Source organism: Anaerocolumna aminovalerica (assembly GCF_900115365.1).
Lineage (GTDB): Bacteria > Bacillota > Clostridia > Lachnospirales > Lachnospiraceae > Anaerocolumna > Anaerocolumna aminovalerica.
The window spans coordinates 1-57671 of sequence record NZ_FOWD01000023.1 but is presented as its reverse complement, the minus strand read 5'-3'; the positions used below and the strand labels follow the sequence as shown (position 1 = coordinate 57671).

The 57671-nt window shown below is 36.1% G+C and carries 47 protein-coding genes, 1 riboswitch and 1 other annotated feature; of the genes, 35 read left to right on the top strand and 12 right to left on the bottom strand.

Annotated elements, in window-relative coordinates:
* Positions 1–144: 144 nt before the first annotated feature.
* Positions 145–242, top strand: a riboswitch (SAM riboswitch).
* Between the two features lie 185 nt (positions 243–427).
* The 14 genes from metK (at position 428) to BM183_RS13095 (ending at position 17583) form a co-directional block, all read left to right on the top strand.
* Positions 428–1615, top strand: a complete 1188-nt coding sequence (gene metK, locus BM183_RS13160) for a methionine adenosyltransferase (protein ID WP_091687340.1) — start codon at positions 428–430, stop codon at positions 1613–1615.
* Positions 1616–2032: 417 nt separating this feature from the next.
* Positions 2033–3529 carry a sensor histidine kinase gene (locus BM183_RS13155; protein ID WP_091687339.1) on the top strand — a complete coding sequence of 499 codons (1497 nt, stop codon included), beginning with the start codon at positions 2033–2035 and terminating at the stop codon, positions 3527–3529.
* Positions 3522–4211 carry a response regulator transcription factor gene (locus tag BM183_RS13150; RefSeq protein WP_091687338.1) on the top strand — a complete coding sequence of 230 codons (690 nt, stop codon included), beginning with the start codon at positions 3522–3524 and terminating at the stop codon, positions 4209–4211. Before BM183_RS13155 ends, BM183_RS13150 begins: the two co-directional genes overlap by 8 nt.
* A 59-nt stretch (positions 4212–4270) precedes the next feature.
* Positions 4271–4522, top strand: a complete 252-nt coding sequence (locus BM183_RS13145) for a TM1266 family iron-only hydrogenase system putative regulator (RefSeq protein WP_091687337.1) — start codon at positions 4271–4273, stop codon at positions 4520–4522.
* Between the two features lie 106 nt (positions 4523–4628).
* The gene (locus BM183_RS13140) at positions 4629–5447 is read left to right on the top strand and encodes a cytidylate kinase family protein (RefSeq protein ID WP_091687336.1); all 819 of its coding nucleotides are present in this window, start codon (positions 4629–4631) and stop codon (positions 5445–5447) included.
* A 175-nt stretch (positions 5448–5622) separates the two neighbouring features.
* Positions 5623–6687, top strand: a complete 1065-nt coding sequence (gene ytvI / locus BM183_RS13135) for a sporulation integral membrane protein YtvI (protein ID WP_091687335.1) — start codon at positions 5623–5625, stop codon at positions 6685–6687.
* A gap of 230 nt (positions 6688–6917) precedes the next feature.
* Positions 6918–7132, top strand: a binding site (T-box leader).
* A gap of 124 nt (positions 7133–7256) precedes the next feature.
* Positions 7257–8690 carry a proline--tRNA ligase gene (proS, locus tag BM183_RS13130; RefSeq protein ID WP_091687357.1) on the top strand — a complete coding sequence of 478 codons (1434 nt, stop codon included), beginning with the start codon at positions 7257–7259 and terminating at the stop codon, positions 8688–8690.
* A gap of 349 nt (positions 8691–9039) precedes the next feature.
* Positions 9040–10461 (top strand): CCA tRNA nucleotidyltransferase, encoded by a 1422-nt coding sequence (locus BM183_RS13125; RefSeq protein ID WP_091687334.1) that lies wholly within the window; start codon positions 9040–9042, stop codon positions 10459–10461.
* 376 nt (positions 10462–10837) lie between these two features.
* Complete coding sequence (locus BM183_RS13120; protein ID WP_091687333.1) at positions 10838–11965, top strand: protein kinase family protein; 1128 nt, start codon at positions 10838–10840, stop codon at positions 11963–11965.
* Positions 11966–12247: 282 nt separating this feature from the next.
* Positions 12248–13645: a PEGA domain-containing protein gene (locus tag BM183_RS13115; protein WP_091687332.1), complete on the top strand. Its 1398-nt coding sequence runs from the start codon at positions 12248–12250 to the stop codon at positions 13643–13645.
* A gap of 134 nt (positions 13646–13779) precedes the next feature.
* Positions 13780–14196, top strand: coding sequence for a protease complex subunit PrcB family protein (locus BM183_RS13110; protein ID WP_170848003.1), 417 nt, complete (start codon positions 13780–13782; stop codon positions 14194–14196).
* Between the two features lie 463 nt (positions 14197–14659).
* Entirely contained in the window at positions 14660–14905 is a 246-nt protein-coding gene (locus tag BM183_RS13105; RefSeq protein WP_242960992.1) for a Veg family protein, read from the top strand.
* Positions 14906–15055: 150 nt separating this feature from the next.
* A complete protein-coding gene (locus BM183_RS13100) occupies positions 15056–16624 on the top strand; it encodes a DUF3794 and LysM peptidoglycan-binding domain-containing protein (protein ID WP_091687330.1) in 1569 nt (522 codons plus the stop codon).
* A gap of 401 nt (positions 16625–17025) precedes the next feature.
* Positions 17026–17583 carry a DUF3795 domain-containing protein gene (locus tag BM183_RS13095; RefSeq protein ID WP_091687329.1) on the top strand — a complete coding sequence of 186 codons (558 nt, stop codon included), beginning with the start codon at positions 17026–17028 and terminating at the stop codon, positions 17581–17583.
* 167 nt (positions 17584–17750) lie between these two features.
* Here BM183_RS13095 and BM183_RS13090 read toward each other — a convergent pair whose 3' ends face one another.
* The 3 genes from BM183_RS13090 to spoIIR all read right to left on the bottom strand — a co-directional run bounded on the left by BM183_RS13090 (position 17751) and on the right by spoIIR (position 20232).
* Positions 17751–18326: a hypothetical protein gene (locus BM183_RS13090; RefSeq protein ID WP_091687328.1), complete on the bottom strand. Its 576-nt coding sequence runs from the start codon at positions 18324–18326 to the stop codon at positions 17751–17753.
* A 49-nt stretch (positions 18327–18375) separates the two neighbouring features.
* Entirely contained in the window at positions 18376–19260 is an 885-nt protein-coding gene (gene ispE / locus BM183_RS13085) for a 4-(cytidine 5'-diphospho)-2-C-methyl-D-erythritol kinase (protein ID WP_091687327.1), read from the bottom strand.
* 177 nt (positions 19261–19437) lie between these two features.
* The gene (gene spoIIR / locus BM183_RS13080; protein WP_091687326.1) at positions 19438–20232 is read right to left on the bottom strand and encodes a stage II sporulation protein R; all 795 of its coding nucleotides are present in this window, start codon (positions 20230–20232) and stop codon (positions 19438–19440) included.
* 425 nt (positions 20233–20657) lie between these two features.
* Here spoIIR and BM183_RS13075 point away from each other — a divergent pair, with 425 nt between their 5' ends.
* The 7 genes from BM183_RS13075 (at position 20658) to BM183_RS13045 (ending at position 28932) form a co-directional block, all read left to right on the top strand.
* Positions 20658–22532, top strand: coding sequence for a beta-glucoside-specific PTS transporter subunit IIABC (locus BM183_RS13075; RefSeq protein ID WP_091687325.1), 1875 nt, complete (start codon positions 20658–20660; stop codon positions 22530–22532).
* Between the two features lie 24 nt (positions 22533–22556).
* A complete protein-coding gene (locus BM183_RS13070) occupies positions 22557–23972 on the top strand; it encodes a glycoside hydrolase family 1 protein (RefSeq protein WP_091687324.1) in 1416 nt (471 codons plus the stop codon).
* Positions 23973–24183: 211 nt separating this feature from the next.
* A complete protein-coding gene (locus tag BM183_RS13065; protein WP_091687323.1) occupies positions 24184–25065 on the top strand; it encodes a PRD domain-containing protein in 882 nt (293 codons plus the stop codon).
* A complete protein-coding gene (locus BM183_RS13060; protein WP_242960991.1) occupies positions 25022–26242 on the top strand; it encodes an MFS transporter in 1221 nt (406 codons plus the stop codon). The genes BM183_RS13065 and BM183_RS13060 overlap by 44 nt, the downstream gene beginning before the upstream one ends.
* Before the next feature lie 371 nt (positions 26243–26613).
* Positions 26614–27699: a D-alanine--D-alanine ligase family protein gene (locus BM183_RS13055; RefSeq protein WP_091687322.1), complete on the top strand. Its 1086-nt coding sequence runs from the start codon at positions 26614–26616 to the stop codon at positions 27697–27699.
* Positions 27689–28486, top strand: a complete 798-nt coding sequence (murI, locus tag BM183_RS13050; RefSeq protein WP_091687321.1) for a glutamate racemase — start codon at positions 27689–27691, stop codon at positions 28484–28486. Before BM183_RS13055 ends, murI begins: the two co-directional genes overlap by 11 nt.
* A 14-nt stretch (positions 28487–28500) precedes the next feature.
* Entirely contained in the window at positions 28501–28932 is a 432-nt protein-coding gene (locus BM183_RS13045; protein WP_091687320.1) for a YwiB family protein, read from the top strand.
* 93 nt (positions 28933–29025) lie between these two features.
* Here the strand turns inward: BM183_RS13045 and BM183_RS13040 are convergent, their stop codons facing one another.
* Entirely contained in the window at positions 29026–29478 is a 453-nt protein-coding gene (locus tag BM183_RS13040) for a hypothetical protein (RefSeq protein ID WP_091687319.1), read from the bottom strand.
* A gap of 192 nt (positions 29479–29670) precedes the next feature.
* Complete coding sequence (locus BM183_RS13035; RefSeq protein ID WP_091687318.1) at positions 29671–30399, bottom strand: lysophospholipid acyltransferase family protein; 729 nt, start codon at positions 30397–30399, stop codon at positions 29671–29673.
* 411 nt (positions 30400–30810) lie between these two features.
* Here BM183_RS13035 and BM183_RS13030 point away from each other — a divergent pair, with 411 nt between their 5' ends.
* The 6 genes from BM183_RS13030 to BM183_RS13005 all read left to right on the top strand — a co-directional run bounded on the left by BM183_RS13030 (position 30811) and on the right by BM183_RS13005 (position 42056).
* Positions 30811–32271, top strand: coding sequence for a nicotinate phosphoribosyltransferase (locus tag BM183_RS13030; protein WP_091687317.1), 1461 nt, complete (start codon positions 30811–30813; stop codon positions 32269–32271).
* Positions 32272–32389: 118 nt separating this feature from the next.
* Positions 32390–33709 carry a M15 family metallopeptidase gene (locus tag BM183_RS13025; RefSeq protein WP_207650150.1) on the top strand — a complete coding sequence of 440 codons (1320 nt, stop codon included), beginning with the start codon at positions 32390–32392 and terminating at the stop codon, positions 33707–33709.
* Between the two features lie 487 nt (positions 33710–34196).
* The gene (gene ileS / locus BM183_RS13020) at positions 34197–37409 is read left to right on the top strand and encodes an isoleucine--tRNA ligase (RefSeq protein WP_091687316.1); all 3213 of its coding nucleotides are present in this window, start codon (positions 34197–34199) and stop codon (positions 37407–37409) included.
* A gap of 555 nt (positions 37410–37964) precedes the next feature.
* The gene (locus BM183_RS13015; protein ID WP_091687315.1) at positions 37965–38807 is read left to right on the top strand and encodes an AraC family transcriptional regulator; all 843 of its coding nucleotides are present in this window, start codon (positions 37965–37967) and stop codon (positions 38805–38807) included.
* A gap of 89 nt (positions 38808–38896) precedes the next feature.
* Positions 38897–40420, top strand: coding sequence for a xylulokinase (gene xylB / locus BM183_RS13010; protein WP_091687314.1), 1524 nt, complete (start codon positions 38897–38899; stop codon positions 40418–40420).
* A 154-nt stretch (positions 40421–40574) separates the two neighbouring features.
* Positions 40575–42056 (top strand): L-fucose/L-arabinose isomerase family protein, encoded by a 1482-nt coding sequence (locus BM183_RS13005; protein ID WP_091687313.1) that lies wholly within the window; start codon positions 40575–40577, stop codon positions 42054–42056.
* Positions 42057–42270: 214 nt separating this feature from the next.
* On the opposite strand, the gene BM183_RS13000 is transcribed toward BM183_RS13005, so the two are convergent.
* Positions 42271–42735 carry a GNAT family N-acetyltransferase gene (locus tag BM183_RS13000; protein WP_091687312.1) on the bottom strand — a complete coding sequence of 155 codons (465 nt, stop codon included), beginning with the start codon at positions 42733–42735 and terminating at the stop codon, positions 42271–42273.
* A 341-nt stretch (positions 42736–43076) separates the two neighbouring features.
* Between BM183_RS13000 and BM183_RS12995 the strand changes: the two genes are divergently transcribed.
* Positions 43077–45527, top strand: a complete 2451-nt coding sequence (locus BM183_RS12995; protein ID WP_091687311.1) for a glycogen/starch/alpha-glucan phosphorylase — start codon at positions 43077–43079, stop codon at positions 45525–45527.
* 95 nt (positions 45528–45622) lie between these two features.
* The gene (locus BM183_RS12990; protein ID WP_091687310.1) at positions 45623–46513 is read left to right on the top strand and encodes a peptidoglycan DD-metalloendopeptidase family protein; all 891 of its coding nucleotides are present in this window, start codon (positions 45623–45625) and stop codon (positions 46511–46513) included.
* Positions 46514–46900: 387 nt separating this feature from the next.
* On the opposite strand, the gene BM183_RS12985 is transcribed toward BM183_RS12990, so the two are convergent.
* From BM183_RS12985 to BM183_RS12965, 5 genes are all read right to left on the bottom strand, one after another.
* On the bottom strand, positions 46901–48643 hold the full coding sequence (locus tag BM183_RS12985) for an NADH-dependent [FeFe] hydrogenase, group A6 (protein WP_091687309.1): 1743 nt from the start codon (positions 48641–48643) through the stop codon (positions 46901–46903).
* A gap of 154 nt (positions 48644–48797) precedes the next feature.
* A complete protein-coding gene (locus BM183_RS12980) occupies positions 48798–50585 on the bottom strand; it encodes an NADH-quinone oxidoreductase subunit NuoF (protein WP_091687308.1) in 1788 nt (595 codons plus the stop codon).
* A gap of 3 nt (positions 50586–50588) precedes the next feature.
* A complete protein-coding gene (locus tag BM183_RS12975; RefSeq protein WP_091687307.1) occupies positions 50589–50963 on the bottom strand; it encodes a (2Fe-2S) ferredoxin domain-containing protein in 375 nt (124 codons plus the stop codon).
* A 136-nt stretch (positions 50964–51099) separates the two neighbouring features.
* On the bottom strand, positions 51100–51657 hold the full coding sequence (locus BM183_RS12970; RefSeq protein ID WP_091687306.1) for an ATP-binding protein: 558 nt from the start codon (positions 51655–51657) through the stop codon (positions 51100–51102).
* A 17-nt stretch (positions 51658–51674) separates the two neighbouring features.
* Positions 51675–52169 (bottom strand): NADH-quinone oxidoreductase subunit NuoE family protein, encoded by a 495-nt coding sequence (locus BM183_RS12965; protein ID WP_091687305.1) that lies wholly within the window; start codon positions 52167–52169, stop codon positions 51675–51677.
* 251 nt (positions 52170–52420) lie between these two features.
* On the opposite strand from BM183_RS12965, the gene BM183_RS12960 reads away from it, so the two are divergent.
* From BM183_RS12960 to BM183_RS21085, 6 genes are all read left to right on the top strand, one after another.
* Positions 52421–52774 carry a hypothetical protein gene (locus tag BM183_RS12960; protein ID WP_091687353.1) on the top strand — a complete coding sequence of 118 codons (354 nt, stop codon included), beginning with the start codon at positions 52421–52423 and terminating at the stop codon, positions 52772–52774.
* A complete protein-coding gene (locus BM183_RS12955) occupies positions 52771–53193 on the top strand; it encodes an ATP-binding protein (RefSeq protein WP_091687304.1) in 423 nt (140 codons plus the stop codon). Before BM183_RS12960 ends, BM183_RS12955 begins: the two co-directional genes overlap by 4 nt.
* A gap of 83 nt (positions 53194–53276) precedes the next feature.
* Positions 53277–54731 carry a [Fe-Fe] hydrogenase large subunit C-terminal domain-containing protein gene (locus BM183_RS12950; RefSeq protein WP_091687303.1) on the top strand — a complete coding sequence of 485 codons (1455 nt, stop codon included), beginning with the start codon at positions 53277–53279 and terminating at the stop codon, positions 54729–54731.
* A gap of 51 nt (positions 54732–54782) precedes the next feature.
* The gene (locus BM183_RS12945) at positions 54783–55118 is read left to right on the top strand and encodes a hypothetical protein (RefSeq protein ID WP_091687302.1); all 336 of its coding nucleotides are present in this window, start codon (positions 54783–54785) and stop codon (positions 55116–55118) included.
* A complete protein-coding gene (locus tag BM183_RS12940; RefSeq protein WP_091687301.1) occupies positions 55111–55827 on the top strand; it encodes a PHP domain-containing protein in 717 nt (238 codons plus the stop codon). Before BM183_RS12945 ends, BM183_RS12940 begins: the two co-directional genes overlap by 8 nt.
* Positions 55828–55956: 129 nt before the next feature.
* The gene (locus BM183_RS21085) at positions 55957–56064 is read left to right on the top strand and encodes a DUF6019 family protein (protein ID WP_242960990.1); all 108 of its coding nucleotides are present in this window, start codon (positions 55957–55959) and stop codon (positions 56062–56064) included.
* A 109-nt stretch (positions 56065–56173) separates the two neighbouring features.
* Here the strand turns inward: BM183_RS21085 and BM183_RS12935 are convergent, their stop codons facing one another.
* On the bottom strand, positions 56174–56863 hold the full coding sequence (locus BM183_RS12935) for a hypothetical protein (RefSeq protein ID WP_091687300.1): 690 nt from the start codon (positions 56861–56863) through the stop codon (positions 56174–56176).
* Positions 56864–57671: the final 808 nt, after the last annotated feature.

Here is a 57671-nt window from a genome sequence, read left to right as displayed (position 1 = left end):
ATATTATAGAAAGAATGCTAAGATATGTCAATCGAGCTAAAAATTTATTTCTCATTCATCTATAATACCTTACCAAATTTTATACTTGACAAATATGAAAAGATAGGATATGCTCAATTATACAATAAATATATAATTATATTTCTCTTATTCAGAGTGACGGAGAGTAAAGGCTCTATGAAGTCACGGCAACCCCCTTTAGCGGAAGGTGCCAACCTGAGCGAGTAATCGAACAATAAGAGGATTTGATTAACTTGATGTCAAGTCCGTCTTACGGACTTTTTTTATTGCTGTAAAGCACTGACAATATAAGAAGCAAAGAGTTACTGATAATACGATAGGTTGAAAAAATATTTTTCACCGCATTTTGTATGAACAAAGTGTTATCGTCATAAAAGGGCGCTTAAGCGCCAGAATCGAGGTTATTATGAATAAATTATTATTTACTTCAGAATCCGTAACAGAAGGGCATCCTGACAAAATTTGTGATCAAATATCTGACGCAGTGTTAGATGCTTTATTAGAACAAGATCCAATGAGCAGGGTAGCTTGTGAAACCGCTATTACTACAGGCTTGGTTTTAGTTATGGGGGAAATTACTACGAATGGCTATGTAGACATTCAAAAGACTGTCAGAGATACTATTAGAGAAATCGGTTATGACCGTTCCCAATACGGCTTTGATGCTAATACATGTGGCGTTATCGTTGCATTGGACGAGCAGTCACCGGATATTGCCATGGGTGTCAATAAGGCACTGGAAGCAAAAGAGAATTTAATGACGGAAGATGAAATAGAAGCCATTGGTGCGGGGGATCAGGGTATGATGTTTGGATATGCATCCAATGAAACGGAGGAGTATATGCCTTATCCTATTCATCTGGCTCATAAGTTAACAAAACAACTGACCAAGGTAAGAAAGAATGGTACTCTGCCATATCTTCGTCCGGATGGAAAATCCCAGGTAACAGTAGAATATAATGAGGAAGGAAAACCAATTCATTTAAATGCAGTTGTTTTATCTTCTCAGCATGATCCAGAGGTAACTAAAGAACAACTTCACAGTGATATTAAAAAGTATGTATTTGATGAAGTGTTACCGAAAGATTTGATTGACGAAAATACCAAATTCTTTATTAATCCTACCGGAAGATTCGTAATTGGAGGACCAAACGGAGACAGCGGTTTGACCGGCCGTAAAATTATTGTAGATACTTACGGCGGATATGCCCGTCACGGCGGCGGTGCCTTTTCTGGTAAGGATTGTACAAAGGTAGACCGTTCTGCTTCCTATGCAGCCCGTTATGTTGCTAAGAATATAGTAGCAGCAGGTTTGGCGGATAAATGTGAAATTCAATTGTCTTATGCAATTGGTGTAGCCAGCCCTACTTCCATCATGATTGATACCTTTAATACCGGTAAAAAAGACAATGAAGAATTAATTAAAATTATCAGAGAAAATTTTGATCTTCGCCCGGCAGGAATTATCAAGATGTTGGATTTAAGAAGACCTATTTATAAACAAACGGCAGCTTATGGACACTTTGGACGGAATGAATTAGATTTGCCATGGGAAAAGTTAGATAAAGTCGAGACTTTGAAAAAATATTTATAAAATGAAATTATTAAGTTTTGCCATGGCAAGATAAAATTTATTATGCAGGCTAGTAACAATGGAGTAAACGAGAAAACAGGATACTGTTAATTAAATAAAATTAGTGATATAAATGTCATTCTGAGGAATCATTCAGCGATGCTGATTGTGGTTAAGAATCTTTAAAACAAGGTTTTAGGATTCCTAACCTGCCCGGAATGGCATTTTTTCATAAAATCTTTATATTAGTCACATTTAGTTTATATGTAATTACTCGGTGGATATGATATAATACAAACGGAGTGAAAGATTTGCAAGCTTGCTTGTAAAATAACGATTGAAGTGCCAAGATCATAAACACGCTTTAAATTCATGATATAATAAAGTTATCCGATTATTATGGCAGGAAAGAGTTACAGGAATAGAAAGAGGTTTCATATGAAATTAAGAGGAAGATTATTAACGGCATTTTTAATCATTGCAGCATTGCCTATGATTTTATTGCTGATAACCGGCGGTACTCTTGTCCGGTACCAAACCAATTCTATAGAAGAAAATTATGATATAAAGTCTGACACAATTCAGGTTGTTACAAATCCTTTAAGAATTTTAAACCGTATTACAAGAAGTGTGTATAATGAAATTATTATAACCGAGATGAACGAACCTGAGAAATTTGAAGACAAAGAATATATAGAATACCTGAATGAACAGCTGACGGCTAAATATTCTTTTATTGCTGTTCGAAAAGGCAATGATATTATATACAACGGAAATGAGGATAAGTTTGAAAAGATAAGTAGACAACTTCCAGAATTCAGTAATAACAACATAGATATAGATGGGGGATTTTATATAGACGGCGAATATCCCTTTTTATTAAAACAACAGGATTTTCATTTTACAGACGGAACGAAGGGAAGCATATTTATTATAACGGATGTAACCACATTGATTCCTCTTATAAAGTCCTTTATTTATCAAATTATATGTTCTGCAATTTTGATTATGTTAATTACTTCCTCCGTACTTATTATATGGATATACCGAAGTATCTTACGGCCTATAAACATTCTTCATGCCGCCACCAATGCAATGAAAGAAGGAAATTTGGATTATTCTATTGAAGGAGATCCGGAGGATGAAATCGGAAGGCTGTGTGAGGATTTTGAAGAAATGAGAATTCGTTTAAAAGAGTTGATTGATGTCCGTTTAAAATATGAGGAAGATACCAAAGAGTTAATCAGTAATATATCCCATGATTTAAAAACGCCTATAACAGCTATAAAAGGATATGCAGAAGGTATTATGGACGGAGTAGCGGATACGGATGAAAAGCGGGAAAAATACTTGAGAACCATTTATACCAAGGCAAATGACATGTCTATTCTGGTTGATGAGTTATCCTTTTATTCTAAAATTGACTGCAATACCATGCCATATAATTTTACATTTATAAATCTTCATGATTACTTTACTGATTGTATTGAAGAAATAAGTCTGGATTTAGAAGTAAAAAATATAGAAATTACTTATAATAATGAAACAAATAAAGATTTAGTAGTACATGCTGATGCGGAACAATTAAAACGTGTTATCAGTAATATTATAGGTAATTCTGTAAAATATATTGTGAATAGAAAAGGCCTTATACAGATTCGGATTAAAGACGCAGGAGAATTTGTTGAGGTTGCCGTAGAAGATAACGGACAAGGCATACCAGGAAAAGATCTGCCTCATGTATTCGACCGGTTTTACCGTGGGGATGCATCCAGAAATTCATCCAGAGGCGGCACCGGTCTGGGTCTTGCCATAGTGAAGACAATTATTCAGGACCATATGGGCAATGTAAGAGTAGAAAGTGAAGAAGGAAAAGGAACAACCATATATTTCACCTTAAAAAAGTACGAGGAGGAGAAACGTAAAGATGAGTAAAATATTAATTATTGAAGACGAAACATCCATAGCAGAATTGGAAAAGGATTATCTGGAATTAAGCGGATTTGAGGTAGAGATAGAAAGTACCGGCGATAAAGGGGAAGAAAGAGCTTTAAATGAGGAGTTTGATTTAATTATTCTGGATTTAATGCTGCCTAACGTAGACGGTTTTGAAATCTGCAAGAAAATAAGAACTTTAAAAAATATTCCAATCATTATGGTTTCCGCAAAAAAAGATGATATTGATAAAATAAGAGGCCTTGGCTTAGGTGCAGATGACTATATGACTAAACCTTTTAGTCCAAGTGAATTGGTGGCAAGAGTAAAAGCACATCTTGCACGTTATGAGCGATTAATTGGTTCCGGGGTGAAAGAAAATGAAGTGATTGAAATCCGTGGAATTAAAATTGACAAAACAGCAAGAAGAGTTTATGTAAATGGTGTTGAAAAAAATTTTACAACAAAGGAATTCGATCTGCTTACCTTTTTGGCTGAGAATCCAAATCATGTATACACCAAAGAAGAATTGTTCCAGGAGATTTGGGATATGGAATCTCTTGGTGACATTGCTACTGTTACCGTGCATATTAAAAAGATTCGGGAAAAAATTGAATTTAATACTTCAAAACCTCAATATATTGAAACTATTTGGGGGGTTGGTTATCGATTTAAAGTATGATTCGTATATTATACTTTTTATAACCATGTTTAATGAATTAAGAAAACAGGAGTGTAGAAATGGAAACCAGAATAGCTTTAATTGGTATTATTGTAGATAATATGGACGTAGTGGAAGAGCTAAATAAAATTCTTCATGAATATGGGAAATATATAGTGGGAAGAATGGGGATACCTTATAGAGAGAAGAATGTAAGTATCATCAGCATTGTAATAGATGCAGAAAATAATGTAATAAGTTCCCTATCCGGAAAGTTGGGTATGTTAAAGGGTATCAGCGTCAAGACGGTATATTCTAAAAGCGGAAAGTAGATACTTTACGTAAGGAACAGGCGATGATATAATAAAACCTAATAAAGAATTGCAAGCTTCTTGCAATATTAATAAACGAAATAGAGAGATAGGAACAGGTGTTAATATGCATATAACAATTACAGGTAATTTAGGAAGCGGTAAATCAACGGTTTGTAAAATTTTAAGAGATCAGCATGGTTTTGAAATATATTCAACGGGGACTGTACAAAGAGAACTTGCAAGGGAAATGAACATAACAACTCTTGAAATGAACCGGTTAATGTGCAGCGATCCTAAATATGATAATATGATAGACGACGCAACTGCCAGAATATCAAGAGAAAACAGACATAAGAATATTATATTTGATTCACGTTTGGCATGGCATTTTGTAGAACAGTCTTTTAAAGTCTTTTTATCAGTAAGTCTTGATGTGGCAGCTGAGAGAGTTATGAATGACAACAGAGGTAAGGAAGAAAAATATACTTCTTTGGAAGAAGCAAAGAAATTGTTGGCAGCCAGAGCAGAAACCGAAGATAAACGATATAAGGAACTTTATGGTTTAGATTATTTTAATTTCTCCAATTATAATTTAGTTATTGACAGTACTTGTACTACACCGGATAATATAGCCGTTGTTATATTGGAGGAAGCTAAGAAGTTTGATGAGGCTATGAAAAAAAGAGAAGTCTTTGAACCGGGAAATCAGGGAATCAATACTATCTTATTAAGTCCTCAAATCTTATATCCCGGAGAGATTACCAAGGAAGATATAGAACATACAGCGGGTTTGGTGAAGCTTAGACAAGAAAATCCGGAAAAAAGAAAGCAAGAAATTCTTGTTAAAAAAATAAAAAATGAATTAAACATTATAGAAGGCAAAGAGAACGTAATTGCTGCCATTATTGCAAAAGAGCCTTTTGTACCTGTTATTTTAAAATAGTATAGGTTGTAATTTGCTTTTTTGTTAAATAGTTGCATGGGATAAGCTGTCTCACCATTCTTATGAAATCTATGAAGCAATCACCTAACATACAATTTCATAATCTACAAACAATATATACAGAAAGATATTTGTCTTTCTGTATTTTTTCTTTTGTATAAGAAGGGAGGTTTCTATGATTCGCTTAAATAATAAAACCAAACTAATTATTGCAATGGTTTTAACTATTATCGGTGTATACTTTGGATTTCAATATATATTACCTCTCTTTGCTCCTTTTGTAATTGCATATTTTATTGCATGGATTTTATTGCCCGTGGTAAAATTTTTAACTGAAAAATTAAAATTTCCAAGAGTAGTAAGTGCAATCTTATCTTTGGGAGTGCTTGGAAGTCTGGTAGTATGGGCTTTGTGTTATTTGGGTAATATATTTATAAAACAGTTAATAATATTATTGCAAAACATGCCTATCTATTTATCTATATTATCTGGAAAAATTGATTCCTTATGCAATTCATTTGATAATTTTTTTGGTACGAAATTAGGAACGGTTAGAGGAATGTTTGACGATCACTTTGAGACCATGATTGTTGTAGTTCGAAATGATATTATGCCTTCCATTACCACAAAAAGTTTAAACATTGTAATTAGTATTATAGGGATGATAGGTATTATTTTAATTACACTGGTTTCTGCTCTACTATTAATGAAAGATGAAGCCGCTTATAAAAAAAGTTTTAGAAGCAGTGTGCTTTATCAGGACATACATCTTATTACCGGTAAGTTATCGGAAACAGGAGTGGCTTATTTAAGAACACAGGTTATTTTAATGGCTATTATATCTGTTATATGTACGGCAGGCTTGTTGATTATAAAGAATAAATACGCTATGCTGATCGGAATTGGAATTGGATTATTTGATGCATTTCCAATGTTGGGAAGTGGTGCTATATTAATACCTTGGAGCATTATCTCCTTATTTAATCAGGATGTATTTTCAGCGGCAATTTTAATGACTATTTATTTTATTATTATGTTCGTACGTCAATTTGTGGAACCAAAATTGTTAGGAAACCGTATTGGTATAAAGCCTGTTTTTACCTTAATGTCCATGTACGTTGGATTTAAATTATTCGGTTTGTTTGGATTTATTCTGGGACCCTTGGGACTTGTAATTATAATTACTATTGTAAAGGAAACTGAGATAAGGCTGGCTTATCGTGAGGAAACAAATTATTAATGGGTTTTAATCCTTGAGAGGGAGTATAATTAAAACATAGATTTATAAGTACGCTTATTTTACTGGATTATTTTTAATGAATTTACTTTTTTATTTAAGCAGGATTGTTTCTAACAGATTTTGCTTGACAAAAAAGTTTGTGTAGCATAAAATCTTCATTATAATCTGAATAGAAATTCTGTATAATTGTAATAATTAATTTGTATTACAAAGGAATTCCGTGAATACAGCTAATAGCGATGAAAAGGAATAGTATATAGTAGTTGTCAACTCAGAGAGAGAATCAATTGGTGTGAGATTCTTTTGACAGCATTATAGAACCTACCTTGGAGCTCTGTATGAAAATATAGCGTAAAACCGGCGTTAACGGATAGAAAAGAGAACTGTCAGTGAAATGATCTGCAGTTAATTAGGGTGGTACCGCCGAGGTCTTTCGGTCCCTTGTGGATGAAAGGCTTTTTTTGTTGCCTTTCATACATGCATTATGCAAAACCAGAAATGTCAAAAAAGTAATTGAAAATAATACTATTCTTTATGACAGGACTGGAACTAAGAAAGGAGAGAGCGTTATGGCTAAGGAAAAGAAATTAGTAGAAGCAATTACTTCTATGGAAGAAGATTTTGCCCAATGGTATACCGATGTGGTTAAAAAGGCAGAATTGGTTGAATACTCCAGTATAAGAGGATGTATGATTATCCGTCCTAACGGTTATGCAATCTGGGAGAATATTCAAAAGGAATTGGACAGAAGATTTAAAGAAACTGGTGTAGAGAATGTATATATGCCAATGTTTATACCGGAAAGTTTATTGCAAAAAGAAAAAGATCATGTGGAAGGTTTCGCACCGGAAGTAGCATGGGTAACACATGGAGGTTTAGAACCATTACAGGAACGCTTATGTGTAAGACCTACTTCTGAAACTTTATTCTGTGATTTTTATTCAAATATAGTGCAGTCTTATCGTGATCTGCCAAAGCTTTATAATCAATGGTGTTCTGTAGTTCGTTGGGAGAAAACAACAAGACCCTTCCTTCGCTCCATGGAATTCTTATGGCAAGAGGGACACACTGCACACGCTACCGCAGAAGAGGCAGAAGATAGAACCATTCAAATGTTGAATGTATATGCAGATTTTTGTGAACAGGTATTAGCAATTCCTATGATTAAAGGTAAAAAAACGGATAAAGAAAAATTTGCAGGAGCCCATTCTACTTATACAATTGAAGCCTTAATGCATGACGGAAAAGCTTTACAATCCGGAACCAGCCACAACTTTGGTGATGGATTTGCACATGCCTTTGATATCCAATATACGGATAAGGAAAATAAACTTCAATACGTACATCAAACCTCCTGGGGTATGTCAACACGTATTATTGGAGCAGTTATCATGGTTCATGGTGATGACAGCGGATTGGTATTACCACCAAGAATTGCACCTACTCAGGTTATGATAATTCCTATTGCACAGCACAAGGAAGGTGTTCTGGAAAAGGCTGCTGAGCTTAAAGAGAAGTTAGGAAACTTTAGAGTAAAGGTAGACGATACCGATAAGAGTCCTGGCTGGAAATTCAGTGAGCAGGAAATCAGAGGAATTCCTCTTCGTATAGAAATTGGTCCAAAGGATATTGAAGCCAATCAGGCTGTTATTGTACGCCGTGATACAAGGGAGAAGATCATAGCTTCCTTAGATACTATTGAGGTAACAGTGGGTGAGGTTCTTGAAACTATGCAGAAAGAAATGCTAGAGAGAGCAAGAGCACATCGTGATGCCCATACATCTTCTGCAGCTGACTATGAAGAATTCAAATCTTCCATTGAGAACAAACCTGGTTTTGTAAAAGCCATGTGGTGCGGAGACAGAACCTGTGAAGACAAAATTAAAGAAGAAACCGGAGCCACTTCCCGATGTATACCATTTGAACAGGAAGAAGTTGCAGACACTTGTGTATGCTGCGGTAAAAAAGCTAAGTCAATGGTTTACTGGGGCAAGGCTTATTAATATCACAAATACCTGGTACGTTGTATATTTCTCAGGATGCATATAAAGGGAAACCTATATGAAATATCATATGTCTTAGGAATAAGGGAATTTTATACTTATCTTAATAATAAAACTTAAAAAGTCCTCTCAAAAAGCTTGAATTTGGTTTTTTGAGAGGATTTTTAGTGGGGTTTAAAAAGAGATTATATATAGATAAGAAGCTATAGGAATATTAATATTAGTATTATAAACATTTACAATAATATAAACATTTGCAGAAATATAAAAAATATTGTTATAGATTTCATCTTAGGCTATAATATAAATAATGAAAGGTAGGATTCCTATGCAGTAATGGAGGTTTTTCATGAAGATACAGTTGCCACAGAAGGTGGATTACATTATAAATCAATTAATGAAACATGGTTTCGAAGCTTACGCTGTCGGCGGCTGCGTTCGGGATTCGATATTGGGAAAAGAACCCGAGGATTGGGATATTACCACCTCGGCAAAACCGGAAGAAGTAAAGAAAATATTTTACAGAACAATTGATACCGGTATCTTACATGGTACGGTTACGGTTATGTTAGAGAAAGAAGGATATGAAGTAACTACCTATCGGATCGATGGAGAATATGAGGACAACAGGCATCCAAAAGCAGTAGAGTTTACGGCAAACCTGGCGGAAGATTTAAGAAGAAGAGATTTTACCATTAATGCTATGGCTTATAATGGAAAGGGCGGCATGGTAGATATTTTCGGTGGATTAAAGGATATAGAAGATGGAATTATACGGTGTGTAGGAAGTGCAAGAGACCGGTTTGATGAAGATGCCCTAAGAATTTTAAGGGCAATCCGATTCTCTGCCCAATTGGGATTTGAGATAGAAAAAGAGACTTTAGAAGCTATTAAAGAGAAAAAGGAACATTTAAAAAATATAAGTGCAGAAAGAATCCGGGTAGAACTGAATAAATTACTGCTATCCGATCATCCGGAGAAACTATTTATTGCGTATGAAACCGGCATTACGAAAGTAATACTGCCGGAATTTGATATTATGATGGCTACAGGGCAGTATAATCACCATCATATTTACTCAGTAGGAGTCCATACAGTAAAAGGAATTGAAGCAGTAGGGAAAACAAAAGATAAATCTTCTGCTATGGAGCAGTGGAAGGAATTAAGACTCCCAAGGCAGTTTCATGAATTTCAAAGTAAGGACAAACTGATTCTAAAATGGACCCTCCTTCTTCATGATGTTGAAAAACCAAGTTGTAAGTTTAGGGGAAAAGACGGAGAAGATCATTTTTATGGCCATCAGGAAAAGGGAGCTCAAACAGCAAAAAATGTATTAAGAAGGCTAAAATTTGATAATGAAACCTTGGATAAAGTTGTTCGATTGGTACAATGGCATGATTATGATTTCTCTCTTACCCCGGCAGGAATGAGAAAGGCAATAAATAAAATCGGGGAAGATATTATGGAATTGCTTTTTGAAGTAAAGAGAGCGGATGTTCTGGCTCAAAACCCGGATACATGGGAAGACAAGCTTACCAGTATAACGAAAGCGGAGACACTGTTTTATGAAATTCATGAGAAAAAGGAATGCATTAATTTAAAGATGCTTGCAATTAACGGGCAAGACCTGATTAGCCTGGGGCTCCAACCTGGTAAGAAGATTGGAGATATTTTAAATAAACTGTTGGATTGTGTTTTAGAAAAACCGGAATACAATGAGAGAAAGACGCTGATTGATATTGCCCAAAAGTATTTAAAGGATGAATGCTAATTTATAATTAAAACTTTACTAAAAATCCATAAATTCAATGTTTAAACAAGGAATAGAGAGGTTCTATAACTTAGATAAAATATAATATTAATCTTGTATAAATGAGGTAAAAGATCTTCGCAAAAACACATATATAAAAACTTTTGCGAAGACTTTTTATACATTTCTTTAACCATCTTAGTATAAGAATATTTATAAAACATGTACCTTTTAACCCAAACAGTAAACCTCTGGATAATTCATAATGAGTTAGAATTACTTTGATTTTTTATTAAAATCAAAGCATTTCCTGTCATGAAATATAATCTTTTATCATAGGATTAGAGAGAGACACCCCTTTGGGGCGGTGCAATAGTTTGGGTCAGGAGGCTTTCCTATGGAGGATAAAAACCAAGAGGTATTTCGGCAATATAATATAAAAATCTATAGTACGTATAGAATCAGGGGGGCATTAATCCTAGAGACGGATAAGGGACTCAAGCTATTGAAGAGCTTTGAGAGCTCTAAAAACCGCGTAGAATTTGAAAATATTTTGCTTGAGCAATTAAGGGAACAAGACTACCCTTATGTTGATTTATATGTACGAAATGCCGCCGGTGAGATTATCACTGAGGATTCTATGAATAATCGATATGTATTAAAAAACTGGTTTCCAGGTGAAGAGTGTAACTTAAGAGATGAAGCTGATGTAGCGGATGCCGCAACGAACCTTGGGGTAATCCATTCTTTGTTACGTGAGGTTAACTTAAGTGAGGAACAGGTCTTATACAATTCAAGTGGAAATCTTATTGAATTGTTTGAAAAAAGAAACAGAGAACTAAAGAGGGTAAGAAGTTATATTCGTGATAAAAGAAAAAAAAACGAGTTTGAGATGTGTTATATGAATTGTTATGATGATTTTTACCAGGAGGCCTTGGAAGCAACTGAGCTGCTGGAGAACTCTAATTACAAGAATATGTTTCAGGAAGCCACTTTAAACAGGCATATATGTCATGGAAGCTACACGTATCATAATGTAATTATGCTTAAGGCAAATCGGATGTCTTGTGAACAGAACAATCCATTTATTTGGGATAAAGCCAATGAGCTAAATAGTATCCCATATAAAGAACACAAAGAGGGGTTATCCGCAGCAGGACTTCGAAGCCCGACCATAAATACCAATATGGCAACAACCAATTTTGACAAAGCCAATGTTGGAATTCAAATTACTGATTTATACCAGTTTATGCGAAAAGTAATGGAGAAGAATGATTGGGATTTGGATTTTGGAAGCATGATATTAGAAGCATATAATAATATACTTCCTTTAAGCAGAGATGAACAGAAACTGTTATATATTTTACTGTTATATCCAGAAAAGTTCTGGAAGATTACGAATTTCTATTATAATAGTAAAAAGTCCTGGGTACCTCAAAGAAATATTCAAAAATTAATTGGAATTGTGGAACAAAAGGATAGAAAGAGACAATTTCTTGACTGTTTGGAGCGGACATTTTGTTGATTATAAATAGTATATAGATAAACTTCTGGAAAATGCTGTTGCCCCTTGGGTTGTAACAGCATTTTCCTTTATTGTAAATTATCCTGAGTCAAAATATTCCCTAAGATTGTAACTTCAGCAAATAGTTATTTATGCTTAATGGAATTGGCTCCATGGTAAAAATTGCTTATGGGTACATTATTATCATTGAATTAATAATTGGGATAGTCTATAATAATAAAAAAGTATAAAATAGTACCAGGATAACGCTAACATAGGATAAGAGAGGTAAACCAGGGGTATATGGATAATAATTACTTTAACGAAAAAACGAAAGGGATAGAAAAGGGATTTCCAATTATTTTAGGAATTGGGTGCTTTATTATTATAGTGGCTGCATTTATGGCGATTCCTAAAGGACAAGGCAGGGGAAGTGCGAAAACCTTGCTTTCAGCTGGTAAAGAGTCTGATGGAGAAGAACAAACAGCCAGTCTGGATTTTGATAAACAAATAATAGGTGTATTAAAAGAAGTGAACCGGGAAAACAACAGTATCACTTTATTTGATGTGAAAAAGAAAGAAGATATTGTTGTGAATTATAACAGCGGAACCATTATATATGATAAGTATGAACAGGCATTAGTATTAGAGCAACTGAAATTAGGAGAGCTGGTAGATGCTTATTACAATATGGATAACCTTGGGCTGGTTAAGCTTCAAATATCTAACCAGACCTGGGAATATAAGAATGCAAGTAATTGGGGAATAGATACCATTAATAAAATATTTTCCATCGGAGACAATAAATATAAATATGACAGGAATATTAGTATACTCAGCAAAGATACTTTCTTGAAGCCGGAAGATCTGCACGAAAAAGACTTGCTGACTATAAAAGGCTTTGACAGAGAGATTTTTTCTATTCAGATAACGAAAGGCCACGGAACCATAACCTTTGAAGACTATGAAGATTTTATAGGAGGAATTGCGTATATAGGTAATGACGCCATTCTACCAATCACTGAGGATATGGTTGTTACTGTCCGAGAAGGTGAATATGAGGTTACCTTGGAAAATGGTAGTTTAGCAGGTACCAAAACTGCTCGTCTAAAAAGGGATGAAAATGTTTTGCTAAATATGGGTGAATATAGAAAGCCTGCGGTAAAGTCCAGTTTGGTATCCTTTGAGATCTTACCGGAAGGGGCAGAATTATACATAGATGATGTAATTCAATCCTATAATGAACCAATTAAGTTAGAATATGGAGAACATATGGCCAAAGTTATCCTTAAAGGATACGAAACCTATGAAAATACCATCATAGTGGACGAAGCAAGTAAAAACATTGTAATTGAGTTAGAGGTTCCCCTTGAGGATTTGGATGATTCCGACGGCTACACCTCAGGCCGAACAGATAACGGAGAAGAAAGAGATACCGGGAATTCCGATGATGATAGACCAAGTTCTAAAGGAGGAAAACAGGTTTCCGGTCAGCTCATCTATGTATTAGAACCGGAGGGTGCTTCCGTATATCTGGATGGAGAGCTAAAAGGTATTGCACCGGTAAGCTTCCCCAAAATAACCGGTAATCATTATATTACTCTGATAAAAAGCGGGTACGAAACCAAAACCTATACCATTGAGGCTACCAATGATGGTGAGGATGCATATTTTAATTTTCCGGAAATGTTAAAACAGTAGACAGTGGGAGATTAATAAATAAAAGAAGGTAATCAAAGAATGTTATATATTTTCTAAAGAATCTCCCAAGGAACTCCGCATGATTTTATACCATACATCATAAAATGAAATGAGGAATTCCTTTGGAGGAAATAATGAAAAGGTTTAAAATGATAGTATTACTATTAGGAGTGATAGGAGCAGGTTTGATATTTACTTCATGTAAAGGGGAAAATACGGATGTGAAAAAAATTCGAGACCTGGAGTTTACAGTTGTAGAGGATGCAGATGTTCCTGAACCGTTAATGGAAATCATTAATGAAAAGAAGGCACAGCCCTTTAAAATGCATTATAAAAACACAGATTTTTTATACATAGTAGTAGGATATGGTGAGCAGTCCACCGGCGGATATAGTATATCGGTGGATGAACTATTCTTAACCTCCAATGCCATATATATAGATACTAATTTAATTGGCCCGTCACAAGACGAATTCGTAGCCAATGCGACAACATATCCCTATGTTGTAGTAAAAACCGAGTTTTTAGATAAGCCGGTAGTGTTTAATTAAACTTCTACTTATAAATATTCTATTTTTCAAATCATGTCCTTCTGAAATGCCAGCTTAACTGCTTAGTATTTCTGAAGGACAATAAAAATATTCTTAAATCTTTCCACTTATTTCTCATAAATTAATAATAAAATAATGTTGACAGAAGAGAAATATGTATATATTGTATATTTCTGTAAAGAAATTTTGAGAAAGTTTGTGTATTATTTATGCTATTTTTCTCCAGAAGCAGAAACTTCGTTTGGATATTCCACTAAAAAAGGAAAGAAAATTATAAAAACTTATCTAAATTTATGTACGCAAGTTGGCTGAAATTATTGAATTGTCTGAAAATTCATTGACAAATCATTAAATTTATGGTATAGTGGCAATAGTTGCATTTTCGACACACTTGTTCAAATGGTTATAATAGATAGAATATAACCTGGTGATACAGAGTTACCACTAGCAAGGAGGCTATTATATGATAAAGCAAGCAGATGTTAGCAGAGTTCGTAGAGAAGTAGTAAATAACATTGGAAGAAGAGTTAAGATAAAAGCAAACAAGGGCCGACATAAAATTGACATTACAGAAGGTATTATTTCTGAAACATATCCAAGTATATTTTTAATTACAATTGATGATGGAAATAGCGATTCGGTAAAAACTATGACTTTTAGTTATACCGATGTACTGACAAAAGATGTACAGATGATGCTTTGTTCATAAAAGTATAGAACGCCTGGGGCTGTTGCAAACAATAAACTATTATTGTTTCAACAGCCCCAGGCATTTTTTTATTCATTTGCAGTGTAATTCTTATACATAAATATTACTCCTTGTGAATAAGATATGGTATAAGACAAGGAGGGATTTTTTGTGGAGCTGATTAAGAAAAATATTCACATGAATAAAATAAAATGTCGAAGCAGCCTTCAGCTAACTTTGGATGACGACTTTAATGTTCCGGATGTCAAACCTGATATTTATAAAATAATTAAAGAACAAGGGGATATTAAGATTACTGATGTAAAAATGTTAAATGGTAAATTAATGGTAAAGGGCTCCCTTTGCTTTAATATGTTATATTTATCCGAAGAAAATGGAAGACCGATACATAATATTTCAGGAGAAGTACCTTTTGATGAAGTAATACAATTAGATGATGCCTGTGTTGGCGATGAAGCGATAGTCACCTGGGAATTGGAAGACCTTTCAATGGGACTGATTAATTCAAGGAAAATCAGCGTAAGATCCATACTCCGGCTTACAGTTATAGTGGAAGAATTATATGACGAAGCAACTGCCATATCCATTGAAGGCGATGATGATGTTCAGTTTTTAACAAAGAATATAACTGTAACAGATGTAGCGGTTGATAAGAAAGACACTTACCGCATTAAAGATCAAATCCATCTTCCGTCCAATAAAAGTAATATATCGCAAAATCTATATAATGAAGTTGAATTAAGAAATCCTGAAGTAAGGCTTCAGGATAACAAGTTTATGGTTAAGGGTGAAATAGTAGTATTTGTTATTTATGCAAGTGAAGACGAAGAAAATCCTGTTGAATATTTAGAGACAGAGCTTCCTTTTAGCGCCTCCATTGACTGCAACGGTTGTACAGAAGATATGATTGATAACATCGGATTCTCAATTGCCAATAAGAATCTGGAAATTATGCCGGATGTGGACGGAGAAGAAAGAATCATAGATTTAGAAGTGGTTCTTGAAATGGATATTAAAATATACGAAGAAGAAGAACTGGAAATGTTACATGACGTTTATTCTCCTTCTAAAGAACTGACTCCTATTAGAAAAGATGCACATTATGAAAACTTATTAGTTAAAAACAACAGTAAAGTCAGAGTAAATGACCGAATCAAAGTAACGAATAATCAACCGGGAATACTTCAAATCTGCCATGCCTCCGGAGAAGTGAAAATGGATGAGATCAATTTGGTAGATAACGGATTAGAAGTAAACGGTGTGCTGGAAGTTCAGATTCTCTACATATGTGCTGATGATAACAGACCTCTAAATGTATTAAAAGGCTTAATACCATTTACACAGGTAATTGATGTAAAAGATATAAAACCATCCAGCATTTATCAGGTTAAATCAGGCTTAGAGCAGCTTAGTGTTATGATGCTGGACAGTGAAGAAATAGAAGTAAAATCTGGTATCGGTTTAAATACCATTGTATTTGATGTGTTACAAGAGCCTATTATTACTGACATTGAAGTGTCAGGCCTGGACTATGAAATGTTCCAGTCTATGCCAAGCGTTGTAGGCTACATAGTAAAAGGCAACGATACTTTATGGGACGTTGCTAAGAAATATTATACTACTATTGACAAGATCAAAGAACTAAACGGATTGGAAGGCGACCACATTAAACTTGGTGACAAACTCCTTATAATGAAAAAAGTCGATAAACTGATATAGATAAGGGAAATTTAGATTATTAGCGAACGTACGCTTTGTATACTTAATAGTAGTGTAGAACTTCGAGAATAGGGAATATAGGTTTTTTGTTCCATAGAATTTTCCTATGGAACAAAAAACCTATATTCCCTATTCTCAAAATTCCATTTAAGTTATTGAGGGCAAAGCAGTGTATCCCTATTTCAATTTCCGTACCATAGAACGGGGTTTTTATTCTTCTCCAACCAACATATGTATAAAAACGCTTCGTCAACTACCATTTCATCAAAAATACTATACTTTATTTCTTGTCATACTTCCACATAAAGCACTGTTAAGTATAACCGAAAATGTGGTATAATTTTTTGTGAAATAAGAATTGGATACGAAGCGAATTTATATAGTCATCAAGGAGGGGTGTTGTGAAAGGGTTTAATAGGAATGATTTACTTTTTTCTTTATGTGGACTTAATTGTACTCTATGTGTAATGAAGTTGGATAATTATTGTCCCGGTTGTGGTGGCGGGCAAGGTAATCAAGGATGCCCTATTGCAAGGTGTAGTTTACAGCATCAAAATATAGAATACTGTTTTCAATGTATAGAATATCCTTGTGAAAAGTACAATGGTATAGATGAGTTTGACTCTTTTATTACACATCGTAATCAGCTGAAAGATATGGAAAAAGCACAGTTAATTGGTATGAAAAAGTATCATCTAGAGTTGACAGAAAAGAATGATATACTTAAATATTTACTGGAAAATTATAACGATGGGCGGAGAAAAAGCTTCTTTTGTATTGCTGTGAATCTCTTGGATATTCAAGATTTAAGAGAAATTGTTGATAGAATTAAGATTTGTACTACTTCTACAGATTTAGCTCTTAAAGAAAAAGCTGCTATTGCTGTCAAACTTTTCCAAACAATAGCACAAGAGAAAAACATTGTACTGAAACTTAATAAGAAACCATCTAAAACATAATTGATTAGTTGTAATTATAGCTAGACCTTATAAAGTAAAACAGCTTTGCCCTTATAAGACTACCTTGACCAACGAGAGTATGGGATGTGTGGAACAAGACCCACACATCCCATACTCTTGTTGGTCTGAATAACCTCTAATTGGCAACGGGTCCTGAGACTAAAATACTACTCTTTTGCAGAAGGGCTTTTCCAAGCATTGAGTTTTTCTATGGCAGAGTCAATCGTTTTCTTACAGATTTCAGGAAGCTCTCCGCCCCAGGCTTTCTTAGCTGCTTCAAAGCCTTTTTGGATGGCAGCTATCATTTCATCGGCTTTTTCGGGGTTTCCGCCAGTTAGGGCTTTGGCAAAGGAAACCAATCTATCGGAGGTTTGCTCAACCCCCCAGTAGCCATTTTCGCTGATATCATTTTGTGCCTGTTTAGCAGTTTCAGGATCAATATTAACTTTTCCTTCTCTTAATAGGTGGTATATATTAGTGCTTTCTAAGGTTTGACCTTGCTTAAGAAGCATTTTTTTAACCAGGTCAGTTAATTGCTTTTCTCTCTTTTCCAGATCTGCTTTTAATCTATCAATGGTTGCAGTGTCTTGGGTATAAGATGCTTTTTGTGTATTACTGTCCCCTTTTTCATAAATGGCAGCAGAAGATTGATTTTCTTCTTTGGCTGTTGGTACTTCTTTTGATTTTGGGGTACTTGATTTTCTTTCAACTGAAGTGGATCTTAAAACTCCATTAACGTTCATTAACGTAACCTCCTTTGTAAAATACTTTGTATTCCTTATATCGGAAGTATCATACAAATTTATTAGCATCTGGTTGAAATAGGTTAGTTAAATAAACTTGTTTGCCTAATGGGCTTACTTTAAAATCGTAAAAAGCCTTTTCCGCTGTTTTTATATCATCAAATAAACCGAATACAGTTGGTCCGCTGCCGCTCATTAGGGACACGATGGCTCCATTTTCCAGCATTCTGGTTTTTATATCATTAATAATAGGGTATTCTTTTTCCGTAACCGTTTCTAATACATTGCCAAAAAGTTTTGAAGCACCGTAAAGGTCCTGTTCTTTTATGTGTTTCATAATACCATCAATATCCGGATGATTGGTAGAAGAGTCTAAGTGCAGATTCTCATATACGAATTTTGTAGATACATTAATATTAGGCTTTACAATAAGTACGTGACAGGAAGGGAAAGGGGGCAGGGGTGTAAGTATTTCTCCGATTCCTTCCGACAATGCGGTACCTCTCATTACGCAATAAGGTACATCTGCTCCGATTTGAACAGCTAGTTTTAATAATTCTTCGTTGCTTAATTTCAGATGAAACAATCGGTTCATACCATATAAAGTGGTGGCTGCATCTGTACTGCCTCCGGCCATTCCTGCGGCTACAGGAATTCGTTTTTCCAAATGGATGTAAACGCCATCCTTGATCTGGTAAGTTTCCTTCATTAAAGCAGCCGCCTTATATACTAAATTATTTTTATCGGTAGGCAAATAGTGAAGGTTTGTTTTCACTTTTATAGATGGATTATTGGTGGGATTTATGGAGATTTTGTCGTAAAGGCCAATGGTCTGCATAATCATGCGGACTTCATGATATCCATCTTCTCTTTTTCTGATAACATCCAAACCAAGGTTTATTTTTGCATAAGCTTTTAATCTTACAGTATCCATAGGCAACTCCTGTTTTCTTCTCTAAAAAAGGCTGTTGATGTTTTACCACAGCCTCTATGTTAAAATATGATTTATTTTATGCATTATATATCCAATAAAATTAAAGGATAACTTAATTATATACATTGCCCTCCTATTTTGCAATAGTTACAATTTATGGTTACATTCTGTTTGTTTTTATTTGTTATCTATCCATTTATCTAAGAAGGAGAATAATTTAAAGCTTACCTTTACCTTAACTTTTTCTTTGTCGTTTTTATTAGAGAATATAGAGTCATATTCTTCTTCTGTTAAAACATATTTTAATTCCTCTTTGGAACTTTCAGGGATAACATTATAAGTAGCATCCACAAAACACAAAGGAGGGAACATAATGCACCACCAGTTTCTTCCTGTAGCAGAACCAAGTTCTATTCTTACCGCTTCATATTCTCCGGGAGGGAGGGTTAAGTCGCCATATACCTTCAGTGGAAAGTATCCTTTTTCAATAGAGGCGGAAGCTGTGTAAGTAAAACCATTTTCTTGAATGATTTTATCAGAGAGTTCCTCTAAATGATATAATTCTTCACTTAATATATTTCTGGCTTCGGTAATATCACTTGCTTTATCTAATTTAGGCTGAAGAGCTCTTGTAACGGCATCTTTTACTTTTAGCTTTAATGCCTGATCCTCTTCGGAATCACTGTTTGCAATAACATGGAACCGTAGTATTTCCTGTGCGATACCCTGTTGAATTCGTAATTCTCTATCTGTTTCGGTACTTTGACTGACATCGTTATGTATGTTGGTGGAAATGGAATCCTGTTGTTTAAAGGAAGTATGTTCCGTCCATATCATGCCTTCATTTTGAAGGTGATAAATAATATAGAATATAGTTATGATTAGTATTAAGCAAGATGGGATTATTTTTTGGAACATATGATCCGTTGTACAGTAAAGATTTCTTTTTTTATGTGGGTAATGGTCTTTCATTTTATAACCTAGCTCCTTTCACAGGTTGAAAGAATTGCTTTGAGATTTTCTTTCAATCTTCCAAACATGATGCCGCTTTGCGGTATCTTTAAATTTCCTATCTTTTATAAATGGATTAATCTATTGACTAGAGTATTACCAGAAACCGGACAGATAAACAGGAAGAGGAAAGCTTTTTTAGATTGTAAAAATCCTAAAAAATTACTATTGATTCCCGGATAGAAGTATGATATACTAACCGTAGTTGTAAACAACATAGTAAGACGACGTGTTACTGGTAGTGCAGGCAAGATCGGATTGAAGCGTTCTGGAGAAAGCAGTGCTTTTTCAATGGATTCCGTTTCAATTGGATCTTTTTTTGTGTGCACCTTTTCCCTAACCGGCCAATTAGTGGAATGAATAATTACCTTTGAAAGGAAGAAATTATGGATTATAATAAGATAGCAAAGGATATTTTAGATAGTGTGGGCGGCCCGTCCAACGTAAAAGAACTGACCCATTGCTTTACAAGATTAAGGTTTGTTCTTCGGGATTCCGGGAAAGCGGACAAGGCTGCCTCGGAAAAGCTGGAAGGGGTGATCTCCGTTATGGAAAGCGGCGGGCAGTTCCAGGTGGTATTAGGAGCCAAAGTAACAAAAATATATGATGCTCTGCTGCCTTTTCTGTCCCTGGAAGAAAATAATTCCGGAGAAAGAGAACCTGTGAAGGGTAATATTTGGAACCGTCTGCTTATTGCGGTTTCCACCATGTTTACCCCCATGGTTCCGGCTATTGCAGCCTCCGGTTTAATGAAGGGTTTCCTAACCATTGCCAAAATTATAGCAGCCAATAACGGCGGGGATATTACCGTGAATCAGACCTATATTATCCTGCTTGCGGCCACGGATGCGATTTTTTACTTTATGCCTTTGATCCTGGCTTATTCCTGCGCCAAAGTATTTAAAGCAAATGAATTTATTGCCATGGCTCTGGGCGGTACCATGTGTTATCCCGCTATTGTTTCCCTGATGACAGGGGAAGAGGCGGTTCAAATGTTTGGAATGGAAATAACAAAGGCAAATTATGCCTCTTCCGTTATCCCGATTATTATCGGTGTTTTTATCCTTTCTTATATACAGAAATTTTTAGAGAAGATCATACCGGAAGTACTGAAAATCATACTGGTTCCGGGTATTTCCCTGTTTGTAATGGTGCCTGCCACATTTATGGTTTTCGGGCCGGTGGGAATTTATATCGGTAATGCAATCAACTTCTTATATACCGGAATGATGAATATCAGCCCGATTCTATGCGGAGCCTTTGTGGGGGGCATGTGGTGTGTATTTGTAGTGTTTGGTGCCCATAGGGCATTACTGCCCATCGGTATCAATGATGTGGCACAGTTCGGGCACCAGAATCTCCTGGCCTTTGCAGGAGCGGCTAATTTTTCCCAGGGCGGAGCTGCCTTAGGGGTAATGCTTAAGACCCGTGACAGGAATTTAAAAACCGTGGCGGCATCTTCTACCATTTCCGCAGCTGTCTGCGGTATAACCGAACCTGCAATTTACGGGTGTAATTTAAGGTTAAAGAAGCCTATGGTATGTGCAATTATCTCCGGAGCAATAGGCGGGGCCATAATGGGTGCCGGCGGTGTGTACGGTGACGCATTTGCCAATAACGGTGTCCTGACGTTAGCCACCTATGCGGCTTTTGGACTTACCAAATTTTTATTTTACCTGATTGGTATCGGGGTGGCTTTTTTCGGGGCTGCGATTTTAACTTATTTTGTCGGTTTTGACGATTTGGGAACAGGAAAAAGGACAATATCAAAACCAGAAACTAAGGATGTAATCATTCCAAAAGATACGGATATAACAATTGCCTCACCGGTGGAAGGGAAGGCTGTCGCCCTTTCTAATGTTAAGGATGAAGTATTTTCATCGGAAGCTTTGGGAAAAGGAATTGCCGTCATACCGGATAAGGGGGAAGTACTCGCACCGGCCGATTGTACCGTAGCAATGATTTATCCGACTTTACATGCACTGGGCCTGAAACTGGATAACGGGGCGGAATTAATCATACATGTAGGAATTGACACTGTAAATTTGGATGGTAAATATTTTAAAAAACATGTAGAAGAAGGTTCCCATGTCGGAAAGGGTACAAAATTAATTTCCTTTGACATGGATAAAATAAAGGCGGCAGGTTTTGATACCTCAGTTATGGTTGTTGTAAGCAATACGGATGAATATGCTGCCGTAGTTGGGATTGAAAGGGAGCGGGCTGCTATAAACAGTGATATTATCAGGCTGTCGGTTTAATCGGGCCAGAAAGGAGTTTTATATATGGAGAAACAATTTCCGGAGAATTTTTTATGGGGGGCTTCTTCTTCCGCTTTCCAGATTGAAGGGGGCTGGGAGGAAGACGGCAAAGGGAAAACGGTGGCGGACTTTAATTCCTTCAAACGTTCCCATATCCAGGCAGACAGCAAGGTAGCCAGTGATTTCTACCATAATTGGAGGGAAGATATTCTGCTTATGAAAGAACTGGGTCTTAAAATTTACCGGTTTTCCATAGCCTGGGCCAGGATTATTCCCGACGGGGACGGGGAAGTCAATTTAAAAGGGGTAGAGTTCTATAATCAGGTCATTGACTGCCTCCTGGAAAACGACATTATGCCTTTTATCACTTTATATCACTTTGACCTGCCCTATGCCCTGGTAGAAAAATACAATGGCTGGGAGTCCAGGGAGTGCGTCTATGCCTTTGAACGTTATGCCAAAATCTGTTTTGAAGCTTACGGCGACAGGGTAAAATACTGGCAGGTCCATAATGAGCAGAATTTAATGGTGCGTGTGGATGAACGTATGAATATTTATGTGGATGATGCCTGGGAAGCCGATAGAATGAGGGCACAAATGGATTACCACATGTTTCTGGCACATGCCCTGGCAGTGAATGCCTGCCACAGCCTGGTGAAGGACGGTAAAATAGGTCCGGCGGTTTCTTCTACCTGCACCTATCCCTACAGCAACAAACCGGAGGATGTATGGGCAGCCAAGATGAATGACTGGTTTAAGACAAATTACTGCCTGGATATCCATTTTACCGGGGAATATCCGGGATATTACATGCGTTATTTAAAACTTAGAAATATCGTCCCTGTCATGGAAGAAGGGGATAAGGAACTCTTAAAAAGTGCAAAAATGGATTATATTGCACTGAACTACTACAGGACCCTGTGCGCCAGATATCTGCCTGTGGATGAAGAGCACCCCGAAGGCAGCCGTGTATGCAGGACCAACGAAGTGGATTTTGACCAGTATGGGTATTTCCGGGATGAAAAAAACATCAATCTCCTTGCCAGTGAGTACGGTGCACAGATTGATCCCATGGGTCTCCGTATTGTTTTAAATGAATATTACCAGCGCTACAGACTGCCGTTAATTATTACGGAAAACGGTTTGGGCACCGGGGATATACTGACGGAAGATAAAAAAGTACATGACGACTACCGTATTGCCTATCTCCGTGACCACATTAAAGCCTGTGCCCTGGCCATAGAGGACGGTGTAGAACTGTTTGGCTATTCCCCATGGTCCGTTATGGATCTGTTAAGTTCCCACCAGGGCTTTAAAAAGCGTTACGGATTTATTTATGTGGATAGGGATGATCATGACCTGAAGCAATTGGAACGTATCAGGAAAGATAGTTTCTATTGGTATAAAGAGGTAATCGAAACAAATGGGGAAAGTATATAAAAGAAACTGTAATCAGTTTCTTTGGAAATATGATAATATAGCTATGGTGAGCTTTATTATCATATTTCTATGTTTTAACTCCTGATTTAGACAGTGCGGCTGCCTGGGGCATGCAATTAAAAAAGCAGCAACGGCAATTTGTACGCAATTGTAAAATACAACAGGAGAAGATGATAAAGGGTTTTCAGAATAAGAAGCATGGGGTGTGGAAATGCGAGTCATAAAGGTATTGAATAATTCATTGATACTTGCCCTGGATGATAACGGCCATGAGATTATCCTCATGGGCAAAGGAATAGGGTTTAATAAAGCAATTGGCCACCAGCTGCGGAAAGAGGAAGTCGAAAAGGTATTTGTCATGAAAGACCGGGATATATCCAAAAGTATTATCCGTCTGGCATCCGAAATAGACAGCAGGTTTTTTGAACTGGCTAAAACGGTAATTGATTATGCGGTTGACAATTATCATATGGAGCTGATGGAACATATCTATCTGTCTTTGACCGACCATCTGTCCTTTGTGGTAAAACGGGTGGAAAAAGGTATTGTCCTGGAAAATTTCTATATTTCCGAGATGAAAAAATTCAGTCCCAACGAATACCAGGTGGGTATTTTTGCCCTGGGTCTTATCAAAGAAAAACTGGGACTAGACTTACCCGTGGATGAAGCAGGCAATATTGCATTTCATTTTATCAATGCACAGCATAACAATCCATATAATGCAAATAACCGGATTATTATCGAAACGGTAAAGGATATTCTGGATATTGTGAAATATAACTTTAAAATTAATTATAATGAAGAAAGCACCGCCTATTCCAGATTTATTACCCATTTAAGATTGTTTGTACAAAGGCTGCTTACCCATTGCCAGCTGCCTGAGGAACAGAATGATTTTCTGTATGATCAGATCGTGTTAAATTGCGGGAAGGAATACGCCTGCGTAAAGAAAATAGGCAAATACATTAAAGAAAAGTTCGGGAGTACCCTGACGGCGCCGGAAGAATTATACCTTACCATTCATATCCACCGGGTGTTGGGAGAACATTATGGAAAAAGAGGCAGTGAAGATGGACCAGTTTCACAAGAATGAGAATTTACTTCAGAATAAGAAGGGAATGCCAAGGAATCAGGAAATCATATTTTTAATTACAGTTACTTTATTCTGGTTTGCACAATATATTTATATTCCATACCAGACCATGTTTTTAACCGCACAGGGAGTTACGGGAAGTTTCATAGGAGTCATTGTAGGTGCATACGGTATATCCCAGTTAATCCTCCGCTTTCCCCTGGGGCTGATGGCAGACCTGGCAGGGCGGCATAAATATTTTATTGTCATCGGCGGCCTGGCTTCGGGAGCAGCCTCCCTTTTCCGGGTTTTACTGCCGGGAGGCTTAGGATTTTTAATAGCTAACTTACTGTCGGGCCTGGCTTCCTCCATGTGGATTTCCTTTATGGTTTTTTATACCAATGGCTTTTCGGTAAAAGAACAGCAGAAGGCAACCAGCCGTATTATATTTTTTAACAATTTAGGTATGCTCCTTGGATTTATTACAAGTACCCTGCTTTATGATAAAGCAGGGATGAAAACCATATGCAGCCTCAGCCTTGCAGGAGGGTTCCTTGCCTTTCTGTTTGGGCTTACCTTAAAGGAAACGCCGGAGAGGCGGGAGAAGATTCCGGTGAAGGAATTAATAAAGGCTTGCGGGGGAACGCGTATTTGGATATTTGCCCTGGCGGCCCTTATACAGCAGGGAATACAACTGTCAACCACTATGTCATTTACCACTCAGATCCTGAAGGACCTGGGGGCATCTGCAGCATTGGTGGGACTGGCTTCCATTGTGTATATGATCTGTGCGGTAGGTTTTGCAGGCTTTGCTTCTTCCCGGCTTTGTGCAAAGAGAGGGCCAAGATTTTGGATCCCGGCAGTATTTATCATTACGGCAATTTATTGCTTACTGGTTCCAACGGTAAATTCCATTGGGATTATATTTATGTTACAGATTCTGCCCGGTATGTCCACCGGTATTCTTTTTTCCTATACTGCTTCGGAGGCTATGAAAGAAGTCCCCAAAGAAAAGAAATCCACGGCGATGGGATTCTTCCAGGCAGTTTATGCAGTCGGTATGACCTTATTCCCTGTCATTACGGGAAATGTGGTGGCAAAATACAGTATGCAGGCAGGATATTTTGTCCTTGCAGGGATAGCTTTTACCGGGAGTATTTTCGTTTACATATTTTATAAAGTAAAGGATAAAGTCTGACCTGTAAATAGTATTATAAATACAGAAACTTCCAGTGCAAAAACTGCCCGGTCCGCTTATGCAAGTGGATACGGGCAGTTTTTGCCAGGCATTGTTTAAGGGTCCTATTTGTAAAAAATAAAATCAAATTCTGATTAACTCATCTTTGGTGAACTCCACCTATTTATTTCCTACAGTTAATTTACGCCGTCCTACTTATTCAAAACATATTGATTGTTTTAAGAATAAATAGTACAATGAATAAAGAATAAAATCGTATAATGGTTTATATATTGTGAAGAAAGCTTTATATAAATGAAATCAGAAATGGTATCGAAGGATTTGATTATAGATAAATGTGAGATTTATCCATAAAGAAAGGATGTTATTTTATGAGTAAGAAAACGGTAGCAGTATTGTTTGGAGGCCAATCTTCAGAGCATGAAGTTTCCTGTGTCTCAGCAACGACTATTATTTCAAATATGAATCATGATTTATATAATGTAATTATAATTGGTATTACAAAGGAAGGGAAATGGGTAAAAGTATCTTCCGTAGAAGATATTAAGTCCGGTGAATGGGTAAAAAGCAAAGTAAATGCAATTATTTCTCCGGATGCTACTCAAAAATCCGTATTATTCATAGAAGGAAACAAGGTTACTCCGGAAAAGGTGGATGTGGTATTCCCTGCTCTTCATGGAATGTATGGTGAAGATGGAACCGTACAAGGTCTCCTTGAATTAGCAAAGATTCCTTATGTAGGATGTGGTGTATTATCTTCTGCGGTTTCCATGGATAAATTATATACCAAGACTGTTGTGGATACTTTAGGAATAAGACAGGCAAAATATGTGCCGGTGTATAAAAAAGATTTGGCTCAAATAGAGCGGGTTGTTGAAAAAGTAGAGAATACATTAAAATACCCTGTGTTTATTAAACCTTCCAATGCTGGTTCATCTCGTGGAATTTCTAAGGCGAAAAACAAAGAAGAACTGATAAAAGGCTTATATTTAGCAGTAGAACATGATAGAAAGATATTAGTGGAAGAGGGCATTGTGGGACGTGAATTGGAATGTGCCGTTTTGGGGGGAAATGAACCGAGAGCCTCCGGTGTTGGAGAAATTATTGCCGCAGCTGATTTCTACGATTATGATGCAAAATATAATAACAACGATTCAAAAACCATTATAGGGCCTGATCTTCCAGGTAATGCAACAGAAGTTATTCGTGAGGCTGCTGTTCGTATCTTTAAAGCAGTTGACGGATACGGCTTATCCAGAGTGGATTTTTTTGTGGAGTCAGAAACGGGAGAAGTTGTATTTAATGAGATCAATACGTTACCGGGATTTACTTCAATTAGTATGTATCCTATGCTATGGGAAGCTAAAGGTATTGGTAAACCACAGTTAGTGGAGAAATTAATACAATTAGCTTTAGCCAGAGCAGAGGAAACAGGAGGAGACAGAAATGGCCAGTAGTGCTCCTATTGGAGTCTTTGATTCAGGAGTTGGCGGACTTACTGTAGCCCGTGAAATTTTAAGGCAGGCTCCAAATGAAACAATTATTTATTTTGGTGACACAGCTAGAGTACCCTATGGAAGTAAATCTAAAGAAACCATAATAACCTATTCCAGACAAATCATTAAGTTCTTAATGACCAAAAAGGTAAAGGCAATTGTTATTGCATGTAATACTGCCAGTGCTTTGGCCCTGGAAGTAGTAGCAAAAGAGGTTCCCATACCTGTTATCGGTGTGGTAGGGCCAGGTGCGAAAGTGGCAGCTGAAACATCTAAGAATGGTAATATCGGGATCATAGGTACCGAAGGTACTATTAACAGCGGTATTTACAATCAACTTTTATGTGAGACAAATCCTGATGTAAAGGTATATGGTAAGGCCTGTCCTCTTTTCGTTCCACTAGTGGAAGAGGGCTGGATTAATGACCCTATTACTGAAGAAATAGCAAAAAGATATATGGCAGAATTAAAGGATTCGGATATTGACACCTTAGTTCTTGGGTGTACTCATTATCCGCTGATTCGCCATGTAATTGCATCCGTAGTAGGTGACAAGGTAAAGTTAGTAAATCCTGCTTATGAAACTGCAAGAAGTTTAAAGAAAGTATTAGAAAGTAAAGGATTGGAAAGCAATACACCGGCGGGAGAGCACCAATTCTTTGTTAGTGATGGTGCGGAGAAATTTAAAAAGTTTGCAAATACTATTTTGCCTTGCGAAGTAGTAGAAACAAAAGATGTAAGTGTATAGATAGGAGCTGCTCAATGAAGAAAGATGTTTTGGTATCTATATCGGGACTTCAATTTGAAATAGATAAAGAGGAAGCTGTAGAAATAATTTCTGCCGGTGAATATTATAACCGCAACGGAAAGCATTATATACTATACGATGAAATATTGGAAGAAATGGAGGGTATCACCAATTGTACTCTCAAAATATCCCATGAGCAGGTTAGCATTCAAAAAAAGGGTGCCAACAATGTCCATATGATATTTGAAGTTAATAGAAAGAATTTAACTTATTACAGTACTCCTTTTGGCGATTTGCAAATTGGTATTAATACTACTTCTATTAAAGTAACGGAGGAAAAGAATCAGATTCTGGTAAATATCCAATATGAACTGGACATTAATTATTCTCATGTATCCGATTGCGAGATTCAAGTAAAAATTACTTCCCGGGGAACTGGAAAATAAGAATTCAATCCAGCTATAGATTATAACATAAATATTGAATTAAAAAACTCCCAATAGAACAATGCATAAGCATAAATCTGTTGGGAGTTCATTTTATTTATTTGTTACCTTATTTTTTAATCGCTTAAAGAAGCCTTGTTTTACTGGCTTTGCATCCAGATTAGAACGTAATCCTTTAACATCCATAATATAAATACCATTCATAACGGCCTTTACTTCTTTTTTTACTGGAATTAAATCAAAGACTTTGTCGTCGCACATTAATGTCATAATCTTTGGACCAATTTTTGCTTTGACAATAGGAGCTTTGGAACCACGTAAATATTTTGGTGTCTGATCCATTACAATCTTTGGAAGTCCAGCTTCCTTTAATTTCATACGTTTTTTATCTATTACTAAAATGGAGACGGTTTGGGCACCTGCTCTCATATCAGCTTGCGCTTTTTCATTTTTCTTTTGCAGCCTTGAGCCGAAAATATATAAACCAACTAAAATTGCTACAATAACAGCCAAAATTATTAAAAATATTATTGTCCCGGTTTTCATGTATGTACCTCCTTCCCTCCGTATTACAGTGGTAATATTGTACCATTATTCAAAAAAACAATCAAGCCTTGAAAGGTTGTAATTGTCATTAAAATTGTATTTTTATAATTGTCTTTTTTAGACTTTCTTATACAGATCTTAAGCATCCAAACATCAATGGCCCTTAGGGCGTCTTAATAGGAACTGCTTTACTTATACAAGAGATTCATTTTTTAATAAGGTATCTCTAATTACATTTTGAACATATGCACCCAAACGTTTCTGCTGTTCCTTAGTTAATTCTTTCGGATAAATCGGTTTACCGTATTCAATGACAACATGAGTTTTTCTTACCCAAGGAAAATGATTTTCAAATACTTCGTCGGTATTGCTTAAAGATACCGGTATGATGGGGCAGCCGGATTTTTCGGCTATTTTTAAACTGCCTTCTTTAAAAGGAAGCATTTCTTTTTCGTGATTTCTGGTGCCCTCCGGTGAAATATATATGGAATATCCTTTTTTAACTAATTCTACACCTTCTAAAATAGTTTTTAAGCCTTCACGAATATTATCTCTATCTAAAAACAAACAATTCAGGTATCGCATCCAGGTACGGAGAAAAGGAACTTTTCCTATTTCTTTTTTAGCAACAAAACCGGTAAGGGTAGGAACGGTGGCATAAGCTACTACAATATCAAAAAAACTGCGGTGATTTGATACATATAAAACGGCTTCATCTTTTGGAATATTTTCAAGACCGATTACTGTTTTTTTAACACCGCCTAAAACTAAAATGCCCTTTAATATGGTAACCACAATTGCCTGGGAGGATTTTACCTTAAGATGTGGATTAATTTTTCCAATGACATATTCAATGAAAAATAAAGGTATACTAACTATGAAAAATAAAAGAATAAATAAAAATATAATAATGGTTCTCATATTGGTTTCCTTTCCATTTGCCAGTCTTTTATTATTCCGGAAAGACTGAAAGCCAATTGCCTATAAAATGCATTAAATATTATACCACAATAAGGAGAAAAAATCTCTATAAATTTTTCGAATTGGTTGTACATTTGAATTTATATGATATAATAAAAACGGAATGAGGAAAATGGCAAGCTTGCTTGCATTATCCGAGTGGAGTGCCAAGATCATGAACATGCTTTTGTTCATGATATAATAAAAACGGAATGAGGAAAATGGCAAGCTTGCTTGCATTATCCCAGTGGAGTGCCAAGATCATGAACGCTTTATGTTCATGATATAATAAAAACGGAATGAGAAAGGCGCAATACAATAAGCTAATGAGAAAGTCACAAGACTGAGAGTCCGAATCAAAGGAGTAATAACATGGGAAAAGAAAACTTAACTTTATTAACTGATTTTTATGAATTAACAATGATGCAGGGGTATTTTAAAAACAATACCAACGAAAGAGTTATTTTTGATGTTTTCTACCGAACCAATCCATCAGACAGCGGTTATGCCATCTGCGCCGGTTTGGAACAGGTTATTGAATATATAAAGAATCTTCATTTTGGTGAAGAAGACATAGCTTATCTGAGAAGTCTTAAGATATTTGATGAAGATTTTCTGAGTTATTTAACTGACTTTCATTTTACGGGAGATATTTATGCAATTCCCGAAGGCACAGTTATTTTCCCGATGGAACCTTTAGTTAAGGTTGTGGCTCCTATTATTGAGGCTCAGTTAATTGAAACTGCGGTACTAAATATTATTAACCATCAAAGTTTGATTGCTACAAAAGCTTCCCGTGTGTGCTATGCCGCACAAGGTGATGGCGTTATGGAATTCGGTCTTAGACGTGCCCAAGGACCGGATGCAGGTACGCTAGGAGCAAGAGCAGCAGTGATTGGCGGCTGTATTGGTACCAGCAATGTATTATGTGCTAAATATTTTAATGTTCCGGCCCTTGGAACCCATGCTCATAGCTGGATCATGAGCTTTGAAGACGAATTAACCGCTTTCCGTATATATGCAGAACTTTATCCAAGTAATGCAACACTTTTGGTGGATACTTATGACACCCTTCGTTCCGGTGTGCCTAATGCAATTAAAGTGTTCAGGGAATTAAAAGAGGCAGGTAAGATGCCAAAGACATATGGAATCCGTCTGGACAGCGGTGACCTGGCTTACCTTTCCAAACGGGCAAGAAAGATGCTGGACGAAGCAGGATTTACCGATGCTTCTATTGTAGCCTCCAGTGACCTGGATGAGTATCTGATCGACTCTTTAAAAACCCAAGGTGCGGCAATAGACTCCTGGGGCGTTGGTACCAATCTGATTACCTCAAAGGACTGCCCGGCTTTCGGCGGTGTTTATAAATTAGCGGCTATAGAGAAGAATGGGAAATTCATTCCTAAAATCAAGTTATCAGAAAATCCATGGAAGATTACCAATCCGGGAGATAAAACCATATATCGTGTTTATGAAAAAGAGAGCGGCAAGGTAAAAGCGGATCTTATTGCATTAACAGTTGAAAAATATTCAGAAGATGAAACCTTAAAACTTTTTGATCCTATTGCTACCTGGAAGAAAACCAATCTTAAGGGTGGTTCTTATACATTAAGAGAATTGTTGGTTCCTATATTTGTAAAAGGAGAATGTGTGTATACCTCTCCGTCAGTTATGGATATCAGAGCTTACTGTCAAAAAGAATTGGATACTTTATGGGATGAAACAAGACGTTTGGTGAATCCTCACAATGTTTATGTAGATTTGTCCATTGACCTTTATCAAATGAAGCATCAGTTGTTAAACAGTATTAATAACGGTAATGGGCATATTTAACCAGTAAATACTATGTACTATTTTTTACATTAATGTGGATTTTTAGACTATTTGTGGTATAATGTATTTAAAAAAGCAGCCACATGTTGTTAGATGAATGATTATTTGAGGTGCAACTATGAAGAGAAGAAGAAAAAGACTAATGAGAAAAGTGGTAATCGTGGGTGCTCCTATTGCTATTATAATTACCTTATCCTATGCATCAATTGCATTTCTTTCACAGGCCAGTGAAGCAACCTTTGCATATGAACATTATTTTGATGATGAAGATCCGGATTCTAAATCGGGATATGATTATATAAATGCCCATAAATCGGAGGGAAGGGACTTGGGGAAATCAGAAGATGTGATTTTTACCGTACCGGCTAAATTAGACACCACACCAAGCAGTATTACAGCTCTTGTAAACAAAGAACTGCGCCTTCCTGAGGAATATATTCCGGAAGATCTTGTAGTTCCCAATGTGTATTTTAATTTCAACCATTTTGATGAAAAAAAGCAAATGAGGTCTGAGGCTGGGAAAGCATTGGAAGAGTTATTTGAGGGTGCAGCTAAAGAAGATATTATCCTTTGTGGTGTATCCGGCTACCGCTCTTACCAAAGACAATATGAGATATTTACAAATAATGTGCGGACAAAAGGAATGGAACATACCTCTAAATATTCTGCTGTTCCAGGCTATAGTGAACATCAGACCGGTTTATCCATAGACGTTTCTTCAAAATCGGTAAACTACCGATTAGACAGTTCCTTTGCAGAAACGGCAGAAGGAAAATGGTTGGCGGAAAATGCCCACCATTATGGTTACATAATACGTTTTCCGGAGGGGAAATCCAAAATTACCGGATATTCATATGAACCCTGGCATATTCGATATGTAGGTAAAGATTTAGCAACATTCCTTTATAAAAATGATTTAACTTTAGAAGAATATTATGGCTTTGAACCTTCTTTCGATTATTCGGACTCTATTAGCTACGACAACCTGGTAGACTACGGAATCGATTTAGATGATGTAAAGAATAAGCCTAAAGTAACTCCAACTCCTCCTGTAGCTCCTGAAAAGGAAGACGGGAAAGATAAAGAAGATGAGGAAGCTTCTGAAGATAAAGATAAGAAAAAGGACGATAAAGAAGAGGGTTCAAAGCCGGATAAAAATAAAGGCAAACCGGATAAAGATAAAACGAATGGAGATAATACCGGCAAAGAGGATATAAAAGACGGTTCCAAAGATCCTAATAAAGGCAATGAGAATACCGGCAAGGAAGAAGAAAATAAAGATCCAAATGCCGGCCAGGAACCGGAAGACGGTCAGAATACAACTCCCACACCAACCCCGGATCCAAATGGCGGTACAGAAGGAGAAACTGATTTTCCGGCAGATTCCAATACCAATGAGATACCGGAATCTACAGTAACTCCCATAACGGGAGAATAAAATTTAATTGTTTAAAAATGTCATTGACAATTAGAAATTTCTATACTATCATAAACACAATACAAATTGAAAATCACAAAAACTATGATGGAGAGAGTAGGAATCTTTAGCAAAAGGTAAAGCGAGTTAGAGAGGGTGAAAGTCTAACACAAGTAGCAGATTCTGAAAATCACTCCTAAGTTGCAGGCTGAAAGTTTTGGGATAAGTAAGCTGAGCCGGTGTCCACCGTTATATGGAAGCATATTATGACTTAAAGTGGTCAAAACTTACAGCAGACTATTATGTATATAGGAGCTGGTTAAACCACAAAGTACGTATGTAAATAGGTGGTATAATGAAGCAAACATGCTCTCATCCTGTTTATGGATGAGAGCTTTTTTATTAGCAGTAAAGGTATTGTTGCAGCTGCTGTGTTAAGGATTATATTAGCCCCTAATGTATTAACATTAATGTATTAGGGGATTGTATTATAAAAGGAGGAAATTAAATGTACAATAAAGTATCAACCAATTTAAACTTTGTTGAACGTGAGAAAGATGTTTTAAAGTTTTGGAAAGATAATGATATTTTTAAGAAAACAGTAGAAGAAAGAAAGAAAGGTAAGAATTATACCTTTTATGACGGACCCCCCACCGCCAATGGTAAGCCTCATATCGGTCATGTATTAACAAGAGTTGTTAAGGACATTATCCCCAGATATAGAACCATGAAAGGTTATAACGTGCTGCGTAAAGCAGGCTGGGATACCCATGGACTTCCTGTTGAACTGGAAGTGGAGAAAAAATTAGGCTTAGACGGAAAAGAACAGATTGAAGCATATGGTTTAGCACCATTTATTCATGAATGTAAGGAAAGCGTATGGAAATACAAAGGCATGTGGGAAGACTTCTCCGGCACAGTAGGTTACTGGGCGGATATGGAGGATCCTTATGTAACTTATGAAAATGACTTTATTGAGTCCGAGTGGTGGGCTTTGAAACAAATCTGGGAAAAAGGATTATTGTACAAAGGCTTTAAGATTGTACCTTACTGCCCAAGGTGCGGAACACCTTTATCCAGTCACGAAGTGGCCCAAGGTTATAAAGATGTTAAAGAAAAATCAGCAATTGCTAAATTTAAAGTAAAGGGAGCAGATAATGAGTATATTTTAGCTTGGACAACGACTCCCTGGACACTTCCTTCCAACGTAGCACTTTGTGTAAATCCAAATGAAACCTACGTAAAAGTGGAAGTAAACTTAAACAGCAAAGGCGATATCATAAAAGCAGATAGCAAAGAAGAAGACAAAGTACCTGTAAAGACTGAAAAATATATTCTGGCTAAAGCTCTTCTTTCCGTAATTGAAGGCGATTATACCATAATCGAATCTTATGTAGGAACTGACTTGGAATATAAAGAATATGAGCCATTATTTGATTATGTAACACCGGATAAAAAGGCTTATTATGTAACTTGTGATACTTATGTAACTTTAACAGATGGTACCGGTGTAGTTCATATTGCACCTGCTTTTGGTCAAGACGATGCCAATGTTGGTAACAGATACGACCTGCCATTTGTACAATTGGTAGATGCAAAAGGTGAATTTAAACCGGAAGTAACTGATTTTGCAGGAATGTTCTGCAAAAAAGCCGATGAAGGTATCATGAGAAATTTAAAAGAAAAAGGCTTGTTATTTAAAGTTCTGAAATTTGAACATAGTTATCCATTCTGCTGGAGATGTGATACGCCATTAATCTATTATGCAAGGGATTCCTGGTTCATTAAGATGACAGCAGTAAAAGATGACTTAATTGCCAATAATAATACTATTAACTGGATGCCGGACAACATCGGTAAAGGACGTTTTGGGGACTGGATTAAGAATGTACAGGATTGGGGCATCAGCCGTGACCGTTATTGGGGTACGCCTCTAAATATCTGGGAATGTGAAGACGGACACAGACATGCAATCGGAAGCATAGCCGAATTAAAATCCATGTCCGATAACTGCCCTGATAATGTTGAATTACACAGACCATTTATTGATGCTGTTACCATCAAATGTCCGGAGTGCGGTAAGGAAATGCACAGAGTAAAACCGGTTATTGACTGTTGGTTTGACTCCGGTTCCATGCCATTTGCACAGTGGCATTATCCATTTGAAAACAAAGAATTATTTGATGCCAATTTCCCGGCAGACTTTATTAGTGAAGCAGTTGACCAGACAAGAGGATGGTTCTACTCCTTACTGGCAATCTCTACTTTAATCTTTAATAAGTCTTCCTTTAAGAACGTAATCGTTCTTGGACACGTTCAGGATGAGAACGGACAAAAGATGTCTAAGTCCAAAGGAAATGCGGTAGATCCATTTGATGCATTGGCAGAATACGGCGCTGACGCTATTCGCTGGTATTTCTCCATTAACAGTGCATTATGGCTTCCAAACCGTTTCTACGGTGGTGCCGTAACAGAAGGCCAGAGAAAGTTCATGGGAACCTTCTGGAACACTTATGCCTTCTATGTGCTTTATGCCAACATAGATGAATTTGATCCTACTAAATATACTTTAGATTACCATAAACTATCTGTTATGGATAAATGGCTGTTATCTAAGTTAAATACCGTAGTTAAGACAGTGGATGAACACCTTGAAAATTATAGAATCACAGAGGGTGCCAGAGTGCTTGACAATTTTGCAGATGAATTAAGTAACTGGTACGTAAGACGAAGCAGAGAACGCTTCTGGGCAAAGGGAATGGAACAGGATAAGATCAATGCTTATATGACTCTTTACACTTCTCTTGTTACATTGGCAAAAGTGTCAGCACCTTATATTCCTTTTATGACAGAGGACATTTACCGCAACTTAGTTTTAAATCTGGATAAGACTGCACCGGAAAGCATTCATTTATGTTTATATCCAACCTGTAACGAAGCTTACATTGATAAAGAACTTGAAAAGAACATGGAAGAACTTCTTGAAATTGTTGTGCTTGGACGTTCCTGTAGAAATGCTGCTAACATTAAGAACAGACAGCCAATTGGAAATATGTATGTAAAATCCGATTTTGCTTACACCGATGAAGCAGGAAACAGCGTAAAAGGCTTACCTTCATTCTTTACCGAAATCATTGAAGATGAATTAAACGTAAAAAAAGTAACCTTTACCGATGATGTAAGAAATTTCACTTCCTACAGTTTCAAACCACAGTTAAAGACTTTAGGGCCTAAATTCGGTAAGCATATCGGACAAATTAAACAAATCCTTTCAGAATTAGACGGTAATAAAGCCATGGATGAAATTAATGCTACCGGAGGACTTAAAGTACTATTAGAAGGAAATGAAGCGTTCCTGGAGAAAGAGGATTTACTAATTGAAACTGCCCAGATGGACGGCTTTATATCTGATTCCTATAATGGTGTTACTGTAGTTTTAGATACCAAACTGACTCCTGAACTTATTGAAGAAGGCTTTGTAAGAGAAATTATCAGTAAGATTCAGACTATGAGAAAAGATGCCGGTTTCGAAGTTATGGACCACATCGTAGTATCTCATGCTGGAAATGATAAGGTTAAAGATATTATGGAGAAAAATGCAGAAGAAATCAAATCAGAAGTAATGGCTGATGATATGGTCTTTGATAATGTGAAAGGGTATACAAAAGAATGGAACCTAAACGGTGAGGATGTAACCCTTGGAGTGGAAAAAATACAATAACTTCTTACAATATGTAGATATAAATATTTCTTTTTAAATTCTGAGTATAAAAATAAATTCAGTAGAGCTGGATAAATTCAGCTTTGCTGGATTTATCCTCAGAAGAATTAGGAACAGCTTTGTCATTTTACATATTCTCTATTCAATTACAGCTTAGCACCCAGATACAATTCCATGGGAAAATAAATCTTAAAATTCTACTGTTCAAAAAACAAATTCCTCAAATAATCTAATATATATTCATAATACATCAGAATTAAATATTTTGTTATACATGGAGTTTAAGAATGTTTAAAAGGATTAATAACATTCTTAAGCTTATTAATTATGCAATCAAGTCATGTAGCAGAATTTATACAAGACAACAGTATGGATAATATCTACATGTAAAATAGCAGCAGATACCTATATTTTTTGGGATAAAAATTGAGATGTATTGAGTTTCGTTCAACTAAGAGCGATAGAATCAGTAATAATTGTGTGGATATTATTATTATGATAGAATGAATTGTAGATAGATTGAATTGAAAATTATGACAGGCAGGTGAGATAGAGATGGATTTTAAACATGAGATCGTGCTGCCCAATGAGGATTTACCTTTTCGTATGTTTCTTTTTGAAGGATACAAAGGTAATTATAAAGTAATAAAACATTGGCACAGGTCGATAGAAATATTTTTAGTTCTGGAAGGAAAAATTGATTTTTATATTAATGCTACATTTTTTCCATTAGAAAAGAATCAGTTTACATTGGTTAATTCTAATGAAATCCATTCTGTTGTAGTTCCGAACCCCAATATTACAATTGTCTTACAGATTCCAATTAAGACTTTTGAAGCATATTGGGAGGAAGACCAATATATTGGTTTTAGGAGAAGCAATCCAAAACAGGATAATAAAATTGTGGATCTTATCTCTAAAATGTGGAGAATATACGAGGAAAAAAAATACGGTTATGAGTTAATTGTAAAAAGCCATTTCTATGAACTTCTGCATATTTTGATTACTGGATATAAAGAAAATAACTTAGATAAAGAAGTTTTAAGACAGAATAAAAACTTAAATCGGTTATCAAAAATAACAGAATATATTAAAGAGAATTATAATCAGGAAATTTCCTTGGAAAGTGTTGCCGAGACATTTGGCTTTTCACCTACATATTTATCAAAATTATTTAAGATATACGGGAAAGTGAATTATAAAGCCTATCTACAAAACATTCGTGTTGAATATGGGTATCGGGAGTTAGTAAATACGGATTTGTATATCAGTGATATTGCAATGAATCATGGTTTTCCAAATAGCAAGGCTTTTTCTAAAGAGTTTAAGAAAAGATACGGATATCCTCCAAGTGAATACCGAAAAAAATTAAAGTTAAAAGAAATAACAAGAAAGTGACATTGATATGATAAGTTTAAGGACGAAATACAATTAATAGTATTATATAATGAACCTTATACAGTGAGTTGATAATAAGGAGGCAAAATATGAACTATTTAATTGGCATTGATGTGGGAACATCAGCTACGAAAACAGTTCTTTTTGATGAAAAGGGATCTGTGATTGCATTTGAGTCAAAAGAATATCCTCTATATCAGCCAAAGAATGGTTGGGCAGAACAAAATCCCGAAGATTGGAAGGATGCCACTCTTGAAACATTAAAAAAAGTTATACGTATATCAGGAGTAAAAGCGGAAAGGATTAAGGGTATTGGCTTATCTGGTCAAATGCACGGACTTGTAATGCTTGATAAAAATGGTGAGGTAATTCGTCCTTCTATTATTTGGTGTGACCAGAGGACCGGAGCAGAAGTGGAGGATTTGAATCGTATTATTGGAAGAGAACGTTTAATTGAAATTACCGCAAATCCTGCCCTGACTGGCTGGACTGCTGCAAAAATACTTTGGATAAAGAAAAATGAACCTGATAATTATAAAAAATGTAAACATATTTTATTGCCGAAAGATTATATCAGATATGTATTAACCGGTGAATTTGCAACAGAGGTATCTGATGCAAGCGGAATGCAGCTTTTAGATGTTCCAAACCGTTGCTGGTCCGATGAAGTTTTACAAAAACTTAATATTGATAAAGCTTTACTTGGAAAAGTGTATGAATCTTATGAGATAACAGGCTATATATTACCCCAAGTGGCAGAAATAACTGGCCTTACAAAAGAAACCGCAGTAGTAGGCGGTGGGGGTGACAATGCTGCAGCTGCTGTTGGTACAGGTATCGTAAGAGATGGCACTGCCTTTACTACAATTGGTACATCCGGTGTTGTTTATGCTCATAGCAGTAAGTTAACCATAGACCCCAAGGGAAGAGTTCATACTTGTTGTAGTGCTGTTCCAGGTGCTTGGCATGTTATGGGGGTTACTCAGGCTGCTGGTTTATCATTAAAATGGTTTAAAGATAATTTCTGCCAGGATTATATATGGGAAGCAGAAAAGCAAGGTATGGGTATTTATGATCTATTAGATAAATATGTTACGGATACAAAAATTGGAGGGGATAAATTAATATACCTTCCATACTTAATGGGCGAGAGGACTCCACACTTAGATCCCAATTGCAGAGGTGTTTTTTTTGGTCTTTCCGCAATCCATACAAAACCAGATATGATACGTTCAATAATGGAAGGTGTATCTTTCTCATTAAATGACTGTAACCATATTCTTCAGGAAATGGGAATTTATGTGGAAGAAATGATGGCATGCGGTGGTGGCGGTAAAAGCTCAGTCTGGAGACAAATGCTGGCGGATATGTATCAGTGCAGAGTGAAGACTGTAAAACAAGAAGAAGGGCCGGCACTTGGAGCGGCCATACTTGCAGGTGTTGGAACCGGTATGTTTGAAAGTGTTGAAAAAGCATGTGATTTGTTAATAGAGGAAGATAAGAGTAATATTCTAATTAAGGAAAATGCAGAGAAATATGAGCAACTATATGAAATTTATAAGAAACTATATCTTGATTTAAAAGACACTTTTAAGCAATTAGATGAAATATAGCTTAACTTATTCAGACGCTGACAGATTATTTTCCATCTTGTAATAAGAAGTGTTAAAATCTGTACCATAGATGAATTGGTTAAATGACCACTTTATATGATTGTGGGAACAGTAATAGAATGAACAATAATATCTGGATGATGGAGGTAAAGATATGGATAATATACCAGTAGTAAAATTAGGAATTGTAGCCGTTAGCAGAGATTGTTTTCCTATGAGCCTTTCTGCTAATCGAAGAGGGGCAGTTGTGGCTGAATATGTTAAAAAGGGACTGGACATATATGAATGTCCCACAGTGGTTGAAAATGAATTACATATGGGTAAGGCACTTGATGAAATTAATAAAGCAGGATGTAACGCATTGGTAGTTTTTCTTGGTAACTTTGGACCTGAAACTTCAGAAACATTATTAGCAAAAGAATTCAAGGGACCAGTTATGTTTGCAGCAGCAGCGGAAGAGGCAGGAGATAAGTTGTTAGATGATAGGGGAGATGCTTATTGTGGTATGCTAAATGCCAGTTACAATTTAAACTTACGTAATATCAAAGCATATATTCCCGAATATCCGGTTGGAACAGCCCAGGAAGTTGCTAATATGATTGAAGAGTTTGTGCCCATTGCAAAGTCAGTTATAGGTCTTAACAACCTAAAAATAATTTCTTTTGGACCACGGCCACAGGACTTCTTAGCTTGTAATGCTCCCATTAAACAATTATATAATTTAGGTGTTGAAATTGAAGAAAATTCTGAATTAGACTTATATGCAGCCTTTAATGATCACAAGGATGACCCTCGTATTCCTGAAGTAGTGAAGAATATGGAAGCTGAACTTGGAGCCGGTAATAAAATGCCTGGAATCTTACCCAAACTGGCTCAATATGAATTAACATTACTTGATTGGATCAAACAACATAAAGGCTCAAGACAATTCGTAACATTTGCTAATAAATGTTGGCCTTCCTTTCAAACACAATTTGGCTTCGTTCCATGTTATGTAAACAGCCGATTAACAGCTATGGGTATACCGGTATCTTGTGAGGTGGATATCTATGGTGCATTAAGTGAATATATTGGAACGGTTGTAAGCAATGATGCAGTTACTTTATTAGATATTAACAACACGGTGCCTGCAGATATGTATAATGAGCAAATTAAAGACAAATATAATTATACACATAAGGATACATTCATGGGATTCCACTGTGGTAATACAGCTTCCTCTAAACTTTCCTTCTGTGAAATGAAAAATCAAAAGATAATGGCAAGAGCATTGGAACCGAATCAGGAACCTAACATTACAAGAGGTACATTAGAGGGAGATATTATTCCAGGTAAGATTACCTTTTTCCGCTTACAAAGTACAGCAGATACGAAATTAGCTGCATATATTGCAGAAGGTGAAGTACTACCGGTAGCTACAAGATCCTTTGGTTCCATTGGTGTATTTGCGATTCCGGAAATGGGAAGGTTCTATAGGCATGTATTAATTGAAAAGAATTTTCCCCACCATGGAGCAGTTGCATTTGGACATTTTGGCAGAATATTATTTGAAGTATTTAAATATCTTGGAGTAGAAGACTTGGGATTTAATCAACCGAAGTCCATGTTATATAAATCTGAAAATCCATTTGTTTAAGTTATTATTTATTATTAGATCACCGTCTTGATATAATAATAAAGAAAAATTTATTAAAAAAATGCTGGGAAATTCCTAAGGTTAAGGGAACTAATCTATTCATATAGTTAGCTCCCTTTCTTTCCGTAATAACCCCATGGAGATATTTTCTGTTTCACAGCTTTTGGGGTTCACAAATAAGCTGTGCTCATAACATTTATAAAGGTTACTTCACTTAATCCGTATATACCATAGGCGTATGTGGAATACCATTTTTGATTTGTTCAACATCTAAATCCTTAAACCCCATTTTATGATAAAAAGGGATTCCGTAACGGGACGAATGTACTGTAATTTTTTTAATACCCCTGTTCTTTAAATCTCTTAGCAAGTGCTCAAATAGTGAGGTGGCCACGCCTTTCCAGTGATAATCCTTATGTACAAATAAAAGTGATATATGATTCCGTAAGCTTATGGATGCAATTCCGATTAGCCTGTTCCTATAAAATGCACCAAACATAATTTGATCTCCTGAAGAGATACGATTCTTAAATTCTTCATTTTTTATAATAGTATTTTCAAAGGTTCTAATTCCTTCATCCGGATAATTAGGTGCTTCAAATTCTAAGAATACTTCCCACACCAGGGATAAAGCTTCATCAATTTCATTCATTTCCAGTTTTCTAATTGTATAGCTCATTATAAACCTCAATTCCGGTGCTTTTCCATCTTTTAATTTTTTCTATATGCTACTAATAAGAGGATACCATATAATTACAAAATAATAAAGAGAATACAGTGATTAATTTATAGAAAGAATGGAATAAATAAAATTTAAGAAATCATCTGATTAATAAATTATAGAAATATATGATTCATGAATATTAAAAGTTTTAATATCATAGGGTTGTAATCATTAAGTATTCCTTCTAAAACCACAGTGGTGTATGTAGTTGTGCTTGTAATATAAAGATTAAATGGTATATAATGTTATTATCTTGTAATAAATTGTTTTTATGTATCGAATTTTGGAGGGCTATAATGATAGAGTTAAATAAAAAAGAATTTAAAGAAAACATAATTGAATACCTAAAACTTTTTTATCGTAAGAATATAGATGAAGCAACAAATCAGCAGTTATTTCATGCAATAGCCTATTCCCTTAAAAACACTATTATAGAGCAATGGATGGCTACCCATAAGACATATGAAGAAAAAGATGTAAAAACCGTGTATTATCTCTCCATGGAGTTTTTGATGGGGAGGGCATTAGGAAATAATATTATTAACCTAAAGGCAGAGAAAGTAGTAAGAGAAGTCCTTGATGAATTAGGAATTGATTTAGAGGATATAGAGGAGGAAGAAACAGACCCTGCCTTAGGAAATGGAGGCCTTGGAAGACTGGCAGCCTGCTTCTTAGATTCCTTGTCAACTTTGGGCTATCCTGCCTATGGATGCGGTATTCGTTATAAATATGGTATGTTTAAGCAAAAAATTATAGATGGATATCAGGTTGAAGTTCCGGATTATTGGTTAGAGGAAGGCTATCCCTTTGAAATAAAACGTCCCGAGTATGCAAAGGAAGTAAAGTTTGGGGGGTATGTAAGGATGATTCGGGATGAACAAGGGAGAGATAGATTTATTCAGGAGAATTATCAATCAGTAAAAGCAGTTCCTTATGATATTCCAATTGTGGGTTATGGTAACAACATAGTGAATACCTTAAGAATATGGGATGCGGAGGCTATTAATACATTTAATTTAGAGTCCTTTGATAAAGGAGATTATCAAAAAGCTGTGGAACAGGAGAATCTGGCAAGGATTATTTGTGAAGTTCTATATCCCAATGATAATCACTATGCAGGTAAAGAACTAAGATTAAAACAACAGTATTTCTTTGTATCGGCAAGTATTCAAAGAGCAGTCTCTAAATATATGGAAAAGCATAATAATATTAAAAACCTTCCTGAGAAAGTATGCTTTCAGCTAAATGACACCCATCCTACCGTAGCAGCAGCTGAACTTATGCGAATTCTTTTGGATGAGTACTGCCTTTCTTGGGAAGAAGCCTGGGAGATTACCAATAAGACCTGTGCTTATACCAACCATACCATAATGTCTGAGGCTTTGGAAAAATGGCCCATTGATTTATTCTCAAGGCTCCTTCCAAGAATTTATCAAATCGTTGAGGAAATTAACCGGCGTTTTGTTATGGATATTAAAAAAAGATATCCGGGGAATGAAAGTAAAATTGAAAAAATGGCTATATTATATCAAGGTCAGGTAAGGATGGCGAATCTGGCAATTGTGGCTAGCTTCTCAGTTAACGGTGTAGCCAGACTTCATACGGAGATACTGAAAAATCAGGAATTAAAAGATTTTTATGAAATGTATCCGGAGCGTTTTAATAACAAAACCAACGGTATCACTCAAAGAAGATTTCTCCTTCATGGAAATCCTTTATTGGCAGATTGGGTAACGAAAAAAATCGGAGACCAGTGGATTGTGAATTTACCACATATAGATAAATTAACTGCTTTTTCAGAGGATCCCATAAGTTTAAGAGAGTTTATGGATATTAAGTATCATAATAAAAAAAGACTAGCAAAATATATAAAAGAACATAATCAGATAGACATAGATACGAATTCCATATTTGATATTCAGGTGAAAAGGCTTCATGAATATAAACGGCAGCTTCTTAATATATTGCATGTGATGTATCTTTATAATCAACTTAAGAAGAATCCTAATATGGAATTTTACCCAAGAACTTTTATATTTGGAGCGAAAGCATCGGCAGGATATGAACGAGCAAAATCAATTATTAAATTGATTAACAGTGTGGGAGCAGTTATTAATGAGGATACTTCCATTGGTAACAAAATAAAGGTTGTATTTATAGAGAACTACCGTGTATCCAATGGGGAACTTTTGTTTGCGGCAGCAGATGTATCGGAACAGATTTCTACCGCCAGCAAAGAAGCTTCCGGAACCGGTAATATGAAGTTTATGTTAAATGGCGCGATCACCATTGGGACCATGGACGGAGCTAATGTGGAAATAGTAGAAGAAGTAGGACTGGAAAATGCATTTATATTTGGCTTGAGTTCGGATGAAGTAATTAATTATGAAAAAAATGGAGGATATAACCCTCAGGATATTTATCATAACGATTTGGGTATAAAAGAAGTGCTGGATCAATTAATAAATGGATTTTATACCCCTGAAAAACCCAATTTATTTAAAAATATATATGACTCTTTATTATATTCCAATGGCTATGAAAAGGCAGATCCCTATTTTATATTAAAAGATTTCAGAACCTATGAAGCTGCTCAAAAAAGAGTAGCGGAAGCTTATCTGGATAAGGAAAGATGGGCAAAATCAGCACTTTTAAATACTGCTAAATGTGGAAAGTTCTCTTCAGACCGTACCATAGAAGAATATGTACAGGATATATGGCATTTAGAAAAAATTGAACCTAAATAATTTTAAATAAAATAATTAGAAAGTTGCCCAAGTAAGATTGGTAGCAATGAATAAAAGTATCATTTCTGGTGAAAATATACCTAGAGGTGATAATAATGAAAAAACACAACTTAGCTGAATTTTTTAAAAGCAAAAGTTTTTATGCGTTATTATGTGTTGGTGCATTAGCAATCGTAACAATTGCAATGGTGGGACTGAATCGTACATCTGAAAGAAACAAAAATCAAAACTTGGTAGATTTAAATGAACCAATTATTTCAGATGTGGCTGATGGAGAAATTGATAGTAACCAAGATGCAAATCAACCAGACAATAATAACACAAATCCATCCGATGTTGCTAATAATATGGGTAACGGGCAGATGGAAGTAGCAGAAGGAGATTCTGAAACTCCCCTTACAGATGGCAGCCTTCTGGAATTCGATGTTTATGAAGAAACCCAAAATACTGCTTCAGGTGAAACAGCAGCTACATCTGAGAATGCAGGAAATTCCGTTGCACAATCTGCAAATACTGCTGAAACCGAAAAACAAGAAGAAGTAAAAGCAGTTATGCAGCCGGCAACATTAAACTTTAACGTTGATAATGGTTTATTATGGCCTGTTACTGGTAATGTTATTATGAATTATAGTATGGACAGGGTGATTTATTTTGAAACTTTGGAACAGTTTAAAACCAATCCCGCTATAATTATTGATGCTGAAGTTGGTACAGAGGTACTTAGCGCTGCAAAAGGTAAAATAACCTCTATTACTGACGAAGATGAAACTGGATTAACAGTGACTGCATCTATCGGAAATGGTTACAGTTTAGTATATGGACAGTTGGAAGATGTTACAGCAAAAGTAGGAGATATTATTGAAGAAGGTAAAGTAATAGGAAAAGTTGCAAAACCTTCTAAATATTACTCTGTAGAAGGCAGTAATCTATATTTCCAGGTATTAAAAGATGAAGAGACTATGAATCCTATGGCATTACTTAGATAATACGAAGAGATTCACTAAAAAAGTCTGTTATTATTATTCTAGTGTTGTAAATGCATCTAGATAGTTTTCACGGACTTTTTTTGTTGCCCGAAAAAAGTTCCTGTAACCATTTAAGGCATTTGGAATATGATGATAGTAATCAATATATGGAATAAGAGTAGTACATATCTAAAAAATTCGCAACCGAAGCTCTTATACCATATATATTTTTCTTTGGCAATATACAAGTTTTATTCGGGTGCTTAACATAGATATGATCAAAAAATGGGCAAATAAGACGTAAGTCTTATTTCGCCCGTTTTTTGTTTAAGGATTATAAATATATTGAAATCTTCCACGGGAGATTAGTGCTGTGAACAAAGTCTCCAGATTTTGAAAGACCAATATCTAGTTTACACTTCTCTTTACATAACTTGTGTGTAATATTTCATGAGCCTTATGGCTGCCAGGTTTACCAAAATAGGTATCGTATAATTCCTTGATAGCCGGATTATCATGGGATTTTCTGATTGGCATACCCGCATCCAAATCATATAACACTTTGGCACGAAGAGCTCTAACATCTGTAAAGTTTCTAACATTTGCTGGAACCTGAGGCATACCGCCGCCGTTTACACAGCCGCCCGGACAGCCCATGATCTCAATAAAGTGATAATCCGCTTCTCCGTTTTTCACTTTGGTTAATAATTCTTTGGCATTCCTTAGTCCGGAGGCTACAGCAACTTTTACATCCATTCCTGCCACATGATAAGTAGCTTCTTTTATGCCTTTTGTTCCTCTGACTTCAGTAAAATCTACTTTCTCCAATTCTTCCCCGGTTAAGGTTTCTACAGCAGTTCTTAGAGCTGCTTCCATAACACCGCCAGTTGCACCGAATATAACTGCGGCACCGGTTGAAATACCAAGAGGAGAATCAAAGTCCTCATCTGGCAGTGAGCTAAAGTCAATACCTACTCTTTCAATCATTCTACCTAATTCCCGAACAGTTAAGGATACATCTACATCGGGAACACCTGCGGCGTCTTGATCAAGTCGTCCGATTTCAAACTTTTTAGCAGTACATGGCATAATTGCTACCATAAAGATATCCTTTGGATTAATACCCATTTTCTCGGCATAATAGGTCTTTGTGGTGGCACCAAACATTTGCATTGGTGATTTACAAGTGGATAAATTATCTGTCATATCAGGGAAATAATGTTCACAGTATTTAATCCACCCCGGAGAACAGGAGGTAACCATTGGGAGGGTTCCGCCGTTCTGAACTCTTTCAATGAATTCATGAGCTTCTTCCATAATAGTAAGGTCCGCTGCAATGTCTGTATCGAATACCTTATCAAATCCCAGACGGCGTAAGGCAGCTACCATTTTTCCTTCAACATTGGTTCCTATAGGAAGGCCGAATGCTTCACCAAGTCCGGCTCTTACAGAAGGAGCGGTTTGAACAATTACATATTTCTTTGGATCAGCAATAGCCTGGAATACTTCTTCCGTATTATCTTTTTCTGCGATAGCGCCTGTAGGACAGACTGCGATACATTGTCCGCAGGAAACACAGCTGGTTTCACCAAGACCCATTTCAAAGGCAGAGGAAATCACTGTTTTAAATCCACGCTCATTAGGTCCAATTACACCAACTGCCTGAGTCTTCTCACATACTGCGGAACAACGTCTGCATAGAATACACTTATTGTTATCCCGATACATATGTGCAGCGGATTCGTCTAATTCATAGAGGGTTCTTTCACCATCATAGAATTCTTCATCTTCAACTTTAAGGTCTTTACAGAGTTTCTGTAATTCACAATCTCCGCTTCTAACGCAGGAAAGACATTTTCTATCATGATTGGATAAGATTAATTCAAGGGTTCTTTTTCTGGAGCTTAATACTTTCGGAGTATTCGTCCATACCTCCATACCCTCATTAATTGGATATACACAAGATGCTACAAGGCTTCTTGCGCCCTTAACTTCTACAACACAGATACGGCATGCACCGATTTCATTAATCTCCTTTAAGAAACAAAGAGTAGGAATATCTATATGAGCATATCTGGCTGCTTCCAATATGGTAGAACCTTTTGGTGCAGCTATATCCATGCCGTTAATTTTAATATTTACCGTCTCCATATATACCTCTTTTCTATTTGATAATCTTAATAATGTGATTAAATAATATTATTGAGAAATCAAAATCATATCGTTAACTTATAAGGATATTTTTATGGTTCATGGTTTAAGGGAATTCCTTCAACACAAATTCCACAAAAATCTTAAATTCAAATTATCTCTTGGAAATAGCTCCAAAGCGGCATTTTTCCACACATGCACCACATTTCACACATTTATCCTGATGAATCATATGCACTTCTTTTACCGTTCCTTCAATTGCATTATTTGGACAGACTCTGGCACATAAAGTACAACCTTTACATTTATCCGCATCAATGACATAGGATAATAGTGCTTTACAAACTCCGGCAGGACATTTCTTATCTACTACGTGAGATACATATTCATCTCTAAAATAGCGAAGGGTGGATAATACAGGGTTTGGTGCAGTCTGGCCTAAACCGCAAAGGGAGTTTTCTTTTATATGATAACAAAGTTCTTCCAACTTATCCAAATCTTCAAAAGTACCTTGGCCTTTTGTAATTTTATCAAGAATTTCATATAAACGTTTGGTTCCGATTCTGCATGGGGTACATTTACCGCAGGATTCATCCACAGTAAATTCTAAGAAGAACTTAGCTATATCAACCATACAATTATCTTCATCCATTACAATAAGTCCACCAGACCCCATCATAGATCCAATGCTAATTAAGTTATCATAATCAATTGGGATGTCAAAGTGCTCTACTGGAATACATCCGCCGGATGGACCACCGGTTTGGGCTGCTTTGAATTTCTTTCCATTTGGGATTCCGCCGCCGATATCTTCAATTACTTCCCGGAGAGTGGTACCCATAGGGATTTCAACAAGGCCGGTATTTTTGATTTTTCCCCCAAGGGCAAATACTTTTGTTCCCTTGGATTTCTCTGTACCCATAGAGGAGAACCATTGGGGTCCATTTAAAATAATTTGTGGTATATTTGCATAAGTTTCTACGTTGTTTAAGATAGTTGGTTTTCCAAAGAGACCTTTTTGAGCAGGGAAAGGAGGCCTGGGACGAGGCTCACCGCGATTTCCTTCAATAGACGTCATAAGGGCTGTTTCTTCACCGCAAACGAAAGCACCTGCGCCAAGTCTTAATCCAATATCAAAGTTAAAACCGCTTCCAAAGATGTCTTTTCCTAAAAGCCCATATTCACGTGCCTGATTAATAGCCAATTCCAGACGCTGTACTGCAATTGGATATTCAGCACGTACATAAATATATCCTTGAGAAGCACCGATAGCATAACCGGCAATGGCCATTGCTTCCAGCACAACATGAGGATCTCCTTCCAGTACAGAACGATCCATGAATGCACCGGGGTCACCCTCATCGGCATTACAGCATACATATTTTTGATCTGCATCATTTGCTTTTGCAAGTTTCCACTTTAAGCCGGTAGGGAAACCGCCGCCTCCACGACCGCGAAGTCCGCTGTCTAGCAGATCCTGAATTACCTGATCAGGAGTATATTCGGTTAATACCTTACCTAAAGCTTCATAACCGCCGGTTCCAATGTACTCTTCAATATTTTCCGGGTTAATAACACCGCAATTACGAAGTGCAATTCTATGTTGTTTTTTATAAAAATCAGTTTCATTAAGAGATTTAATACCTTCATCTGTAATGGTTTCTTCATATACAAGGCGGGATACCACTCTTCCCTTTAATAAGTGTTCGGATACAATCTCAGGAATATCCTCTTCTTTAACCATGGAATAAAAAGTTGCTTCCGGATATACTACCATGATTGGACCCAATGCACATAGGCCATGGCAGCCGGTTTGTACAACGCAAACTTCTTTTGCCAATCCCTGTTTTTCAATCTCTGTTTGCAGAACTTCCATAATCTTTACACTTCCGGAGGAAGTACAGCCGGTACCACCACAAACTAAAATATGTGAACGATACATAAATTACAGCCTCCCTTCGGAACTTATGGTGTATTTACTTACTACCTGACCACGGATTAAGTGTTGCTCAACAACCTCAAGAGCCTTTTCAGGAGTCATTTTTACATAAGTTATTTTATCTTTTCCAGGTTCCATTACTTCTACAATGGGTTCATATTGACATAAACCGATACAGCCGGTTTGGGTGACAGCAATATTTGATAAATTCTTTGATTGAACAGCATCAGAAAGTGCAGTCAATACAGGTCTGGCACCGCTTGCTATACCACAGGTAGCCATACCTACAACCACTCTGGTTTTTTCAGAATCTTCTGATCTTAAACCAATTTGGCCTTGCATCTTTTCTCTGATGGCTTTTAACTCTTCCAGAGTTTTCATATATCTCTTCCTCCTTATAAATTCTACAGAAATGTTAAATATTTGACAATCCCCAGTAAAATAATAGGGATTTTTTAGTATTCAATTTTAACATGCTTAATCCATATATCTTAACAATTTATATACATACCATGTTCTAAATGTATTCTCCCTGGTCAACCTCATCTTTATGATCTTGCAGATACTCTTTGATAAAGTTAGATACCTCCGGTTCCTGGAAAGAAATATCCCCTAATATTTCCCGAAACTCTTTCGTATCCAGAGTGAAGCAACGTCCATCAACACTGTAAGAATAGATAAAATGAATATTTTCATTACAGGTAATCAGCGAAAGCATTGTACTGGTTATATCACCAAGAGGCATTCTGTCAATATGTGATAACACAAAGGCGGCGGTAACTTCCGTACCTTTTCCTGCTTCTGACACTATAGTGAAGGTTCCCCCAGTCATTTCTGCTCCATATTTAAAAAAAGGCACACCAAGACCGATTGCTCTGGTAGTTCTTGTGGTATAAAATGGATCATCCACTTTTGCCAATTGGCTGTCCGTCATCCCATAACCATCATCTGATATTACAATTTTTAAATAATCTTCTTTATGATCTGCCTTAATATCTATTATTATATGAGATGCACCTGCCTCAATAGAATTCTGGGCAACGTCTAATACATTAAGAGAAATTTCCGTCATCATAATATGGCATGTAGCTCCTATTCATACTTTGCTAAAATACCTTCTATATCATCAACAGTTAATCTTCCGTACACATCATCATTTACAGTAAGTACAGGAGCCAGACCGCAAGCACCGATACAACGGCATGCTTCTAAAGAGAATTTACCGTCAGGTGTACATTCGCCACCTTCGATATGCAATAATTCCATTAATTTAGAATAGATATCTCCTGAACCCTTTACATAACAAGCAGTTCCCAGACAGACAGATATTTTATATTTGCCTTTTGGATTTAATGAAAATTGAGAGTAAAAGGTAACAACGCCATAAATTTTTTCTAATGGTATATCCAACTCATTTGAGATCATGGTTTGAACTTCAATCGGAAGATAACCATATATGTCTTGTGCTGCCTGTAATATTGGCATTAATGCACCTTCGTCATTCTTATGTGTTTTAATGACTTTGAGAAGTTCCGCTTCTTGCTCTTTCGTTCCTGCAAAAGGGACAGTTTTTTTCTTGGAACCCATTTTTTAACCTCCTTCAATTCACTACTAAGTCTGTAATGTAAATTCTAGCCGAACTAAGTATAGCATGATATTGATAAAAAATCCACAATATTTTAGAAAATCCACAAAAATTAATAATTAAATAAGAGATATTATCGAAATTTGAAAACAAGGAATACCAGTTGAAAATTAAAAATAGCAATGTTATACTAATTTTAAATAGAAAGGATATTAAATTTGTAACCATTGTATATAAGGAGGAAACCTATTCCATGACCGTAAATGATATAAAATCTATACTAGAGGCACGTCTTATTTCCGGTGAAGAACATTTGGAGAAAGAAGTTCACACCGCCTGCGGGTCTGATATGATGAGTGATGTTCTTGCGTTTAATAAAGACCAATCGGTATTATTAACGGGTCTGTGCAATATGCAGGCTATTCGCACTGCCGAGATGATGGATATTGTATGTATTGTATTTGTTCGGGGAAAAATGCCCGATGAAGGTATGATTGCTTTGGCCCGGGAAAGGGGTATTGTATTATTATCTACCGGTCATAGAATGTTTTCTGCTTGTGGCCTTCTGTATGAAAAAGGTTTACGTGGAGGTGCAACATACCGTTGAGTGATAAAATCGTCTTAACCTATCAAGTTTCTGCTGATGATTTTACTAGAGCAGGAGAAGCTTCCAGTGATGTTAAAAGTAAATTAAAGAAAATGGGCGTAAAACCAGAGATTGTACGCAAGGTGGCAATTGCCATGTATGAAGGTGAAATTAATATGGTGATTCATGCAAATGGCGGAAGCATAGATGTTATTATATCTCCGACAGAGATCAGTATGATTCTGGAAGACAAAGGACCTGGAATTGAAGATATAGAAAAAGCTATGCAGGCAGGATATTCCACAGCTCCGGATAATATCCGTTCTCTTGGATTTGGAGCCGGTATGGGATTACCAAATATGAAGAAATATTCTGATGAAATGCAAATAGAATCCGAAATTGGGACAGGTACCAAAGTGACTATGAAGGTATTCCTGTAACAAGATTATTCTGCGTTGTAAAGAAGTAATGTAATTAAATGAGATAACAAAATTAGCAGTGTATAAGTAAGAGGGGAAAAGCCATGGATAAGTTTTTTAATGCGGTTCGTTTGGACGAAAATTTATGTAAAGGTTGTATCAACTGTATAAAAAGGTGTCCAACCGGGGCTATTAGAGTAAGAAACGGGAAAGCCGTAATTACTAAGAAGTTCTGCATTGATTGTGGTGAATGTATAAGGATTTGTCCTCACCATGCAAAACTGCCTTTTTATGATCCCATCAGTATCTTGGATCAATTTGAATATACGGTTGCATTGCCGGCACCTTCCCTGTATGGCCAGTTTAATAACCTGGATGATATTAATATAGTTCTTACCGCTCTTAAGGGTATGGGATTTGATGATGTATATGAAGTCAGCGGTGCTGCCGAATTGGTGTCTGAAATGTCCAGAAAATATGTGGAAGAGAATGAAGACAAATGGCCTATTATCAGCACGGCATGCCCTTCTGTAGTACGACTGATAAGAGTTCGTTTTCCAAATCTTATAGAACATTTACTGCCTATACTGGCTCCGGTGGATTTGGCAGCTTCCCTGGCAAGGGAAAAGGCTATGAAGGAGACAGGGCTTTCTTCTGAAAAAATAGGTATTATATTTATCTCTCCCTGTCCCGCAAAGGTTAGCGCAGTAAGGACTCCCCTTGGAATTGATAAAAGTGAGGTAGACGGGGTATTAGCTATAAAAGATGTTTATCCCAGGCTGCTTTCCTTAATGAAAGAGGTAGAAGTATCAGGGGAGATAGAAGAACTATCTATATCCGGTAAGATTGGAATCAGTTGGGGCGGAACCGGAGGAGAAGCAGGAGGCTTGCTGACAGATAACTATCTTGCAGCAGATGGAATCGAGAATGTAATCCGGGTATTGGAGGACTTAGAAGACCAAAAGATCGGTATGCTGGAATTCATAGAACTAAATGCCTGTAACGGCGGTTGTGTAGGCGGTGTTTTGACTGTGGAAAACCCATTTGTAGCAAGGGTAAAATTGAAACGGTTAAGAAAATACCTGCCGGTTGCCCGTAATCATATTAATGATACCAACATCGGAGCTGGGGGTTCAAAGAAAGTCCTATCCCCAGAGAACCAAGATGTAGGTAAAACCAATAAAGGTGAAGCCAATCAAGGCATGGCAAATTCAAATGGTATCAACAGAACAGGATTGGATAAGACCAATGTTTATTGGACTCACAAAGTGAAATATGAACCGGTATTTAAATTAGGAATGGATATGAAAGAAAGTATAGCCATGATTTCTAAAGTAGAGGAATTATGTAAAGAGTTCCCGGGGCTTGATTGTGGTTCTTGTGGGGCACCCACTTGTAAGGCACTGGCAGAAGATGTTGTAAGAGGCGTCGCCAGTGAAAAAGACTGCATACACATTCTGCGTCAGTATATTCATAAGATATCGGATGAAATCTCAATGCTGGACAATCAAAACAAAGCTATAACGTATTCCAATAAAGAGGATACAGAAAAGGAATAGGTTGAAGGAATTTCATTCTTTTCAACCTGTGAAAGGAGCATGGTTATTAAGATGACAGTACAAGAATTAATAGATAAGGATGTATTTAAAGTAAATCAAGTTGGATATAATTTAGGGCAATGCATATCCGAACCATTTTGCTGTGATTTGCTAAGCATTGCTATGAGTAAAGCACCTGCTGACAGTGCATGGGTAACAGTTATGGGAAATATTAATACATTAGCAGTGGCAAAATTAGCAGATGTAGCTTGCATTATATTAGCTGAGGGGGCAGAACTGGACCAGAACGGGCTGGAAAAGGCAAAGACACAAAAGATTACGGTACTTAGCACAGATAAACCCATTTTTGAAGCTGCTTTAACTGTGTATCAATTACTCCATGATTAAGCTGGCTTATGACTTCCATCTGCATTCCTGCTTATCTCCTTGTGGCGATAATGACATGACCCCCGCTAACATTATTGCCATGGCTGCGCTAAAGAAATTAGACGTGGTGGCTTTGACAGACCATAATTCCAGCAAGAACTGTCCGGCCTTTCTTGCAATGGCAAAGCAGTATGGCATAATAGCAATTCCGGGAATGGAATTATGTACTCAGGAAGAAGTGCATGTGCTCTGCTTATTCTCCAGACTGGAGGATGCCATGAACTTTGACGGTTATGTTTATGAACATCTGCTTCCCGTTCCTAATAACCAGTCCATATTCGGCAGACAGCAAATCTATAATGAAGAGGATAAGGTCATAGGTGAAGAACCATATCTTCTGATTAATGCCACCGACATATCCTTTGAGGAGGTATATGATTTGGTGAAAGGCTATAATGGGATAATGCTTCCGGCTCATATTGATCGAACTGCCAACAGTTTGTTATATAATCTGGGATTTATTCCCCCGGAATCGAAATTCTCCTGTGTGGAATTATATGACAAGGATAAGATGGAGTATCTAAGAAAAGAAAACCCCTATCTGACTAACTGCAATATTATAACCAATTCCGACGCCCACTATTTAGAACACATAAATGAACCGGTAAACTTTATCCGGTGTGAAAGCAGGGATATAAAAGATGTACTAAGGGCACTGGTTAGAGAATAATATTCGACTTTATAAAGAGGCCTGTAATTATTTTCTGAGACGGGTTATAATTATTAAAAGAATTTAAGGTCTACTTTTTAACAGCTTTACTAATAAAAAGACATTTAAAATTATAGGAGGACTAAAAAAATGAATGGTATTGGTGCAATCTTACTTATATTATTTGTATTATATTTTGTTATAAAATATGCAGTTAAAAATGCAATTATTGAAGCATATAAGGATATTTATAAATAATTTGTTAAAAAAATGGGACTGTCGCTTTAATTAGTGCGACAGCCCCATTTTAATTATAGTGAGTATATAAAAGATCTTCAGTAACTAAAACTTATTTAATCAATATAATTTATAAATCAATATAACTATTATTCCATATGCAATAATCAAGCTCTAAAAGATCATAAAATCCAAGATTTACTCCACCTACATTAATAAAATAACCCAAATTACCTCTTAATACATGATAGAAATTAGGTTCAAAAAAAACACCAGCTTGTTCTAATTGATTATATGTAATAGAAAAAGTTGCAAGTCCAATTCCACTTATACCAGCATCTCCAGTTGAATCAGTAATCATTTTGTTATTATATTCAAAATAATATGATGCATTCACTACTTGTGCAGATGCACCAGGAACATTATAGGAAAGAGATCTTCTTAGTGTTCCAGAATAAGCAGAAGGCATTTTATCATAACCAACATGACCTTTGTCACCTACAAATTCAAATCCATCATTTAATATATTAATGAATGATGGGTTTGAATACAATCTTACGCTATTATTATGATTTTCGACTTCTGTATGTACTTGTTCAATCCAAGTTAATGCTTCTTCCCAAGTATCAAATTCTTTAGGAATTACATTGTTAGGTACAGAATTTACTATTTCCATATCAATTCCTAAATTAGTTTCTACTTCATTAATGAATTGTTCAGCATTATCTAAGTTATTCTTATCTTTTGCAGATGCGATTAATGGTGAACACAAAGAAGTTACTATAATAATGCAGATAATTTTTTTAAAAAGCTGTTTCATAATTTTATTCCTCCTTATTAAATATTTATATACTCACAATACATATTATACCATATTTTGAATTTATTGTAAATACATATTCTGTAAGTTTCTAAATTAAATAAAAACCGACAGATTAGAAATAACATTATTTTGTGTACCTTAAATTAAATATTTAATATATTTAATTTATAAAAAAATCTTGACTTAGTTATGAAAAAACAGAGTATAAGTTTTTCATACTCTGCTTTTTAAAAATACTATATTTGATGTCTTAACTAAATGACATTGGCCGAGGAGGCTGTCTATGGCCGACTAGAGAATCAGTGACTAGCAGCGCCCTCTGCGATGCTGGTCGTGCGTTTTGAGTGCCGCATGAGAGTAAAAGATGAGAAGCGTCTGCCGTAGCAAAATTATTCCTATATACTGTGTTATCCTAGAACACCTAAATTAAGTCATTATGAAAGCCCCAGTAATACTTTCAGAGTTTTCTACAACTTCCTGGGCAAAGCGTACGTACAATGTCGTCAACTTTAGATGATAGCAAATCTCTACATGAAAAATATTATATTATTTATATTTTATATTTTCATTTTTAAAGAAAAAGAGTATACTAAATACACCTAACAGAATAGGCTTTTTTTGCAAATATTCACTTAATATACTTATAAAGTTGGTTTTGAATTTTTGTGATATTTTCTTCTGTTACGTGTCATTTGTCGTTCATATTTCCGGTTGCGGCGGATTTGTGAACGACATTTTTGAATTTCGTAAATTAAATCGTTATATATGTAAATCCAGTCTTTTGATGATTCTATTAAAGTTATGA

Excerpts from the sequence above, each read along its gene's own strand:
- BM183_RS13125 (WP_091687334.1), top strand. The coding sequence starts at position 9,040 with ATGAAGATACAGTTGCCACAGAAGGTGGATTACATTATAAATCAATTA.
- BM183_RS13070 (WP_091687324.1), top strand. The coding sequence starts at position 22,557 with ATGGAGAAACAATTTCCGGAGAATTTTTTATGGGGGGCTTCTTCTTCC.
- ispE (WP_091687327.1), bottom strand. The coding sequence starts at position 19,260 with ATGGATACTGTAAGATTAAAAGCTTATGCAAAAATAAACCTTGGTTTG.
- BM183_RS12985 (WP_091687309.1), bottom strand. The coding sequence starts at position 48,643 with ATGGAGACGGTAAATATTAAAATTAACGGCATGGATATAGCTGCACCA.
- BM183_RS12970 (WP_091687306.1), bottom strand. The coding sequence starts at position 51,657 with ATGATGACGGAAATTTCTCTTAATGTATTAGACGTTGCCCAGAATTCT.
- BM183_RS13075 (WP_091687325.1), top strand. The coding sequence starts at position 20,658 with ATGGATTATAATAAGATAGCAAAGGATATTTTAGATAGTGTGGGCGGC.
- BM183_RS13155 (WP_091687339.1), top strand. The coding sequence starts at position 2,033 with ATGAAATTAAGAGGAAGATTATTAACGGCATTTTTAATCATTGCAGCA.
- BM183_RS13000 (WP_091687312.1), bottom strand. The coding sequence starts at position 42,735 with ATGAGCTATACAATTAGAAAACTGGAAATGAATGAAATTGATGAAGCT.
- BM183_RS13110 (WP_170848003.1), top strand. The coding sequence starts at position 13,780 with ATGAAAAGGTTTAAAATGATAGTATTACTATTAGGAGTGATAGGAGCA.
- BM183_RS13065 (WP_091687323.1), top strand. The coding sequence starts at position 24,184 with ATGCGAGTCATAAAGGTATTGAATAATTCATTGATACTTGCCCTGGAT.
- BM183_RS12975 (WP_091687307.1), bottom strand. The coding sequence starts at position 50,963 with ATGAAAACTCTGGAAGAGTTAAAAGCCATCAGAGAAAAGATGCAAGGC.
- BM183_RS13105 (WP_242960992.1), top strand. The coding sequence starts at position 14,660 with ATGATAAAGCAAGCAGATGTTAGCAGAGTTCGTAGAGAAGTAGTAAAT.
- proS (WP_091687357.1), top strand. The coding sequence starts at position 7,257 with ATGGCTAAGGAAAAGAAATTAGTAGAAGCAATTACTTCTATGGAAGAA.
- BM183_RS13150 (WP_091687338.1), top strand. The coding sequence starts at position 3,522 with ATGAGTAAAATATTAATTATTGAAGACGAAACATCCATAGCAGAATTG.
- BM183_RS12935 (WP_091687300.1), bottom strand. The coding sequence starts at position 56,863 with ATGAAACAGCTTTTTAAAAAAATTATCTGCATTATTATAGTAACTTCT.
- BM183_RS13015 (WP_091687315.1), top strand. The coding sequence starts at position 37,965 with ATGGATTTTAAACATGAGATCGTGCTGCCCAATGAGGATTTACCTTTT.
- BM183_RS13145 (WP_091687337.1), top strand. The coding sequence starts at position 4,271 with ATGGAAACCAGAATAGCTTTAATTGGTATTATTGTAGATAATATGGAC.
- BM183_RS12990 (WP_091687310.1), top strand. The coding sequence starts at position 45,623 with ATGAAAAAACACAACTTAGCTGAATTTTTTAAAAGCAAAAGTTTTTAT.
- BM183_RS13040 (WP_091687319.1), bottom strand. The coding sequence starts at position 29,478 with ATGAAAACCGGGACAATAATATTTTTAATAATTTTGGCTGTTATTGTA.
- ytvI (WP_091687335.1), top strand. The coding sequence starts at position 5,623 with ATGATTCGCTTAAATAATAAAACCAAACTAATTATTGCAATGGTTTTA.
- ileS (WP_091687316.1), top strand. The coding sequence starts at position 34,197 with ATGTACAATAAAGTATCAACCAATTTAAACTTTGTTGAACGTGAGAAA.
- BM183_RS12995 (WP_091687311.1), top strand. The coding sequence starts at position 43,077 with ATGATAGAGTTAAATAAAAAAGAATTTAAAGAAAACATAATTGAATAC.
- BM183_RS12945 (WP_091687302.1), top strand. The coding sequence starts at position 54,783 with ATGACAGTACAAGAATTAATAGATAAGGATGTATTTAAAGTAAATCAA.
- xylB (WP_091687314.1), top strand. The coding sequence starts at position 38,897 with ATGAACTATTTAATTGGCATTGATGTGGGAACATCAGCTACGAAAACA.
- BM183_RS13120 (WP_091687333.1), top strand. The coding sequence starts at position 10,838 with ATGGAGGATAAAAACCAAGAGGTATTTCGGCAATATAATATAAAAATC.
- metK (WP_091687340.1), top strand. The coding sequence starts at position 428 with ATGAATAAATTATTATTTACTTCAGAATCCGTAACAGAAGGGCATCCT.
- BM183_RS12940 (WP_091687301.1), top strand. The coding sequence starts at position 55,111 with ATGATTAAGCTGGCTTATGACTTCCATCTGCATTCCTGCTTATCTCCT.
- BM183_RS13140 (WP_091687336.1), top strand. The coding sequence starts at position 4,629 with ATGCATATAACAATTACAGGTAATTTAGGAAGCGGTAAATCAACGGTT.
- BM183_RS13030 (WP_091687317.1), top strand. The coding sequence starts at position 30,811 with ATGGGAAAAGAAAACTTAACTTTATTAACTGATTTTTATGAATTAACA.
- BM183_RS13025 (WP_207650150.1), top strand. The coding sequence starts at position 32,390 with ATGAAGAGAAGAAGAAAAAGACTAATGAGAAAAGTGGTAATCGTGGGT.
- BM183_RS13090 (WP_091687328.1), bottom strand. The coding sequence starts at position 18,326 with ATGAACGTTAATGGAGTTTTAAGATCCACTTCAGTTGAAAGAAAATCA.
- murI (WP_091687321.1), top strand. The coding sequence starts at position 27,689 with ATGGCCAGTAGTGCTCCTATTGGAGTCTTTGATTCAGGAGTTGGCGGA.
- BM183_RS21085 (WP_242960990.1), top strand. The coding sequence starts at position 55,957 with ATGAATGGTATTGGTGCAATCTTACTTATATTATTTGTATTATATTTT.
- BM183_RS12950 (WP_091687303.1), top strand. The coding sequence starts at position 53,277 with ATGGATAAGTTTTTTAATGCGGTTCGTTTGGACGAAAATTTATGTAAA.
- spoIIR (WP_091687326.1), bottom strand. The coding sequence starts at position 20,232 with ATGAAAGACCATTACCCACATAAAAAAAGAAATCTTTACTGTACAACG.
- BM183_RS13035 (WP_091687318.1), bottom strand. The coding sequence starts at position 30,399 with ATGAGAACCATTATTATATTTTTATTTATTCTTTTATTTTTCATAGTT.
- BM183_RS12980 (WP_091687308.1), bottom strand. The coding sequence starts at position 50,585 with ATGTATCGTTCACATATTTTAGTTTGTGGTGGTACCGGCTGTACTTCC.
- BM183_RS12960 (WP_091687353.1), top strand. The coding sequence starts at position 52,421 with ATGACCGTAAATGATATAAAATCTATACTAGAGGCACGTCTTATTTCC.
- BM183_RS13055 (WP_091687322.1), top strand. The coding sequence starts at position 26,614 with ATGAGTAAGAAAACGGTAGCAGTATTGTTTGGAGGCCAATCTTCAGAG.
- BM183_RS13060 (WP_242960991.1), top strand. The coding sequence starts at position 25,022 with ATGGAAAAAGAGGCAGTGAAGATGGACCAGTTTCACAAGAATGAGAAT.
- BM183_RS13005 (WP_091687313.1), top strand. The coding sequence starts at position 40,575 with ATGGATAATATACCAGTAGTAAAATTAGGAATTGTAGCCGTTAGCAGA.
- BM183_RS13115 (WP_091687332.1), top strand. The coding sequence starts at position 12,248 with ATGGATAATAATTACTTTAACGAAAAAACGAAAGGGATAGAAAAGGGA.
- BM183_RS13045 (WP_091687320.1), top strand. The coding sequence starts at position 28,501 with ATGAAGAAAGATGTTTTGGTATCTATATCGGGACTTCAATTTGAAATA.
- BM183_RS12965 (WP_091687305.1), bottom strand. The coding sequence starts at position 52,169 with ATGGGTTCCAAGAAAAAAACTGTCCCTTTTGCAGGAACGAAAGAGCAA.